This is a genomic window from Paenibacillus sp. EB106-05-06-XG162 (genome assembly GCF_058791655.1).
Genome location: NZ_JBYTDT010000003.1, coordinates 57,672 through 113,649, shown reverse-complemented (window position 1 = coordinate 113,649; position 55,978 = coordinate 57,672). Strand labels below are relative to the sequence as shown.

Sequence of the window (55,978 nt, the reverse complement as noted above, 5' to 3'; positions counted from 1 at the left end):
GGCGATTCACAAAAATCGCTATCAAATCGCAGAGCTGCTCTCGAAGGAAGCGGGCGAGACGCTGCCTGCAGACACGTCGATCCTTGCGGGCTTCGTCCGCCGGAAATTGCGCGAGAAGTTCCTCGATGCCGAGATTGGCATGACCGGGTGCAACTTCGCGATTGCGGAGACGGGATCCATGGTCCTGTTCGAAAATGAAGGCAATGCGCGGATGGTCTCCACGGTGCCGAAGACGCAGATTACGCTGATGGGGATGGAACGGATTATTCCGACGTTCGCAGATCTTGAAGTGATGGCGACCTTGCTGCCAAGATCGGCCACGGGACAGAAGCTGACGGTGTACATGTCGGCAATTTCGGGACCGAAGCTGGATGCGGATGCAGACGGACCGGAAGAGATGCATATTATTATCGTGGATAATGGACGGTCGCTACAGCTTGGGGATCCGGAATTCCAAGAGCTGCTCAATTGTATACGCTGCGGCGCCTGTCTGAATGCTTGTCCGGTTTACCGTCATATCGGCGGTCATGCCTATGGCGGTACGTATAGCGGACCGATTGGTGCGGTGTTGACGCCAGCACTTCAGAGCAATGTGGCAGAGTGGGATGATATTGCGAATGCTTCGAGCCTGTGCGGGGCTTGTTATGAGGCTTGTCCGGTGAAAATTCCACTGCATGACATGCTCGTCTATTTGCGGAATCGCAAAGTCGAGAAGGGCTATGGGCAGACAGCGGAGAAGATCGGGATGAAAGGCTTCGCAGCCATTATGTCCAATTCCAAACGCATGCGCAGCGTGATTAAGATGGGCCAGATCGGTCAGAAGCTTGTCGCTCGTCAAGGGATGATCAAGACGAAGATTGGGCCGCTCAAAGGCTGGAACAGCGTAAGACATCTGCCAAGCCTGCCGAATCAGTCGTTCCGCGAACGCTGGGGAACACTGGAGCAAGAGGTTCAAGCTTCGAATCCGACGATGAGCGATGAAGTTCGTCAGCGGATGGAGCAGGCATTAGAACAGCGGAAGAACGGGGGAAGACATCATGGCTGATCAAGAGATGACACTGCTCGAGCAGTTAGAGAAGGAATCGCGGGCCAAGCAGGCGAAGTTCATCGGCGGCATTGCGGAGAAGCTCGGGCGCAAGGACATTGCGCAGAAGCCAGAGCATCCGCTCCGTGGTGCACCGGATTTCTGGACCCAGCTGAACTGGACGCAGGAAGAAAAGATTGAGCGTTTTATGGACAATTGGCAGAGTGTCGGCGGTCATTCGGCACGTTTCTTGACGATGGAGGAAGCCAAGCAGTTTATTGTGGATCGAGCGAATGAATTCGGCGCACGCCATATGATTCGGCAGAATCAACCGGAGTTGAACGAACTAGGGCTTGAAGAGGCGCTGCCGGAGACAGACATTCGTGTATGGAACAGTGATCCTGAGGAGTATTGGAAAGCCCATGCGGCAGGCGCAGATATTGGCGTCGCTGTCGTGGATCACGCGATTGCTTATACAGGAACCATTACCGTGTTGTCGTCGCCTGATAAGGGCCGATCGGTCACACTCCTGCCAACGGTCATGATGGCGATCATTCCTGTGGAGCGGCTAAAGACACGGATGGGCGAAGTGATGGAGAAGATCGATGGGATGCGTCGCGAGGACTTGCCGGCAGGGATTCATTTTATTACAGGCCCTAGCCGTTCCTCGGATATTGAGAATGACTTGACGATTGGCGTTCATGGACCGGGGATTGTCTACGCGTTGATTGTAGGGTAATCTATGACTTGGATAGGTTGTACGATTGGAGCGGGTAGAACGCATGGAAATTACGAGATTGGCCAAACGAAATCACTATGAAGAAATTATCGAGCAGCTGAAGCGGCTCATTCTGGATGGCCGTGTCAAGGTTGGTGAGAAACTGCCATCGACGAAGGAGCTGTCGGAGCGGTTCGGCGTCGGCCGATCGACGATGCGTGAAGCGTTAAGTGCGCTCAAAGCGATGGGCTTGATCGAGATTCGTCAAGGCGGTGGTTGTACCGTGATCTCTTCTTCCGTGATGGAAGTCGAGATGCCGGAGCTGAGTTCCTTGCGCATGAACCGCAGTACGGTACTCGAGCTCATCGAAGCACGTAAGGCGCTCGAGGTCTCGAACGCAGCGCTTGCGGCCGAGAAGGCAACAGCCGAGGATAAGCAGAAGCTGCAGGCCATTGTTATGGAAATGGAGCGGAGCATTGGCGATGACCAAGCGGGTGAGCGAACGGATCTTGAATTTCACCTGATGCTGGCACAGGCGACGCATAATTCCGTCCTGGTTCGGCTCTTCGAGTCTATTGCGGAGCAGATGGAGCGGGCGATTCAGCAGACGCGGCGGGTCGAGTTATACGCAAATCGATCAGTCTCGGAGCAGCTCTATCAAGAGCATCTCTCGATCTCCGAGGCTGTGCAGCAAGGGAAGCCAGATCAAGCAAGCCAAGCGATGAGGACGCATCTCCAACATGTGGAGGGCATCCTGACGAAATATATTTAAACGTAACGAGGTTGTTCAAAAAGTCATCTTTTGTCCACATCAGAAAGTGACGTTCTTTCTGATTGGCGTCAAAACCTACATTACGATCGCGGTCGCTCATCGAGGATTTGCTTCGATAAAGGTTTATACATCACGAAGTATTTCATGGAGCGTATTCGACATCGAATCTTGCGATCATCCTCGAAGTCCGGTACTCATTTAGGTTTTGCCTAAACTCCGTTCCTCTGAGAGCTTTTCAGAGAAAAGCTTGCATCGTAAGCATTAGGTCCGGGTCCTCGCAACCTGAGCATATGCTTACGATGCAAGTTTTCTGCGAAAACTCACAGGTGCTGAAATGCCGACTTTTTGAACTCGATCATAACGTAGAAATGACGTACCACTGAACTCTCGGGTTCAGGCGTACGTCATTTTTTCATAAATGTTCAGTTTCGGATTCTCGCCTTCACGGTTCTCGCATATTCGGTCGGGCTCATGTGCGTCTTCTTCTTGAAGCTTTTCGAGAAATAATGGACACTGCTGAACCCCAGCCTCGTCGCAATTTCCGTCATATTGGCGGTCTCCTCGCGCATGATCATTTTCGCGTGCTCCATTCGCAGGTGCATTACATATTCCATGATCGTATGGCCAGTCTGCTGCTTGAACAGGTCCTTCAGGCGTGTCTTGGAGATGAGGAACCGCTGACTAAGCGACTCAAGCGTATGCATATCGGCAAGATGCTCTTCCAGATAGGCCATGATTTGCCTCACGAGGTCATCGCTAATGTTCTCTCTCGCTGCCGATGATAGTGTCTTGGAAGGTGTTGGCTGAGCAACGAGATGATTGCGCAGAATGCGAATCAGGAACGTCTCCAGATAACATTTAATAAGCTGTTCGCCGCCGATTGGCGCATTGGAGCGACGAATCATCGGGTGCCCGCAAGGCAGCTGGAAGGCCTGCCGACCTTCTTCGACGATCATGGCGAGCAAATTCCGCTCCTCGTTCGCAAGCGCGATGACTTGATCCTCGAAATGCTTCATCGCTTCGGAGTGGCAATCGAAAGTCATGACGATCAGGTTCGGTGCTTTGCCTTGCAGTGCGCAGAAGCTGTGGTATTCATTTGGCTTGTGAAAAATAATCTCGCCTTGCTGCAGCGTATGGGTCGTATGATCCACTGTCACATTCACTGTGCCGCGATCGACATAGAGAAACTCCCAGAAATTATGGCGTTCCCCGGTAAATTCATAGTCTTTGCTAAATTCGAAGTAGTGGAACGTTATTAAATTATGAATTTCAATGAGCTGCTGCAGCGGTGTACGGGTAAAGATATATTCTTTGACCGGCTGGGTCGCAGGTTGTTCTTCAATGCTCACTTCGGAAGGACTCCTTTCCGCGAAATTCTCGTTAGCTTGTTCCTCTATTATATCAATTATGCTCCTCGAAAAGTACCAAAAAACGGGCTTCGAAGACAAAGAATCCTTCGCGGCTTGGTCTTATACTAGAGTTGAATTGAGCGGATCGAATGAGGAGGCTTATAGGATATGAAGTTGGGTGTCATTGGCTATGGAAGCCGGATTAGTTATGTTATTTCGGAAATGATCCATCAAGATGCGCGGTGCCATATTGCGGCGATCGTCGATGTTCGGAAGGATGAAATTCGTGCAGCATTAGCAGAGCAAGGAAACACCGATGTGCGGTTCTATGATACGGCTGAAGCGATGCTCGAATCGGAAGCTTTGGACGGTGTCGTCATCGGTACGCGGTGTTCACTGCATACGGAGATGGCGATCAAAGTGCTCGCTACGGGGCTCCCGCTCTATGTGGAGAAGCCGGTCTCTACGACGATGGAGGATTTATATCGACTCAAGGATGCTTACGAGGCATCGCATTCGAAGGTCATCGTCTCTTTCCCTCTTCGTAACTCGGAGATTGTGAAGCAAGTGAAGGAGATTATCAACTCCGGCAAAATCGGAACCGTCGAGCACGTCCAAGCGGTGAATAATGTTCCTTACGGCAATGTCTATTATCAGAACTGGTACCGGGATGAAGAAGAGACAGGCGGCCTATTCCTCCAGAAAGCGACGCATGATCTGGATTATCTCAATGATGTGATTAAGCTGAAGCCAGTTAGTATCTGCGCGATGACGTCGAAGCAAATTTTCAAAGGAACCAAGCCTGCGGGATTAAAATGCAAAGAATGCGAGGAGAATCGGACCTGTGCCGAGAGTACGGCTTTCAAGACAGATGGAACAGAAATGTGGGAATATTGCGCATTTGCCGAGGATACGGGCAATGAAGATTCGGGAAGCTGCATCGTTCGGTATGAATCAGGCATGCATCTGACGTATTCACAGAACTTCTTCGCGCGTCGTGGTGCCCAAGCACGTGGGGCTAGATTTTTAGGATACAAAGGAACGGTCGAATTCGATTTCTATACCGGTATCGTTAAAGTTCATATGCATCATACACCGCGTGTGGAGACGTATGATTTTTCACTTGGTGGTGGGCATTTTGGCGGGGATACGGATTTGGCGAAAAACTTCATCGAGTTGATGCAAGGGACAGCGGAATCAAGATATCCGCTAGAAGATGGGCTGTTAAGCGCATTGATGTGCCTAAAGGCGAGAGAATCGGCGACGACGGATACATTCCAATCACTAGAGTGGGGCCATGTTCGTGAAGCTGTCCACATTTAACTAATTCATAAGAGAGAAGGTATAGAGCATGGAACAATCCAATCTGTTTCAATCGATCACATTAGATGCGTTGTCTAAAGTATTCGCAGATGAGAAGCCGCAAGGGGGAGCCTATACAAAGGGTTCGGCGTTATATGGGGAGACATTTGCTTTTCAAGTGGCTTACAGTGCAGAGCGATTATTCAAAAACTTGCAAGTCGAAGTCGAGTCAACGATTGGGTTACCTTTTCACGTGAGAGCGGTTGGGTTAGTGCCTTCGGAAATGCCTTGTTATTTCGACCATGATGCCGACGTATTGCGGACAACGGCAGGGTTATATCCAGATCCGTTATATGAAATGGAGCATACAGCGATCCATGCTTTGCCTGAGCAGTGGCGTTCGCTCTGGGTCCATGTCGATCTAGATGATAAGGTACAACCGGGTGATCATGAGGTGAAGGTATCGATCAAATCGGAGGAGGGTGCTCTACTCGCGACGAATTCGTTCATGCTAAATGTGATTCCAGCGAAGCTGCCGAAGCAGCGGTTGATTCACACGGAATGGTTCCATACGGATTGTATAGCAACCCAATATGGCATGGACGTGTTTAGTGAAGCACACTGGGGGCTGCTTGCGCAATTTGTGGGGACGGCTGTGAAGCATGGGATGAATATGATTTTGACGCCGCTATTCACACCGCCGCTCGATACGGCCATTGGTGGTGAGCGTCCGACGGTCCAGTTGATCGATGTGGAAGTGCTCGGTGATGGGACGTATCGCTTCGGATTCGACCGACTGACGCGGTGGGTGGAGATGTGCCGGAATGTTGGGGTGGAATATTTCGAGTTCTCTCATTTGTTTACACAGTGGGGCGCGAAGCATGCACCGAAGATCGTCGCAACGGTGGAAGGGGTAGAACGGCAAATTTTTGGCTGGAGTACGAGTTCGACGTCGGCGGAATACCGCAGCTTCATGGATCAATTCTTGCCAGCGTTAGATGGTTACATTAAGAATAATGGACTTGCACAGCAGAGCTGGTTCCATATCTCTGATGAGCCGAGTCAGGATCAACTGGAGACGTACATGGCGGCGAGCGAAATGGTGCGTAAGCATCTATCGGCTTATCCGATTATGGATGCGTTGTCATCACTTGATTTCTATGAACAGGGTCTGGTGCAGCGCCCGATTCCAGCGAACAATCATATTGAACCGTTCCTGCGCAGCGAGGTACCGGATTTATGGACTTATTATTGTTGTTCCCAGGATGATCAAGTATCGAATCGATTCTTTAATATGCCTTCCGCACGGAATCGTGTACTTGGCTTCCAATTGTATAAGTTCGGCCTGCAAGGCTTCTTGCACTGGGGCTATAACTTCTGGTACACCCAATATTCGGCGAATCAACAGATTGATCCCTTCCGTACGACGGATGCTGGCGCAGCGTTCCCTTCCGGCGACGCTTATCTGGTCTATCCGGGCGAAGCGGGACCTGTTGAATCGATTCGGCTTGAGGTGCTTCATCAAGGCTTGCAGGATTTGCGTGCGCTCGAACTATTAGAGTCTTGGATCGGCAAAGAAAAGACGGTTGCGCTGATCGAAGAGGGGCTCGCAGCACCGATCTCATTCTCGGAATACCCGAGAGGGAATGGAGAATGGCTTCTCGCTGCAAGGGAACGGATCAATCAAGCGATTGCTGCACATTGCTGTCTAACGAACGGCTAGTTGAAGAATGTAGAAAAACCTGCTGAGCTCAGCAGGTTTTTTGTATGGTTGGGAGTATGCTATTTGGCTTCTAACGAATCTGAGGATTCTTCGACGCGCAGAATGGATGGCCGTTCATTCGGATTGTGATTCGGGGCATGAAGGGCAAGGAGCAGGTTATTGTACCAATCCCGAAATAACATGCCGTGTCCACCATCTTCGACATAGAGCGGGTTCTCTTCATGCACCCATGGACCTGTAATTCTTCCGCTAACAGAGCGTGCAATCCCCGTCGTATATCCTTGTACACCAAGGCTGGACCAGATCATGAGCAGGCGGCCGTTGTTCATGTGGTGCAGGAAGGGGCCGTCCGTCACGAAGCCACCTTCGGTATTCGGCTTGACCCATGGGGCTTCAGAAGCGCGGAACAGCAGCTGCGGTTCGCTGACAATTCGGTCCAGCGTATCGGCTAATTTGGCAGCATAGATCTCGCCGTCTGTCACTTGCAGCCACTCCCGGCAGAAGATGAGCCATGGTGTACCGTCTTTCTCCATATAGAGGGTACCGTCTAAGCACTCCCATGCCTTTGGCGTAATAGGGCCTAGACTATGGAGCTCAAAGGGTCCCATCGGGTGATCGGCGACGAGCACTTGCACCGCGCGCGACATCCCTTTTGCTTTGAAAGAAGCGAACATATAGAATCGGCCTTTCACATGATGCACTTCAGGCGCCCAGTAATGGTGATCGGACCAGAATCCCGGCTCAGGTCGGAACACGGGGAAAGGCCCCTCCCAATTTAATAAATCGCAGCTGCGGTACACGTCAAAGCCTTCAGGTCTACCGTCCCATGCAGTCGCGCCTTGGGTTCCATACATATAATAAGTATTCTCCACAGGTACAGGAAGAATAAAGGGGTCTCGAAAGTGAATATCAGATAATCGTATCAAACGGTGGTCCTCCTTGGAATCATTTACTCTAGCAAATAGATTAGCATGATTTGGTATAATGCTCCAGAGGCACCTGGGTCGTAACTGCTATGAATATGGAGAATCATGAAATTTGTTGTCAGAGGCGGGAGCATACTTTTGGACATGAAAAAATCTCTAGTTCTCGTTACTTGGGTGTAAAAGTTTTTTATATGATAGATTTATAGGATAGGACAAAAAAGGAATTTGGCGTGCTATAATTTGTAAAAAAGGAGGTTGTACACGATGTTAATTCAGCCATTGGATGGAGAGCATGCAACTTATTATGACCAATATATAGGCCTTGTACCTGAAGGGGATATTCGGGGAATTCTAGAGCAGCAATTAGAGCGTACCACCGAGATCTTAGCGAGTTTATCGGAGGAGCAAGGAGATTTCCGGTATGCACCGGATAAGTGGTCGATTAAAGAAGTGATCGGTCATATTGCGGATACGGAACGCGTGATGAGCTATCGATTGCTGCGTATTGCGAGAGGAGATCAGACGCCACTAACAGGGTTTGATGAGAATGCGTTCGTGAGCGGAGCGGCCTTCGCTTCAACACCGATGTCTGAATTGATTGAGGATCTTCGAGCCGTCCGCCGTGCTACAATTACACTATTGCGCGGAATTACAGATGAGGCAGCTGCGAGAGTAGGGACAGCGAATCATTCGCCGATTTCCGTTCGGGCACTCGCCTATATTATTGCGGGTCATGAGATTCATCATTTGAACATACTGAAGGAAAGATATCACATTTCGTAGATTTCGAGGATCATCGAAATCATGTACCGAAAGCATCGGGGCGTATCAAGTTCGAAGGAACTTTGTACGCTCTTTTTTGTGTGTTCAAGGATGGTGGAGCTTGCTATAATTATTGGAAGGATTGATGAATTATGGATGTACATGTAGCGGTATATGGTGAGCAGCGTTTGGCGATAAAGTTCAAGTTTTTTCGAAGAAGAAGCGCCTCCGGCTTCAGTCTTGGATATAGATCTGAAATGGGATGCTTCGCATCATAAGCAGCTGCAGAATGAATTACGTGCAAGAGGATACAGCGCGAAGACGGTTAAAGCTTATTGCGGTCAGGTCCGACGCTTCTTCGAGTATAGGAGACAGAATGTGAGGTGGACTGATCATGTTGTTCGAGATTATTCCCTTTATTTATTGGATCGGTCCTGCTCCCATGCGTACGTGAATCAAGCAATTAGTGCGATCAAATTTTATTTGATCCACGTGATGGGATACCGCGAGAATGTATCGTATGTTAGGCCTAAAATAAAGAATAAATTGCCTTCGATTCTATCGCTGGATGAGATTATGCTTATGCTCACAATCGTCAAGAATCTGAAGCATAAAACAATTTTCGATGTTACATATTCTTCAGGCTTACGCGTTGGTGAGGTCGTTCGATTGCGTATCGAAGACTTCGATCTAGCCCGCAAAACACTGCATATTCGGCAAGGCAAAGGAAAAAAGGATTGTTACACCTTTTTGTCGGATGCAGCTTTTACAATCGTGGAGCAGTACGTTCGTCTAGAGAAGCCAGAAGGTTGGCTATTTCCGGGTCAAGTAGCAGGTCGACATCTGACCGAACTAACTGTTCAGAAAATATTCAGTCAAATGATTGGAGCTGCGGGAATCAGGAAGCAAGTCAGTGTTCACTCGCTGAGGCATTCATTCGTTACGCATCTGCTAGAGGGTGGGATTGATATCCGCTATATTCAAGAGCTGCTGGGGCACCAGAGCAGTTGGACAACGGAGCGGTATACGCATGTGAGCGTGAGAGATGTGAGTCGAATTAAGAGTCCACTGGATCAGATATAAGTGGAGTGCGTGAATGTATGGTAGAAGCGGGTATTTGTGAAATACGGGAATACCCCGGTTGCTGGGGGATTGGGGAAGTTCGTGAAAAAGACGTTATATGAAATCGATGTTAAAGGAGAGAGAGGAGAGTTCTATTAAACGTTCATTAAAATTACTTCTTATTCTAATGACTATTTATATAATCTTTTTAATTCCCAATCTATTTTCTTGGTATGAAATGAAAAAGTTTGAAAGTAAAATAAATACTGCGCTTGGGAATTTTTTAACTTCGCAATGTAAAACTAACGTTCACATCGATTGGGTCAAAATTCATAACATACCAACTGGATTTTTAACAATAGGAGAAGACTCACAAGAATGGGATGCGCAGGTTACTATTAATCCCAATTATACTTATCCCATTGAAGGAAGTGTAGACGGTAGTTTTCATTTTTATTTTCATGAAGAATTTTGTGGAAAAAATTATCATTCAGATAAAATTGGATATAAGAGTTTAGATTTAAAAAATAAAACATTTGTAGATGAATATGACCAAAGTTCAAAGACGGGGGATATTGGTCTTAAAGAATCAAACATAATTTTATTAACGTTCTTCTTTGGCTTGATAATTATCGTTTTTATTATATCAGCAACAATTGAATTGTTCACAAATCTAATAAAAATATATAAAAGAAAGAATGAATAGTTTGTGAGTAACTCAAGATGGCATCGACATCATATAACACCGTATCTACGCCGCGTCGCTAACGCTCCTTGGTCTGCCCGAGGATTTTCGAAGAAGTGTAATCAGGCAGACAATCCTGCAGGGCTAAGTGGCGAAGCCACCCAGTCGCTGTCACTCCTTTAAACCTTTTGGGTTCGTAGAACAAAAACGTTAGCTGAAACCACCTAATGACAAAAATATTTCAAAACCAAGTATTTATTTGCTATTACTCTTTTGGGATGTGATTATTTGAATTTTCTTACGTATATCGAGATAAATAGATCGTCACAATTTGTAAATAAAATAAGGAACTATATAATTATGATAAATGATTTCGAGAAGGGAACAATTGAAGATGGAGGGACTATAAAAATAGAAATAGATCCAGGAGAATATGAAATTTACTTAAAAATAGATTGGTGTAGAAGTAATAAATTGAAAATATCAATTAAAGAAAATGAAATAATAAAACTAAAGTGTGGAAGCCCAATAAAGGGATTAAATTATCTAAATCCTTTTATTATGCCATATTATATATTCTTTAATAGAGATAAATACCTTTACATTAAGAAAGATGGATGAAGTCATTTCGAAGAAGAGGTGGCATCAGCTAACATAATATTCATGCATCGGAGCCTGACGGCTCCTCGGTCCGCGAGAAGTGATAGGCAGAGAAGCAGATTCAGCGGACACATCTGCACCGACTAACCGCATCGCGGCCGACTCCTGGCGGAGCCTTAAGTCGTTGAGACGTCGTGAATACAAGAACGTTAGATGAAATTGCGAAGAACTGTAAAAATCTAAAGAGGAGGGATAAACAAATGAAAATTAATAGTGAATGTATGCTTCGCTATGGTGATGAAGATTTCGATAAAGATTACATTAATTGGGGATTCGACGATGAGGATGAACAAATATTTATAGCATCCCAAATGCTATCTATCTTTGAGCATCACGGTAGAGACATTATTGACATTGCATGTGGCTTGTCTAGATATCATAAAGTATGGTTACAAAATGGATATAATGTAACCGGTGTCGATTTATCAGAAACGTTCATTGAACAGTCTAAGCATAGTAACCGTGATTTTCCGAATTCGAATTATTTCGTTCAAGACATCAATAATATAAACAATATAAATCAATTTGATATTGCTACATGGATTGACCCAATCGAAATCACAGCCAAACCTGTTAGAAACATATATAAATTGTTAAGAAGTGGAGGAGTGTTCATATATGAGATGTGGAATGAAAACTATGGTAAGCATAAACACAGATATACTTTTAATAAAACATGGTCTCTAGAGAATGGAATATATAAGCTAATACGCCACGAATATAATAATGCAACATCAACAATTGAGCATGAAGAAACATATATAAATACAAATACGGATGAGGTAAATATTAAATATATTAATTCACAAACAGTAAGCACCCATTGTACGAGAGAGATATTAATAGCTGCTGGATTCGATAGAATTGAAATGACCACATGGGAAGGTAAGCCTTTTGATCCGATTGATGATACAACAAAACGTTTTTTAATGATAGGGTATAAAGATTAATGAATGTGTGGGTGTCTCAGAACAACTTCAACTAACAACTTATTCAACACTGCGGGTCCTGCCGACTGAAATAACATGAAACTCAACACACATATATAACAAAGGTGGTAACACTCTAATGAATTATGAATTAATTCAAGCTTCTAAAGAATATGAAGATATCATAAGAAACCTAATGCAATTTTATATTTATGATTTCTCTGAATTTGTAAAATGTGATGTAGAAAATGATGGATTATTTGGGGTTTATCCATATTTGGAAGACTACTGGAAAGAAGTTAATCATCGATTTCCATATGTCATTAAGCAAGAAGATAAGTATATAGGTTTTGTGTTAGTAAGATTTATTGAATCAGAAGAGCGGAATTACTACTCGATTGCGGAGTTTTTTATTATGAAGAAATATAGAAAAGAAGGAATAGGTAAAGCAGTAGCAAAACAAATATTTGATTTACATAAGGGGCAGTGGGAAGTTTATCAATTAGAAAGCAACAAACCAGCTCAGGTATTTTGGAATAAGGTCATAAATGAATACACGCAAGGTGAATTTAAAGATCGAATTGAAAATAGTAGAAAGATACAAGATTTTAATAGCTAAATCAAAGAAGTCATGTTACATCAGATAAACCGTTTTCCAGCTGCGTCGCTTTCGCTCCTTGGTCTGTCCGATGCATTTCGAGGAAGGGATGTCAGGCTGACAACCCTGCGTGGCTAAGTGACGAAGCCACCCAATCGCTACGCTCCTTAAAGCCTCTCAGGTTCGTAGATACAAGAACGTTATCATGGTGTTTTTTTGTGGGCTAATTTAAGCATGCTTCCTATATACCAGCCAATCAAAGCCAAGGATTAGTAAGTTTAAGGTATCAGAACTCCAATGAATGCGGCCCAACCAGCTAAATCGGGGTATGAACATTCTTAACCCAGTGCTAATCTTTTAAGCATAAAAGAAAAAGCTCATCCCCGATTGATTGGGATGAGCTGCGGTTGGCACCTGACTGTGCATTAAGTCGGTGGGATGTCGTGATTTATATTTCGTGGTGCCACCTCAGATTCGTTTATTTTATTTTATTCAAGTATCTGTAGATCGTCGCTTCGGAAGCTTCCAAATGTTTGGCAACCTCGCTTACTCCACCTTTGAGCAGAAATACCCCTTTTTCGTTTAACTTTCTAACGACATCGATTTTCTCTTTAGGCGACATCCGCTCAGGCGCGATTTCGCTCTCGGATAATACGCCTTTAATCAATGATAAGAGGAGATCTTCGATGTTGTCCTCGAAGCTTTCCAGTACGTTAAGATCCAACGCCGATTTTTGCTGCTCCGTATGATTAGGTTCGTTGTTAGCCATGGTTGTAAAGTTGGCAAGCATAATGGCATCTTCAATAACACTTCGTGCTGATATAAGATCGGATAGATCGACGTTCACGCAGATCATGCCGATAATTTCATTCTGTTCATCCTTGATATAATAACTCGAAGAACGAAAAGGCTTCTTGTTCTTGCCGACGCTTTCGTAATTGCAGATGAAATGTTTGTCTTTATAGTTTTTATCCTTCAATACTTTTAAAGCAAGGTCCGTAATGGGGCCGTTCACTTTTCTGCCGCTAATATGTCCATTAACAATCTCAACGATTGAGTTGTCCGGCTTCGTCACATCGTGCAGCACAACCTCGCAATTCTTACCCAAGATTTCACCAATAAAGTGAACAATTGGGATATACTTCTTGAGTCTATCTGAATCATCCATTTTTACCACTCCTTTACCTTCCGGTTCTCATATTCCGAGTCTAACAATAAAGAATTATTATTTCAATAAAAAATTCTCAAAAAAAGTATTGTAATCATGAGAAACATGTATTAAAATAAAATCATCGCAATAATAAATTATCATCATGATAATTATTCACTATTAGGAGGACATCACATGCATACAACAATTTCAACCCAGAATGCTCCAGGAGCCATCGGACCTTATTCTCAGGCTGCTAAGATCGGAAACCTTGTTTTCGTATCCGGCCAACTTCCGATCAATCCTCAAACGAATGAAATGCCTGAATCCGTCGAAGAGCAAGCCAAACAATCGCTCGAGAATGTAAAAGCAATTTTAGAGGCTGCAGGCTGCAATTTGAAGAACGTTGTGAAGACGATTATCTTTTTGAAAGATATGAATACATTCGCAAAGGTAAATGAGGTTTACTCTTCGTATTTTGAAGGCAACTATCCGGCACGAAGCACGATTGAAGTTGCACGGCTGCCAAAGGATGCCTTGGTAGAAATCGAAGTAACAGCTTTTATTGAAGAATAAGAAGTTGGGGAAGGGAATGAGTAGAATATGAATTCGAAAAGTGTAGTGGCAAAAAAATGGTTGACGCTTGCCGTACTCATTCTGGGCGGGGGGACTATTTTTAAATTACCGTATCTAAAAGATGCGTTTTATATTCCTATGATGGAATATTTTCATCTAACACATACTCAAATCGGTGTCGCGTTGTCTGTCTACGCCTTTATTCAAACGTTTGGTTACATCACCTCGATGTACATCACAGACCGATTTTCCAAGAAGAAGCTGCTCCCCATCGCCTTGGGCGGAGTAGGGTTACTTGGATTTTACTTAACAACGTTTCCAGGATATTATGAAATATTGGTATTATGGGCGCTATTCGCTTTGTTTGCTGAACTTGCGTTCTGGCCCGTCCTGATCAAAACGGTAAGATTGCTCGGGGACAGTAATGAGCAGGGCAGAATGTTCGGCTTCCTGGAAGCAGGAAGAGGGATTGTAGATACGATTGTAGCGTTTACGGCACTTGGTATTTTCCAATGGCTGGGGGCAAATGCTGCGGGCTTAAAAGGCGCTATCATTTTCTTCTCTATTACGGCAATTGTAACCGCTATCATCTCGTACTTCCTTATTGAAGATGACATCATTCAAGATACAGATGAGCATGGCAATAAAATCAATCGAAGCAAGATGGCGTTTGATGGAGCCCTAAAAGCCCTCAAAATGCCTGAAATATGGGTAGTCTCATTTACGATCTTCTCTGTATACTCCGTGTATATCGGATTGACTTATTTCATTCCGTTCCTGAAAGATATTTACGGAATGCCTGTAGCGCTGGTCGGGGCGTATGGGATTATCAACCAATACTGCTTGAAGATGGTCGGCGGACCGATTGGCGGTTTCCTTGCTGATAAAACATTCAAATCCTCAGCTAAATTTTTGAGAATGACCTTTGTCTTAGCTATTATCGGTATGATCATCTTTATCATGCTTCCGCACGAAACGATGAATATCTATGTAGGTATGGCATTTACACTCGGTTATGGCGCAATTATTTTCTCACAAAGAGCTGTGTTCTTCGCTCCGATCGAAGAAGTTGGCATCCCTCGGGAAATTAGTGGTGCGGCGGTATCCATTGCTTGTATGATTGGTTATCTTCCATCCATGTTCGCCTTTACGCTGTATGGAAATATGTTAGATCGCACACCAGGGATTAATGGATACAAACATGTGTTTATGACTATGATTGGGTTTGCCGTGTTTGGTTTAATCATCAGTAGTTACTTAGTAAGAATCGTTAAGAAGAAAAGAGCGCAAGAACAAGCTCAAGTTCAGTAGTTAACCATATATAAAAAAACAGAATGTATGGAGGAGAGACATATGAAAATCGGTTTAGAAACAGAAAGCTATCACTTGCAGTTTATTACAGGTAGAATGGATATTTTCAAATTTATTCAAAAGACCGCAGAGCTCGGGCTAGACGGGGTTATGATCAATATCGTGAAATGGCCGGGATTGCCTGGATGGGGAACACTCGAATCGTTCGAGCCTGAATATCTGAAAAGAGTAAAGGCTGAAATTCAGAAATACGGATTTTTCGCTGAGATCGATACGAATGGTACGGATCCGGATCACTTGTCGCAAGTGATTGAAGTTGCTCATCAAATCGGAGCGGATGTCATCCGGACATACACGTGTATGGGCGAATACGACGCTGCACGGATGGCTGAAGCACCTGATAACATTAAGAAAATTGTTCCTTTGCTGCAACAATACAGAATTAAGCTTGCCGTGGAAAACCATGAGGAAGAGCTAGCGGATGAGGTTATCCAAATCATTGAGGAAGTGAACAGTCCTTGGGTTGGCGCTCATTGCGATCTCGGTAACGGCATGATGGCGTGGGAGGAGCCGGTTGATGCTGTGACCAAGTTGGCACCGTACGCATACACCACCCATTTTAAAGACCATATCATCGTTCATGATGGGGAAGACTACAGAGTATGTGGTGTTCCAGCGGGAACGGGCAACATCGATTTGGATCAACTGTTCAAAATTCTTGTGGAGAAATCGACATTGACTCGTATCAACGTAGAAATGTGTTTCCCATACGCGATCCATTTCAAAAGAGAGCCAGGTGCTGGCGGCGTGTCCAAAGTTGGTGAAGGAGCATTTAAAGTCGAGGAGCCACCTTATGACTTGTCCGTGATTAAGCCGTTAGATTATTATTACCCACCGCAAGAGCTCATGGAGCAAATGCTTGAAGATCAAGCAAGAGGCGTGGAGCAATCCGTCAAACATGCGCTGGCTTTGAGAGATAAGTATTGCCGGTAGACGCTGGCTACAGATTCGTGAAAGTTGCAGTAACCGTATAAAGGCTTTAGGACAGGGGGACGTTGCTCTATGCGACGTTCCTCTTTATTGTTTCCTGATCGGTTGTATTCCATCCAAGCAAGAACATCATGTGTGTTAAAACCCAAGTCTATTTCCCACGATCACACCACTTATGATATGGTTAATTATAAGAATGAGAACAGGAGTGCATAGGTATGTCTAACTTAGAACCAAGCTCAAACCTGCAGCACGAGAATATATATTCAGCATTAATTCATAAGCAAAAGGCCTTCTTTGGTACGCAGCAGACCAAGTCACTCGCCTTTCGGAAGGATGCACTGAGCAAATTAGGCGATGCCATTCGGAAATACGAGCAGCCCATCATTCAAGCGTTGAAGTCGGATCTGAATAAATCCGAATTTGAGGCATATTCCACGGAGGTTGGTATCGTACTAAAAGAGATTCGCTTCTTCTTGAAGCATCTACATACTTGGGCACGGCCCAAAAAGGTGAAAACCCCGCTCACTCACTTTGGTTCCAAAAGCTCCATTTATGCAGAGCCTTATGGGGTTGTTCTGATTATTGCGCCTTGGAATTTCCCATTTCAGCTCGCGATTGCGCCGCTGATTGGTGCGATCGCCGCTGGGAACTGTGCCATCATCAAACCATCCGAACTTACACCTAAGACATCAGAGGTCATGGCCGCACTCATTCAAGAGACGTATGCCGAAGAATACATCGCTGTCGTACAGGGAGATGTTGGAGCAAGCCAAGCGCTGCTGCGCGAGAAGACAGATTATATCTTTTTCACGGGAAGCATTCCTGTAGGCAAAGTCATTATGGAGGCAGCTGCGAAGCATTTAACGCCAGTCACGTTAGAGTTAGGGGGCAAAAGCCCTTGTATCGTTCACAAGGACGCGAACCTGAAGCTCGCGGCGAAGCGAATTGCATGGGGAAAGTTCATGAATGCAGGTCAGACTTGTGTAGCGCCAGACTATATTTATGTCCACCGGTCCGTTAAAGCATCATTGATTACGCACTTAAAGGACGCCATTCAACAGTTATATGGAGCGCACCCGCTCGATAACGAGAACTATACACGGGTTGTCAGCGACAAGCATTTCATGCGGCTCGAAGCCATGCTTCATGAAGGTACGCTTGTTGCAGGAGGCCGAAGCAATCGTGATACTTTACGTATTGAGCCTACGATTCTGACAGACGTCACAGCGAATGACCTCGTGATGCAGGATGAAATTTTCGGACCCATTCTGCCTATCCTTGAATATGATCGTATTGAATATGTTCTTCAGGAAATCGATAGCTGCTCGAAACCGCTTGCCCTATATATTTTCTCCGAGAATCGAGAAATTCAGCAGCAAGTGCTGACGCATGCTTCTTTCGGTGGAGGCTGTGTGAACGATACCGTATATCATTTCACCACACCGTACTTGCCTTTCGGCGGGGTCGGCAGCAGCGGTATTGGCAACTATCACGGGAAGGCCGGCTTCGATCTGTTCTCCCATCGCAAAAGTGTGTTGAGGCAGACTACCCTATTTGATATTCCGTTTCGTTATCCACATATCAAGGACGGTCTCAAACGAATCAAGATGTTTCTCAAATAGAATCTATCCCATTGTAAAGGAGCTGTCGCTATGAACAAGTACCGATTACCCTTACTTATTCTAGTCATGGGCTTACTGTACATATTCGTGATTCCATCTGAGCCGGTTGCAGTTAAGCTTCTATTCAAAATCATTCCGATGCTGCTCATCATTACGTATGCCTACGTACAAGCACCGCTTCGGAAACAATATTACGATTGGATGCTGTTAACAGGCTTATTCTTCTGTATGCTTGGTGATGCCTTCATCATTTTTGAATTTATCTTTGGATTAGCCGCCTTTCTCATCGGGCACCTCTTCTATTTGACGGGATTCTTCCACAAATGGCGCTTCTCGAAGCTTCGTTTCGCAACGATTCTCCCTATCGGACTGTACGCTTATTTCATGGGAGGAGAGATTATTCAGGCATTAATTCAAGACAACAACAAAGCTCTAATCGTGCCTGTACTGCTCTACATGACCGTAATTTCATTGATGATGTGGTCCGCCATCATGACCGGCCACAAATGGGCTATCATTGGGAGCATTACGTTTGGGATCTCAGACTCCATTCTATCCTGGAACATGTTCGTAACCCCATTCGCATCCGCGGATACGCTCGTTATGATTACCTATTACGCTGCCCAATTCTGTATAGCCTACAGCCTTCAGGCCAAGGCTAGCCAAGCTTCTGGTCATTCTACTGCCAGCAAAGGCATCCGAGGCTGATTCTATATCCGTATGGTTAAACACACGAAAAGCAATAAACGTTGTCCTTAGGACGGCATTTATTGCTTTTTGCGCTATTATCCGTAAATGTAATTCTCCGTTCATACTCCGTTCATAGAACAAGCATATACTCATGTTTGTAACAAAGAAATGGAGGGTTTTTCATGAATATGGCATGGAAAGAAATGAAGAAGAGCAAAGCGAAGTTTATTATATTAGGGTCTATTATATTCCTTGTAAGTTTTCTAACCTTTATTGTTTCGGGATTAGCCAATGGATTGTCCCAAGATAATGCGGCGTTGATCAAGGATATGCCTCAAGGTCATTTCTATATGAATACCGATGCGAAACAAACGTATAATCTTTCCCAAATAGATCCAAAGGTACAAGACCAAGTGTTACAGGAAAACAAGGATGCCGCAGCATTTTCCATTCAGATGGGCTTTGTGAACGATACAGAGGACAAGCAGCATACCGTAGCGTTCGTGACTTCTACGGATTCCTCGTTATTCGAAAAAGTTGGTCCGGGGGAAATCGTGTTAGACCGTTCCTTGGAGAAGGATGGCATTAAAGTCGGTGATGTACTCACGAATAATCAGTTCAGCGGCGAATTCAAAGTCGTCAAATTCGTGGAACAGAAGAAATACAGCCACGCCCCTGTCGCCTATATTAACATGGATAACTATAAAGAGATTTACCGTGCGAAGGGCTTGCAGCTGATGTTCATCCCTGGACAAGATACGGCACCGTCGATCACGGGATTACAATCCTTTTCAAATAACGAGTTTCTTAACACCATCTCAAGCTACAAGGCAGAGAATATGTCCCTCAATATGATTATTTGGTTCTTGATTGCCATCAGCGGCTTGTTGTTCGCGATTTTCTTCTACATGATGAATGTGCAGAAAATCGGACTATACGGCATCTTGAAAGCGATCGGAGTAAAAACAGGCACGCTATTCCGTATGATGTGGGCTCAAATGTTCTTCATCACCATCACGGCATTGGTCTTGTCCGTAGCATTAAGCCTAGGCTTTAATATGATTGCACCGAAAGGCATGCCGTTTAGTCTGACAATAGAAGGGACAATGCTATTATCCATCCTTTTCTTAGTCATCGGATTTATCGGTGCTACCCTCTCTGGCTTACAGATTCGGAAAGTGGAACCTTTACACGCTATTCAACAAGGAGACATGTAATATGACAACCTTCACAATACAAGATGTTACCAAATCATTTACTACTGGCGAAGTTACAGAGCAAGTACTCAACGGAATCAACCTTTCCCTGAAAAAAGGGGAACTCACGGCTCTCGTGGGTGCTTCCGGTTCCGGGAAGAGCACGCTGCTCACCATAGCTGCCGGCCTTCAACGCGCTTCTAATGGGCAGGTGCAATTCGAAGGGAGCAACATGACCGCGATGACGCAGGAGGAGATCCGAAAGATACGTGCTAGCAAATTTGGATTTGTGTTCCAATCTGCTCATCTGGTACCATTCCTTACCGTAGAAGACCAGCTCATGCTCATGCTCGACGTCTCAGAGTCCAAAATGTCCAAACGCGAGCAAAAGGAAGAAGTCGCCAAGATTCTCAAATTAGTCGAAATGAATCATCGCAAAGACGCTTATCCTGCTTCCTTATCCGGTGGGGAAAAACAACGGGTTGCTATCGCTCGCGCTATCATCCACAAGCCCAAAATCCTGTTCGCGGATGAGCCAACGGCAAGCCTGGACTCAAAGCGTTCACGGGATGTCATGACGCTCATCCGTGATCTGACCAAAACACTCAACATCACGACCTTGATGGTCACCCATGATGAAGAAATGCTATCTTATGCGGACCATATCATTACAATGAAAGATGGATTGATTGTATAATAAAGAGGAAGTCGTATATTCATGACGAATATGCGACTTCCTTTTTCTTTTTTAAAAATAAGTATGAAGGCACTCTGGACGACTTTCATGGCAAAGGAATTATTCTATTAGACGGTCACAAGGTATATGAATTGAGGTACAACGCCGGTGTAGTTAGATAGCCCCGCTCAGCTATTTTAGTAAGTTTAAGATTTCAGAACTACAATGAATGCAGACATAAATAAGTCTACTCCTAGAAGTAAAATAATGGTAAAATATGACTGACCAAGTTTCTTTAATTGACCTGAAAAGGCGTCGCTACTCAGGGGAAACTGGTTATGTTCACTTTAACGAAGAGATCTATGGCGTCGTGAATGTTGGAACGTTATTGAAAATTAATGCAATCATTAGGAGGAGTTTCAAGGATGCTAATTGATAAGTACTTAGATGAATGGGATTTTACCAAGAAAAATGATATAGAAGTAAGAATCCCAACACCTCCAATGATTCAATATCTTTATGATATTGATTATGGTAAGTCAAGAATGATTAAGGTGTTATTTTCATTACGTGGCCTCCCGAAGCGAATGGTCTCATTAAGAGGCATTTTTGATACAGGATTTATTTTATTAGAAGAGGACCGGACCGAGATAGTCATTGGGCTTGTAGCTCAACCTTGGAAGTTTAATGGGAACATCATAAAGTTGAGTCCTGAGCAATTTATGGTATTTAGGGATCAAGACTTCGTGAAGATTACATGGAATTTTAAATTTGAAAAGAATCGAGAAAGATATGTAAATATAAGTACAGAAACAAGAATTTACTGTACGTCATGTAAAGCTAAAAGATATTTCACATTTTATTGGTTTTTCATTGGTTTTTTCAGTGGGGTTATAAGGAAAGAGATGTTAAAGATTATTAACCAAGAACTTTTAAAGAGCAGCTAGGATAAAATCGTTAGAAGGACTGATAAATTGAAAATAAAGACAATTATTGTTCTTATGTTACTTGTATTAGCTGGATGTATAGAAAAGAAGGTAGAATCAATTGAAATTCACAATAAACAGCATGTTACATATCTGAATGACTATGGCTGGACTGCTGAACGGTTCGCGTCAGAAACAAAGTATGAAGCAGGAACTTTACGATCCTATAAAGAGCATGTGGGTAATATTCAAACTCAAGGAGATGTTGACTTAACTCCATTTTTTGACGGGGAAGTTATAGAAACTGGATATATACTGCAAGAGAAAACCGATAATTATAATCAAATTGTGGGTTACATCTTAGAGTCCGGGGAGGAAATAATAGGAGGTTATTTAGCATTTAATAAAGAGGTTGAACAATCGAATGGAACAATACGAATAGATTTAGGCGAAACAACCCCGATGTTCAATTCGAAGGCCAGATGACCTTTAGAACCTAAAAGAGTAAGCGTATCCAGCCAACCTACTCTACGCATGGAGGAAACTTATGTTTGAATCAATCCTATCCCTTTTAATAAATAGTATAATGCCATTTTCCCTTGGGTTGTTTTTTTACGTTATCTCACCATTAATTAGACAGAAAGACATCAAAGTATCAGAAGTTTCAAGAATAAGTGGAATTGTTATACTGATAATCGTTTCTATTTGGATTGTAAAGAGTTATTTGGATATCCTGTTTCAATCCTGAAGATGAGTAAGGCATAGTCAGTTTCCAATGAAGTGAACCCAATTTCATTACTTCTTATCTTGGAGGAGATCAATATGTCCAGTAATTGGGGAGATTCGTATACCGGGAAACTCAGGTCCATTTTAGGCAATCAGAAACTCATTATTCCGTCGATTCGAGCCATTATCACTGATGTAGAAAATAGAATTCTTTATATCGAACGAAAGGGAAATAAGAAATGGGCATTACCAGCAGGAGGAATTGAATTAAATGAATCCATAATGGAATGTCTTATACGTGAAGTACTAGAAGAGACAGGGATAGAAGTCATAAAGGCAACACTAATCGCGATGTATACGGGCAAAGAATATTCTATAACCAATCGATTTGGTGATGAGTATCAAGGATTTGAACTTTTATTTCGAGTTGACGAGTGGACAGGAACACTCTTAGCAGAAACAGATGAAACCACGAATATTGGGTTCTATTCAATAGATAATCTACCTCAATTTGAATCTGGATACTTTGAACAACATGAGAAAGAAGTATTAGAAGATCTTCAAAAATTTAATGGAACCCCAATAATTAAATAAAGATTTGTGAAATAAAGCAAAGAAAGCGAAACCCCAAATAGATTAGGAATGATCGTATGATAGATACTAAAATAATTCTTGTCGAAGGTTTGCCTGGATCAGGAAAGTCAGCGACTGCTCAATTCATATCCCAATGCCTTTCAGACAGCGGAATTGCGAACAAGTGGTGGTATGAGGAAGAAGAAGGACATCCTGTATATATGTTTAATGATGATGAATCTATGAAAGAAGTCATAAATGATCTTGCTAATGGGGATTATCAAAAAGTAGTGAATAACGCTTTAGAACAATGGAGGAGATTCTCCGACTCTTTAATGAGAATAGATCAAGTAATTCTCATGGATAGTACTTTCCTGGGGTATTTAACTTGGACCTTATTTCCAATGGACGTACCAGTTAATGAGATTGATAAATATTTGGTTGAAGTAGAGCGTATTATTAGTCCATGGAAACCAGCTTTGATTTACTTCCATCAACGTGACGTGCATAACTCGCTAAAAAGAATATGTGACAAGAGAGGAGATACGACTACAGAGCGATTTATCCAAAATGCTAGTGAATCCAAATATGGCATTGCAAGAAAATTAGTGGGATTTGACGGAATGGTTTCATTCTGGAAAGATTATCGTAATTTCACGAATAGCATCATTGAAAAAACACGAATGCGGAAGCTTTCAATTGAGAATTCTGAAGGGGATTGGGATAAATACCTACTAGAAATCATGGAATTCTTAGAGATATCAATGTCTAAAGAAGTAGTAATTCGTACGGAAGATATGGATTCTTATACGGGGATTTATAAATGCGGCGAGATGATATGTGAAGTATATCGAATGAATAATGAGCTGTATATGAATGGAATACAACAAATTTGGCCTCATAGCAGACTTTTACCAAGAATGAAGAATCAATTTGAAGTCGAATCATTACCCATAAAAGTAACTTTTAGTTCTACGAAGATTCATATGGAAGGGCCAAGATTATTTGATGGAAGTGTAGAGAAAGTGTTTAACAAGAACACATAATTAATGAGATTTTAATTGGCTGTTGGAGAGTGATTGAGATAAAACTTTCTTATTGTTTTAATGAAGATGAAACTAAGAGGATTTTCAGCCATTTTGGTGAGGAATTTTATCATAAAGTATTAAGGGATGTTACTACTTGTACAGATAAATGGAAATTAAGTCGGTTTCAATTCATTCAATCGTATTCTATCAATTGCGTATTCAAATGCCATTCAGAAATTTACGGAGATACTGTACTAAAAATAGGCAATCCTAGTAAACAAGTTTTTACAGAATTTAATACTCTTTGCGAATATAACGGGAGACGATTCTGTAGAGTCTTTGATGCCGATATTGAGAACGGAAATATAATCGAAGAGCAAATAAATCCGGGAATGACATTATGGGAAGGGTCATCACTAGATAAAAGGCTCTCTGTATTTTGTTCTTTGTATGATGGTTTACATATCGCACCTGCTAATGTTGATTTATACCCAACTTACACCGAATGGGTAAGAAGAATAACGGAATATATGAGCAGACGACAAGACTGTAAGGACTTGTATGTACATATGAAAAAAGCAGAGGACTTGTGCCTATCGGTTTCTGCGGTTTACGCTAAAAGAATGCTTCTACATGGTGATATTCATCCTGATAATATTCTGTTGCGCGGTCAAGATGAGTATATCATTATCGATCCTAAAGGCGTAGTAGGAGATCCTGTATTTGATATTGCACACTTTATCATAAATGAATTTGATGACGTCATCACTGATGAATTATATACAAAAATTAACTTTATTATAAAAGATATTGAAGCAAGACTTAATATTCCTCACGAAATATTGAGGAAGTGCCTTTATATACAAACTGCTATGACTGAGTGTTGGGATGTAGAAGATGGTTCAAATCCTTCTCTCGACAAGATTTCTTTTGCTGAGGCTATTCTCCGGAACTAGCCGCCACCCTCGGAGAAGAGGTTAAAACGTAAGTTAAAGGGGGAGGTTCCACCACATGCTGGGTCTACCAAAAGGGCAAGATTTATCGTCCCTTGGAATGAAAAATGGATACTTAAGCACGCATATACAGATGCGAAGACGGAGTTTATAAAAAACATTATTCTGAAAGCAAGACGATAAGTAGACGAGCAAAATAAAGTATGGGGACAGGGATGATTTAATGATAGCAGGTACTATAGGCTTGGATTTATGGTAAATAAGAAGCTAATTATTTGGAAAATAGTCAGCTTAATTATTATGAGTGGAGGCGTTTTATCACCAATGGGTCTAGCCCCTAAATGGATATTTTTTGTAACATTTTTACCAGGAAGTATTCTATTATTTATCGTTAACCGGTACGAGGTGAAATTTAGTAATAATAGTATTGATTAAGGTGGTTCTTATGAACGGGGGATCGATAGATGTTTGAATACGTGACGCACTATTATAAACAAAATTCAGTGCCTTTTCAGAGTTTGTCCGAATTATCTGAGGCGGAGGCGCTCAAAATTATGGGAGAACTTCGAGTTGATTCGTCTATGTTTGAGAGGTTTAATCATCCGATGGAATATTTGGAGAACAGAGCTCAGACAGAAGAATGGTTATGGAACAGTTTCATTCAAAAGGGCGGTAAACCTCCGGAACGGTTTCCAATTTATATGGTGCTGGGCCATTCTTCTTGGCTAGATGAGCGTTCATTCGATTATGGTCATGCAATCAATTCCGTACAAATACCGCTATCGATCTTTAGTGAAGATGATATTACGTTTACGGTCCCGGATAGTATGGTTTCGTTCAGTTATAACAAAGATAAGCCGCAGCCATATTATCGTCCTGAGTATCATGGGCACATATTCACGCTTAGTGAGGCTAAAACATTATTCCATCCCGAACTGAATAACATGTTAGCGAAAGAATTGCCGGAGGGTACTATTCCATATATTGAAGCGCAAGTGTGGAATCATCAACTAATTCGAACACATTTTCAGATGGATTAGATCGTTATATTTTTCGCATGGGGGATCTGCGCGACGCAGGTTCCTTTTTCATATGCCGCTAACGTTGGTAGCCTCTTGACTTGGGTTTATTTAACATCCAAGATAATAATAGCAATTATATTCGAGGTAACTATGCTGTGTTTGAAGACGTAGACTGACGATGGATTGCTGTTGGCAATAAAACTAACATGGAGATTTAACATAAGAAGAGGTGAATACCATGGAACAACAAGTCAAAGAGCTAATGAATGACCAACTGCTTGATCAAGCCGCGATTACTTTTGGATTACGTCTATCTGATTTACAGGTGATCGGTGGGTTTCAAAACTTTGTCTATGAATATGAGAAGAACGGCAAGAATTACATCTTTAGAATGACGCATAGCTCCCATAGGAATGCAGATCAAGTGCGTGGAGAGCTCGAATGGATTCAATATCTCTATGATCATGGCGTGTCCGTCAGTAGACCCATCCCTTCACAGCATGATCGACTCGTTGAGGTTATTGAACAGGAAGATTCCTATTTTATCATCACTTCATTCGAGAAAGCATTTGGTAAGAAGATCTTCTATCCGGAATGTATGAATAATGATTCATTGTCAGAGCTGTGTGGAGAGATGACGGGGCAAATACATGAATTATCTAAAAGGTACATACCCAGCAGCAAGCCAATCACGCGTCATCATTGGACAGATAATTACTATTTAACGCATATGAAGAAGTTCATTCCGTCACATCAGTACGAAATATTCGAGGGCTTTGGTCAGCTAACGAATCAGATCAATCTTTTGAATAAAGAGGCTCGTTATGGACTTATTCATGGCGATATCAATGTAGCGAATTTCATGCTTGATCACAATAAAATCACGCTTTTTGATTTCGATGAATGTCAGTACAGCTGGTATGTCGAGGATATTGCCATTCAAATTTTCTACATGGTCTATGTTGTGCTTAATGATTCGATTGAAGAGAGAAATAAACAGGCTAGAAGGTTTCTACATCATTTTCTTAAAGGCTATGAACGATATACATTCATGGATAGCGAATCGCTTCATCACATTGGGTTATTCCTGCAACTAAGGGAACTAATCGTTTATATTGGAATGCACCGAAGTTTTGACCTAACCAATTTAGATGATTGGACAAGTACATATATTCAGGAAAGCAGAGTAAGGTTGGAAAAAGGAATTCCGATCGTGGAAGAACTCTTAGGATTATGATTTTGAAATCTGATCAAAGAAATAGAGGTAGCTCAATGGAAATTAAAAAATTAGCGCATATAACTATGGAAGAGGTCGTTTCTTTAGGCGATTTTGGTTACGTTTCCAGTCAAAAGTATGAAGTGAAGAAATTGGAGTCTTTGCACGCAGTTTCTATCAACATGAATATGATCGATCTAGATGAACCCTATGTTAAACAAGAAATGAACGAAGAAGATGATCTTAACCGATATGAGGAACTCGTTAAGCAAGGCTATTCGTTAGGACTCTACATCGATAATAAATTGGCAGCGCTGGCCATCTCAGAAGCACAAACTTGGAATAATACGCTCATGTTATGGCATCTGCATGTTCACGAAGATCATAGAAGGCAGAAATACGGGCAAATGCTGCTGACCAAGGTCATTGAACTGGGGCAAGAAAACGGCTTTCGAGCGATAACCTTAGAAACGCAAAATACGAATGTCCCAGCGATCCATTTTTATAAACAATGCGGCTTTGAGATCGAGGGCATTGATTTGTCTATGTACGATTTAGGTGAAGGAAATGACGAAGTTGCACTGTTTATGAGAAGAAAGTTTTGACTCGAGGTATATAAAGGAGCGACAGACATGCGTTATCCTTTTGATTGTATTACGGAATTCATGTTTTTCGAGACAGGTGTAGAGCAATCGGATCTTATCCTTATCCCTGGCGGCAGCCATCCTCAACTCATGGAGAGGGCTGCGGAACTGTATCATCAGGGCATGGCCCCATATATATTACCGTCTGGGGGACCAACCTCTCACGTTAACTCAACAGAATGGGAATTTCTACGAGATGTCGGAATTCGATTAGGTGTTCCGGAACGAGTGATATTACGAGAAGACCGTGCTACGAATACCTTTGAAAATGCAAGATTCTCGTGGAAGGTCATTCAAGAGCACGGATTAGTCCCCAAGAAAGTCATCTTAGTATGTAAATCATACCATGCAAGACGTGCCTTACTTACTTATCAGACTGATTTTCCGATGGACGTTACTTTCTTTGTAAGCCCTGTTACAGATAAAACAGGTACAACCAAGGATAACTGGTTTACTGAAGAAACGAAGATCAAATATGTCATGAACGAACTCGTAAAGGTAGGCCAGTATTTTGCACATCACATCCCCAACTGGGTTAACCGTGAACGAGATATAAGATACGAATAGAGGTCTTTAATCAAAAACGATAAATAATTCGTTCACCGTTTAAGTAGGGTTGACAATATTGTTGACATAGCAGAGGCATACGTTCAAGAATCCAGGGGTGGATCTTCTCATTTTCCATGTGAAATGCATAATATCCCAACACCGACATGAGCAAGAACCCTTCTATGATAACGATAGCATCTTCCGGCATACCTGCAGACCCGAAATACCCATTCCCAAGAAGTTAAAGATTTTATTTAAAGGAAGTGTTCTCTTTGCCCAACGTAGAAATGACCAACATGTGCATGATTTATGATCCAACAACGGACAAGGTGCTTGTTCAAGATCGGATTAAGTCTTGGAAAGGCATCGCATTTCCAGGCGGACACATCGAAGATGGCGAGAGCATTATCGATTCTACGATTCGAGAAATAAAAGAAGAGACGGGGTTAACGATATCTGACCTTGAGCTATGCGGGATTGTATACTGGTACAACGATGCAACGGGTGATAGGTATCTCGTGTTTAGCTATCGGACAGAGGTATTCAGCGGCCAGTTGTTAGATGAGACCGAAGAAGGTCGTCTCTTCTGGGTGGATAAAAATGAATTATCGTCCCTTCCTCTAGCAGAGGGTTTGAAAGAACGGTTACCACTGTTCCTCGATAACAAATACTCAGAAGGCTTCGGGATTTGGAATGAACATCATCAGACGGAATTGAAATGGCAGTAAAATATGGAGCAAAAGGGGAAGAGGGAATGATCATTTTAAACAAAGATGGTGTCATACGTACCCTAGCCGAAAGCGATGCGCCGCTGATCCTGAAATGGCTGTCAGATCCTCGCGTTTTAGAATATTTCGCGGGCCGAGATAGACCTTATGATCTTGCACTGGTACGCGAACACTTTTTCAATGAAGAGGACGATGCAACGTGTTGTATCATTCAATACGATGGCGTGGATATCGGGTATATTCAGTTTTACCGCATATCTGAACAAGAATACGAGGAATACGGATATAGTAGAGAAGATCTTATTTATGGGATGGATCAATTCATCGGTGAAGTGGATTATTGGAATAAGGGCATAGGAACCAAGCTCATGAACGCAATGGCGGAATATTTAGTCAAGGAAATCGGAGTGGATAAGATTATCATGGATCCCCAAACATGGAATACGCGGGCATTAAGCGTGTATGAGAAGTGTGGATTCCGGAGAGTGAAGCTATTACCTGAACATGAGTGGCATGAGGGTCAGATGAGAGATTGTTGGTTAATTGAATATGATGGAGTGTCGGGTTCTTGAATATAAGATGTAAACATTGGATTCTTATTGCAGTATTACTCGCCATCCTCATCCCATTTACGATCAGCTATTTCAACTATACGAAATTGAATGTTAGCGACCAATATGCGGATGAATTTAGGAACAATCTATTCGAGACCTTGAATCGCAAAAAGTCGTTCACCATGGACGAAGTGACCCACTTCGCATGGGATCGTATGCATGTCTTTGGCCCCTACCTATCTCAGGAGCATATGCAGCAAGTGACTGGAAGTACATGGACCCATAATCGCACCTATATTGGATATCTTTTCGAAGGGTTTGATGATTTTCCGCTGCTAGACGAGGGTTACCACAAGCTGGTATTTGTCAATCAAGAGAAGGTTGTCCTGGACATTACATTAGAGCGCTATAACATCGACTTCTTATCGATTAAGGAGCTCATCAACACGGATCGAACCAAACTTATTGTAGAGGATGGGATTCATGTTAAGCTGGATCACGGAATTACCGTTCATACAGATGATTATGCGATTAGAAGGTAAGGGGGAGCGGGTAGAGATTATTCAAAGGGCAAGAATCCTGGTTGAGCAAGGCAATATGTCCCTATTGTAAATGAAATCTGAACTTCTCGTAAATTTATTAAGAAAGCAGTGACATGCCATGAACATAGAAACTCGAAAAAACGCACTCGTCATCATCCTTCACGAAATATATGGGGTCAACAATCATATGCACTATTACCGGGACATGTTGGTTCAAGAAGGTTATGCCGTGCTTATCCCTGATCTGTTACATGGTCAAGCATTTACATATGACCAAGATGAGCAAGCGTATCATTATTTTGTGAATGAGATTGGGTTCGATCAAGCGGCTGCTGAAGTGAAGCAAATGGTGCTCGCGAACCGGGAGCGTTATGATCGAATCTTCTTGATGGGCTTCAGTATTGGGGCAACCCTTGCGTGGATGAATAGCGAAATTGGTGTAGATGGCATCATCGGATTCTATGGATCGAGAATTCGAAATTACGTGGATATTGTGCCGGAATGCCCTACTTTATTGTTCTTTGCGAGCCATGAGAAGTCATTTGATGTATTGGCGTTAGCGGAGAGACTTCAAGGGAAAAGCAACACAACAATTGAGGTAATCGAAGGCGAACATGGATTTATGAATCCGTTCCATCCAGCCTATAAATCGGATGAATCTATGACATGTATAGCGGTGACCAAGGAATTTCTTCACAAGGAGGTTTCTAGCGTTGGAGCGAATCAACCATAAAGTCGAGTTGGACAACTATCATTTTAGCGGCTTAGAGGCATCACAGATTGGAGCTCTTCTATCTGTTCTGAACTATTACAAGGTGCCTACTTCCGCATCATGGATCTATGGTATGACAGGCATGGCTTTTCTTCTGGTGCATGATCACGAATTCAAACAACCGAATGCTGGTCCTCCAGATTCGGAGATATTCAAGCTAGCGCGCAATATTGGATTGGACATAGAAGGGGTACACACATACGCGGATCAAGATCAGTTCAGAGCGCTTCAGCAAGACATGTGGCATCAAGCTCACACCGCTATTGATCAGGGTTACCCTGTTTTTGCGAAAAATCTAGATATTGAAAATCAAACCTCTCTTGTCTATGGGGTGGATGCAGAGGGGTATTATACACACTCGTGGCATGGTGGTGAGGGACATGAGAATTGGGAGGATGTCATTCCGTGGGATCGGCTTGGTCTTTCTTATTGTCCATGTCGTTACTGTCGCAGCCGCAGCGAAACTCTAAATCCTATTGCCAGTGAACCAAAACTCATCTCATTACATTGGGCGAAAATAATCCCAGCAATCGAGCCATTGGATGCGCTAAGAGAAGCCCTTCAATTCGTCATTGCCTTGAATCAGCAGGGTGTGGTGTCTTGGCATCACCATACGTATGTTGTAGGCGAACAAGCATACATCGGGTGGATGAAGGCGCTTGAGCACAATAAAATAGAGAAATATTATTTTAGCCTCACCCTCGAAGCGATTGCGGATGCAAGAAGAAATGCCGTTCACTTCTTCAACGAATTGAAGGATTTAGGGCTTGGAATCTCTTCAGATCTGATCAACGAAGCGATGGAAAAGTACACTCAGATTGCAGCGCGTTATACGCATTTGGTTCACAAGTACCCTTATGAATAGCCGCGTGAATTGCTGGATGACATGGACAGACAAGCGTGCATCGAGATCTTGCGGAAATTGATGCAAGACGAGAAGCAAGCGCTTGGAATCCTCGTGAAGCTGCTTGAACAGATCGAGACGATAGGGTGAGATGATGTATGGCGTAGTCATTCATTTCGATCCGAATACAGAACAAATCATCAAGAAGCTCTGGACTGAGCTAAGGGACAGAGGGATTTCAAACTATGTATAACAATCAATCGAGTCCTTTATCTCAGCCCATCCAGAAGTGTACTAAATAGACATAGCATCGCATTGACATAGTAGCTGCTAACTTCGTGGAGGTGTCATCGTGGACAAAGACAAGCTTATACATAAATTCGATAAACAGGCACGCGTGTATGATCGCAGAAGGAAGAACGCCTCGGACAGAAAATGGAGGGAACCACTGGTATCTTGCGCTTATGGCAAAGTACTAGAGATTTCTGTTGGCGCGGGTGCTAATTTTCCATTTTACCCGAAGGGTGTGGAAGTCACTGCCGTGGATTTCAGTCACGAAATGCTGCTATCCGCCCAAAGGGGCGCTGCGGAACATCGCCTGAACGTAGAATTTATTCGTGCAGATGTTGAGTCTCTATCATTCGAACCGAATACATTTGATACGATCGTGTCGACGTTATCTTTTTGCGGTTACGAGAATCCTCTGGTCGTGCTAGCTTCATTGAATGAGTGGTGCAAACCTGACGGGCAGATCCTTCTGATGGAGCATGGTGCAAGCTCCAAACCGATGGTTCGGCATATGCAGAACCTCATCAATCCCATGTTCCGGCGAATGGTAGGCTGTCACTTGAACCGAGATACAATGGGCATGCTGCAGCATGCAGGCCTTAGCGTAGAGCGGGAAGAGCACCATTGGATGGATATGATCCATTTGGTATGGGCACGTCCTAAGAAGTGATCATGATTCTGTAGCAATTTATTGAAATCATATCCTACAGAGGAAGAAATATGTTATAGTTAAGGGAATTTATGGTTGATTCACCATCAACATGAGAAAGGAGGCTTCGTATATGTGTTTAACCAGATTTATACTCAGCTCCATGCAAGTCTATATTACGAACAACGGCGGTTGTTTGTGTGGAGCTGTAAATTAATAACCGTCATCCATTGATGCATGAATGCATGGTCATGTTCGTCATATAGACTTTGCTACCTTAAAAAGCAATATAAATTTTAAGGAGTAGAGCGAATATGAAATATATCAATGCAGATGTTGTCCTTCCCGATCATTTACTGAAGGAATTACAGAAATATGTGCCAGGCGGCATGTTATATGTCCCGAAGCCGGCAGGGCTTCGCAAGAAATGGGGCGAAAAATCGGGGAGCAGGGTGTACCTTAGCTGTAGAAATGAAGAGATTCGTCAGAAGTTCTCGGTGGGTACCTCGATCGATCAGCTGTCAGACCAGTTTTGCCTATCCTATGACAGTATTAAGAAAATTGTATATTCAAAAAAGTAGTTCATAGAAGTCACATTGGATGTCATGCTAATGTGGCTTTTTTGTGCATAGAACAGTTTGAACTGTTTCCTGCCTATATTTGTCGTTATTTCCTTATTTATAATGTTGAGATAACCAGACTTCAAAGCGGGGGTACGACATGCAAGATTTTTTTCAAATGGACACGGATGAGAAACGGTCATCCTTATTAGCAAGGGCAAGACAAGTCGCTCTGTCCGCCATGGAACAATACCATTTAGCGTGGGAACACATTACATTCATTCAATTATCCGACTCGATTACGTATAAAATAGAAACTTCTTCAGGAGAAACGTATCTGCTTCGCATTCATGCCGACCGATGTACGAAGGAGCAAATCCGCTCCGAGCTTATTCTGCTGCAATTCCTTAGTCAAGAGGCTGGGATGACGGTACCTACGGGGCTGGCGAGCAAGGATGGAGCCTGTATTTTGGAGGTAGCTACGGAAGAGGGCTATCGAAGTCCTTATGTCACCATCATGCGCTGGGTGGAAGGAGAATCGCCGTTAGGTGAGATGACAGATAGCGATGCCTACAATATGGGCGTCATGGCGGGCAAACTGCATGATGCTGTGGCGCAATTCAACCCTCCAGGTCATTTTGTTCGACCAACATTGGGTGCAGAGAGTTTTAGAGAAGAAGTGGCTCGATTAGAGACCTATCATGATCGGTTTCTATCGGATGCAGCTTGGGGGATGTACCGGTCTGCTGCGGATCAGATCTTAGCTTCCCTCGCGGATATAAATAAGAATAACGATAACTATGGTCTTATCCATGGAGACTTGCATACCGGGAATATCGTGTTCCATGATGGTATACCTTTTCCGATCGATTTTGGCCGCTGTAGTTACGGATATTATCTGTATGACGTGGCCAGCACGATCCTTGGCTTATATCCGAAGCATCGAGCCATGTTCATGCAAGGCTATCTGCAGATTAGAAGCCTGACGGAGGAAGATCTTCAGCATTTGGAGACTTTCTTTGTCATGGTGCTGATCGGAAATTATTCGCATCATGCGGCAAATCCAACAGAAATAAGCAATTTAATCGGTGAACAACTCTATGCGCAAGCGATTATCCGGGATTTTTTGCGAGTAGAGCCGTTTCTATTTCAAGAGATTAAGCCGGTGGAGATCGAGAGTGGATCTTCGAATGCGACGATTATTATATAGGATAAGAGGAGAATCTCGATGAATATTTTTATTCGACCGATGGTCGTTCCTGATGATTATGATGATGTAGCGAAATTGATCAATGTCATTGCATCGGAATTGGTTACTGCTAAAGATTTAGCGGAGGATGATGCACGAATTCCTGCTGTCGGTTCGCTAAGTCGCGATGAAGAAGGACGGTTAACCGGGCATGATCGACCGCGTTGGATTGCGGAAGACGGTGAGGGGAGAACGATTGGATATGCACATGCATGGCGTGCGCCGTGGTCAGCGCCAGGTGTGTTATATGAGCAAATCATCGTGGATCCAAGTGAACGGAATCAGGGTGTAGGGTGTGCGCTCTATGAAGTGCTAATGACGTATACGTCGGAGGTGCAAGCGAATCGCGTGATCTCCGATCTTCGAGATGATGATCCGGGTTCCTTGGCATTTACAGCCAAGCGAGGCTTCACACAAGAGCGGCATTTGTTCGAATCATGTATTGAATTATCTAATTTCAGCAGTGAGTTATTAGAGCATACCTGTTTCGATAACGATTCCTTACAAATGGTATCATTAGCCGATCGGCCTGGTGAGGCCTTTGAACAACGATTATATGAGTTGTATCGATCGACGCACGAAGATATTCCTGGCTTTGAAGGGGAGTACATGTGGTATAGCGAATGGCGCAAGTGGACGCTCGATAAAGAGGATTTTGACAGGTCATTGGCATTGTTGGTCCTCGATGAGGATCGCCCGGTTGGCGTCGTACAGCTTACGGCACATCCAGAATCGGAGAGTCTGTATAACAGCTTTACAGGGGTAGATGGTGCGTATCGAGGTCAAGGAATTGCTAGAGCGCTGAAAATACAATCGATTCGTGAAGCGTTAAAGCGAGGCTATCGTTATATTCGCACGAATAATGATTCGCTCAACGCGCCGATGCTGAATATCAATCGAAGCCTTGGATACCAACCGGTTCCTGGGTATTACATGATGACGCGTAACATCGAGTAGCTATAGTGAAAATAGAGACTACCGTGTATTTGCGCAAGAGATAATGGTTTGAACACAAGGCTCGATGTCTTTCCTTTGAAAGGCAAAGGGTCTTTTCTTGCAGCAAGTAAACACTTTAAGGAAATTTAGGGTTTGTTCCCGTAGTTGCGGTTTTTAACCATATGTTATAATTATCCTTATGGTGAACATTATGTTAATTTAGGGATATCCCACATACCATGTGGGTTTATTTGTTATCACATAAGAGGAAGTGTTCAATATCAGTAATATTGACAAACGAAACAGGCTGGATGAAGAAATATTCACTTACAAACAGACGAAGGATAACAAAGTGTTTATCTATTGGATGGGTAAGCAAGTGACGATTCTATCCGGGAAGCATAGCGAGAAGTTTATGGCGAGAATCGCGAATACGGATTTCAAGGAAGCCCAGTTAATCATGGCGAAAGTCACGGGGAATTTTAAACGCGGGAATGAGAAGGACAATAAATAATAAAGACGTTCACAGAGGTGAGTTTATGAAGTTCGTGCTCAAGGGATGGAATCGTTATGTGCTCTTTATTTTTCTTACGGTTGGATTGATTTTTCTAGCCTCTTATGGAATCAGTTATTATTATGAATTCGTATATTCGACCGTGACCTTTGTAATCGGATTAATCGTATTGCTGATTGGTATTTATGGATCAATGCAGGGAAGGTCCTTTGGTAATCGAATGGTTGGGCTTGGGAATGCGTTTAACTCAATCCATTCGACAATAGAGCTAGAGCGGGAAATGCAAGAGATTAAGCGCCAAGGTTCGTACATGTATACATTAGAAAATAGAGTGATGAGATTTCGGCGCGTGCCGTTCGCATTGATTATCTCGGGGCTGATTAGCTTTGGGATTACTTATTTTATTGGCTTAGCTTAAGAAATACAAAAGTTGAAAACTCGCCTTGCATCAGTAATGGAGCATTCTTCTGTTCAGAAGAATCATTCAAGATGAGCCTGGACGGGTTTTGTTTATTAAAGGAAGGTTGAACATTGTGAATCAACGAAGATTGCTTGGAAAAGCTAGATGGATCTTTCTTTCGCTGGGTTTGGAACTATAACAAGCAGACCAGACAACAGGTGCTGCAACGGCTTGAAGGACTGGATTCCAGTAAACGTATATTCGTATTGAAGAATCGAAGAGATGTAAGAGAGCTGATAGAGCAGCTTCAGAAGGAGTAGTGCACATGAACCCAACAAAACTCATTTTAGTCGAAGGTATACCCGGATCAGGGAAAACATCTACTGCCCAATATATCAAGGACAAGCTTGATATGGACCAGATTTCGAATCGTCTATTTCTAGAGGGAGATTTGAATCACCCGGCTGATTATGAATCAGTGGCATGTCTGGACACAAGTGAGATAGAAATGCTTCAGAGGAAGTACCCATTGTTTATGGAAGCGATAGCTCCCTTTATACAAGTCGTCGATGCATATCATCTAATCTACTATGGAAAGTTTCAAGAACAACATCCTATCGATATGGATCAGGATGCCATGGAAGAAATGCGTAGATTCGATATATATAATTTATCCGTTGATACATATCAAGAGTTGATAGCACGCAGGTGGCAAGAATTCGTTACTAATGTTCAGCAGTCCAAGGAGATCGTTATCTTAGAATGCTGTTTTCTTCAGAATCCAATAACAATGATGTTCGGTCGGCATAATTGTCCCCCATCTGTGATAAGTGAGTATATCAAGAGATTAGAGGCTATTATTCAGCCGTTAAGTCCGAAGCTAATTTACTTCTATCAGGATGATATTCGAGCCTCATTAGATCGAGTGATCCAAGAACGATCGAAGGAATGGTTGGAATACTTCATTTGGTATTTCACAGAACAGGGGTATGGAAAAGCTAATGGGTATCAAGGGCTGACCGGGCTATGTGAAGTGCTACAGAAGCGTAAACGCTATGAGTTAGATATCATTGATCAACTTGATCTATATAAATTGGTCATTAATAATTCGGCACGCGATTGGGATGACGTCTTACAGAAAATAAGAAAATTTATCTAAACACGGAGGGATCATGATGGAAGATCACAACAATATTCACGTTCCTGCTTCAACTTCAAACCTTGTTCAGAAGGCATCAGAAATCGGTTTTATAGCCTCATGTGATGAACTAACGGGAAGTTTCCTTCGGATGCTTGTAGCGTCCTATAGACGTGCAAATATCCTTGAATTGGGTACTGGGGTAGGGTTTTCGACCGCATGGATTCTGGAAGGCATGGATCAAGATAGTCGATTAATAACCGTTGAGATGGATGAAGTTTGCGCAGCCATTGTGAGAGAGATTTTAGGAGATGATCCGCGGGCAACCTTTGTGACAGAGGATGGTGGGCATTTTATCGAAAAACATACGAATGAGCAATATGATGTGATTTTCGCAGATACGTGGCCCGGAAAATTCTATCTTATCGAAGAAGCGCTGAACATGGTAGCTCCCGGGGGATTGTACATCATTGACGATCTGAATCCGCAGCCCAATTGGCCAGAAGGTCATGGTTCCAAGGTAGAGGCGCTTATCACGTATTTGGAGACGAGAGAAGATTTCTTCATGAGCAAATTGAACTGGTCCACCGGATTGATCCTGATGACAAGGAGAACTGCATGATCTTGTTGACGGGACGGCCGCGCACATAGGGATCAGATTGTAGAAGAAATAGCAGAAAATATTTTTAAAGGAGTGTACTTATGAAATTTGTATTGCTGCCTTTTATCGAAGGATTTAATCAAACGGGTGACTTAACGCAAGATATCACGTACTTTTTTCAGATGAACGATGACCTCAGAACGTTAGAGCATACTTTCCAGGTCGCGAGAGAAGCTGAGCGCATTGCTGGGTTATATGGATTAGATCCAGAGCAGGTTGTTCAAGCCGCACTGCTTCATGATATTAGCAACGTTATTCCGATTTCTACGATGTTAGATGCAGCTGAAGCGCTGGACATTGAAATTCTCGATGAAGAACGGAAATACAATCGAAGTGTACACCAGAAGCTATCCAGCTGTATGGCGCGTGAGATTTTTGGCATTACAGATCAGGACATATTGGATGCCATCGAGAGCCATACAACACATCAGGCGAATGCGAGTCTTATTGCCAAAATATTATTTGTCTCCGATAAAATTTCATGGAATCTACCTGGGGAACACCCGCATTTACAAGAGATGAGACGCCATGTGGATGCACTCGAAATCGATCAAGCGATACTGATCTACCTCAATCAGATTTGGGAGCAAAGGCATAAGCTGAAACTTGTACACCCTTGGTTGATCGAGGCGAGGGAAGAGCTGCTGAGAAAGTAGGTGCAAGGAGAACCTATGAAACTAATTAAAGAAATCTATCAACAGGGTGCGAAATCACCAGATACAGAAATGCCGTACCGCATTCGAAAAGCTGCAAGAGCCATCGTATGGAACGATGCCAAGGAAATGGCGCTCATGCACGTGTCATCGGACGGTTATTATAAGCTCCCTGGTGGAGGAATCGAAGCGGGAGAGAGCAATGAGGAAGCGCTTCGACGCGAGGTGCTCGAAGAAGTTGGCGTTCAGATTGAAATCTTGCAAGAACTGGGATGTACAATTGAATACCGAGATCATATTCAACAGCTTCAACTCTCTTATGGCTATATATCGCTGGTTCAGGGTGAGATAGGGCAGCCTTCTTTTACAGAACTAGAGCAGAATCTAGGATTTAAGCTGGTTTGGGTCACAATCGAGGAAGCTGCACGACGATTGAAAGCGAACAAACCCAATCATTTGATCGGTGATTTTATTGTTGCGAGGGATCTTGCATTTATCGAAGAAGTGCAAATGCATTATTATGCCTATGGCGGCATTGTTTTTAATGATGATGGTCAAGTTCTTATGAGAAGCCCAAGTGGTCATTGGGGCGGATATATCTGGACTTTTGCCAAAGGTGGGGCTGATCCGAGTGATCGAACGCCTGAAGAAATTGCCCTGCGAGAAGTGTTAGAAGAGACAGGGTACGAGTGCACTATCATCGCTCAGATTCCAGGAGAGTATGTGTCGGATACATGCACGACAAAGTATTTTTTGATGAAGCCGACAGGTGTAATAACGAATTATGACTTCGAGACTCAGGATGTTGCGTGGTGTGAACCAAGCGAAGCATTCGGAAGGATCCAGCTAACCAGGACACCAAAAGGAGTAGAGCGAGATACCCAAGCCCTGAAAAACGCAATCGAGACGCGGAAACGATTCATCGTATCAACATAAGAGTGTATGAGGAGGTTTCAACATGCAATTAAAATGGTTAGAGTGGGCGAAGCAGATCCAGGCCATTAGTCAGAACGGTCTGGCATATTCCAAGGACATCTACGATCTAGAACGATTTCAACAATTGAGAGATCTAAGTATCGAGATTATGCGAGAGTATGCTGATGTGGAGTCTGAACAGATTCGGGCGCTTTTTGCCAACGAGACGGGGTATGCAACGCCGAAAGTGGACGTACGTGGTGTTGTTTTTAGAGAGAATAAGATTCTGTTGGTGAAAGAACGTCTGGACGGAGCATGGGCATTGCCTGGGGGTTGGGGAGACATTGGTCTATCGCCGAAAGAGGTCGCTGTCAAAGAAGTATGGGAAGAGTCAGGATTTGAAGTTGAAGCGGTTCGTCTCCTAGGCGTGATCGATAAGAAATTTCATAACCACCCGCCTTCACCGTTTCACGTCTATAAGTTGTTTATTCTGTGCGACATCATTGGCGGTGAGGCCAAAGAGGGGATGGAGACGCTGCAGGTCGCATTTTTCGACGAGGAGAATCTACCTGAGCTGTCAACGGAGAGGAATACGGAAGAGCAAGTGAAAATGTTGTTTAGCTACCTTCGCAATCCTGGGCATGACGTATTTTGTGACTAGAATGTTTGGTGAGGAAGTGAGATTATCTAAAGGGAATGAGGGATGAGCAATGAGTTTTTCGTGGGGATTAGCCATCATCCAACTATTATGGATCTTAATCATTGGTGTATCTATTTATCTGCTGGTGCTTCTAATCAAGCTTGCTCGTCGAGGGATCCAAGCACTTGATAAATATATTGCAGACCGACCAACACGGAATACATAGGCGTATGGAGAATAGAATGCTAGACCCTATACGGTTTCCAATCGGTCAGTTCGAACCAACAATACATATAACGGATGAAGATCGTAACAATCTGATCCATCAGATCCCCGAAATGAGCCATCGATTGAGAGCAATAACACAGGATCTGTGTCCAATTCAATTGGACACACCCTATCGGCAAGAAGGCTGGACCATTCGGCAAATCATTCACCATCTCGCAGATAATGATATGAACGCCTATCTTCGATTCAAGCGGGCATTGACGGAAGATGAACCGATGTCGAACACATATCGAGAAGATCTGTGGGCGGAGCTTCATGATTATCAGCAGATTCCTATCGAAGATTCAATATTTTTGCTTGAGCTGCTTCATCGGCGTTTTTACATCCTTTTGCGTGGAATGGAGCCTGTGGACTTTCATAAGAAGCTGCGAACTGCAGTGTTAGGAAGCATCACGTTGGATATTGCGCTCCAACGATTTGTATGGCATAACCGCCATCATATGTCCCAGATCGAATCATTGATTGACAAATACAGCTAGGAAGTGATCTCATTGGCAGATGCATTAACGCATAAAATATATACGATGTGTACGGACGTAAAAAGCTACGTTGATGTCAACCAAGTGAGTTCGATCCAGAAAGGGGAGTGTACCCATGCCTAGACTTATCGGAGATCGCATCCTACTAAGAGAGTATCGTCGGGAAGATATTCATTGTATAAGGCAATGGTGTAATGATCCGGAGATCGTAGATAACTTATCGGATATTTTCTTATATCCCCATACGATGAATGCATCGGAGCAATATTTGAACAGCATTTTAGAGGGGAAGACAGATCAGAAGGGATTTGTCATCGCGCTGAAAGATACAGAAGACTATATCGGACAAATTGATTTATTTCATATCGATTGGAAGAACCGATCTTGCGAACTCGGAATCGTCATCGGGATGAAAGATTATTTAGGTCGTGGGTTTGGTGCAGAGGCCATTCGCCTCGTACAGGATTTTGTATTTCATCGCATGAATTTGAATCGTATTCAGTTAGAACTGCATGATTTCAATGAGCGGGCGTACAAATGTTATGTGAAATGTGGATTTAAAGAAGAAGGTCGATTTCGAGAAAAATGTTTCGTAAATGGTCGGTACGTGGACGCGATTAATATGAGCATTTTGCGGAAAGAGTACGTTGAACGAGTATAACAATCATCTTCACGAAGAGGTGAACTATGAGTACATCGAATCAGCAAGCATTAATTATCATTGATGTCCAGAATGCAATGTTCGATCCATCGGACCCAGTCTATCAGGGTGAAGCATTACTTCACAAGATTCAGGGTTTGATCACCAAGGCTCGCTCTAATCACATACCGATTTTCTATGTGCAGCATGAGGAAAGGGAAGGTACGCCGCTTGAACGTGGTTCGCAGGGGGGGTTGATTCACCCGTCTATTGCGCCGCAAGAGACAGATGTGATTATTCACAAAGAAACACCGGACTCCTTCTATGAGACGAAGCTAAGACAAGAACTGGTACAGCTGGACATTAACGAAGTTATCCTCGCGGGGATTCAGACCGAAATATGCGTAGACACGACATGTAGAGCAGCTCGCAGCCAGGGTTTTCAAGTCACGTTAGTGAAGGACACGCATAGTACATGGGATTCTAACGATCTTACGGCGGACCAGATTATTCAACATCATAACAATGTATTGCAATGGTTCGCGAGCTTGAAGAATGCGGATGAGGTCACTTTCGAAAATATATAAGCAAGATAACGATCAGGAAAGTAGGGATATCAATGAACATCCAGTGCCGAACCATACATGAGGGCGATCCGGCAATCATCTCTAGTGCATTCGCAGAACAGGGTTGGGACAAGCCGCAAAGCTTGTATGAACGATACGCCCAGGAGCATCAGAAGGGCGAACGCGTTACGATCATCGCTGAGGTGGACGGTGTTTTTGCGGGATACCTGAATGTGCTGTGGCATTCGACTTATCCATCTTTTCGATCACAGGGGATTCCTGAGATTAATGATTTTAATGTCCTCATCCGATATCGCCGTCAAGGCATTGGTTCTATCCTAATGGATCAAGCAGAAGCCGTAATCAAGGATAGATCAGCTGTAGCAGGAATAGGTGTGGGCCTATTCTCCGATTACGGGAATGCTCAGATTTTGTATGCGAAGCGCGGTTATATTCCAGATGGGAAAGGCATACATAACGGGGAGAAATATATCGGGTACGGAGACCATGTTCAGATTGACGATGATATTGCTCTATATTTAACGAAGGAATTGCGGTAAATGAAAGCTACTATAGAAAATCTACAACGCTTGTTCTATGAACCAATTGAGGAGGTTCGCACCCTTGACCCGGGCTATTTAGATCATGCGAGTGACGTGTGGTTGGTTCGAACGGAATCTCAAGAGGTCGTTGTGCGTTCTTCTCGGTTGCAAGCTGAGCCGGATTGGGAGTTTTGGTGGGGCTGCAAGCATGTTTTTGGGATTGATCCTCGTGCGATGTTATATTTTGAGGAAAACCTGAAAGTTCTTCATCCCATTCCAGAAGTCCCGGCACCACAAATCATTTCCTCAGACAAGATAGATGGACGAGATTACCTCGTGGTGGAGAAAATGAAAGGAAATGGGCTGCAGTCCTTCAAGGGTCAATCGAGAGAACTACTCTATCAATTAGGTGTTTGGCTGGCCAAAGTGCATGCCAATACCTACGATTTCTATGGAAATCTTGCGAGAACGAAGGTCGGGGAAAAGGTTGATTTTCATCATCATCTATCTCAGGCCATGACGATGATTGTGGAGAGGGAGCACGCGACAACATCCCTTATTCAACAGAGCTTAGAATCAATCTTGTCCGAGTTAGAGGAACTCCCTTTACCAGAATATTTCTGCCCCGTGCTAGTAGATATGGACCCCTCTCAATTCTTGATGGATAACGGGAGACTCTCGGCGATCGTAGATGTTGAGGCATATGTCGTTGCACCGAGGGAGTTTGATTTTATTGGACTCGAGTATATTTTGGATCGCAGTGCAGCGGATGCATTTATTCAAGGCTATACGACGATTCTAGCGCCTCCTGAACTATCCAAAGTTCGGAGAGTATACAGATATTTTTATCGATTGCTTGGCGTACAAGGTTCTGTTGAATTAGATCAATGGCTCGCGCAGCCAGTATTGTTCAGGTAATCATTGGCAACCGAGTTGATATTTAGATTCAACAATGCGAAGAAATAAACGGCGTTAGGGGGAGATCTTATGGATGTAGTATTTGATGATTTTCTGATCAGTACGGATCGATTGAAATTGGATCTCGATAGGATATATCAGTTGCTCTCGACGACATATTGGGCTGACAAAAGACCCGTGGACAAGGTGTGCAAATCGATTGAACATTCGTTATGCTATGGCGTGTACCAAGAGAATCGGCAGATTGGTTTCGCGCGTGTCATTACGGATTTTACGACAACCTATTGGCTATGTGACGTGGTGATCGATTCCGAGTTTAGAGGGCAAGGCATTGGCAAGAAGCTCATTGACACGATCATTCATAGCGAGGATTTACAAGGCTTATCTGGATTTCTAGGGACGGCGGATGCGCATGGACTTTATGAGCAATATGGATTTGTGAAGGACGACAATCGATTTATGGTTCGGCGGCCTCAAATTTGAAGGTGAGGGAAGTCCGATTTGCCATTGAAAAGGATATCGAAGGGATAGCTCGTGTTCATGTGGAGAGCTGGCTGTCCACGTAAGTCGCACTCGGTTGGGAAAGGATGAAGAAGCATGAGACAGCTTATTAAAGATTCCGTCATACAACTCGCTGAACAATTACAATTACCGGAGAAAGTTATCCATCAGGATGACTTGCCGTGGGTGCCTTTTGATGAAGGTGAAATGAACTGCTATTTCAAGCCGTTAAGGTTTGATCTGTCGACAGGGACATGGACGTATTTATTCCGAATCAAACCAAACAAAAAATTAACGCGTCATCGACATACCGGAGGTAGTGTCATCGGGTATCATCTGAAGGGGCAATGGCGGTATGAAGGACGGGACTGGATCGCAACGCCGGGTACATTTATTTTTGAACCGCCTGGAGATATTCATACGTTGATAACGGGAGATGAAGAGGTAGAGACGTTATTTATTCTTGGCGGGGCACTGCAATATTTTGACGAAAATAATCAAATCATTGGCCAAGACGATGTCTATACGGTGCTGATGAAGTATCGAAATTACTGTGCAGAACATGGGATTTCAATTCAGGAAGAGTTGATCTATTAGAGGTTTATAAGGTTATAAAAAGAGGACTACAAGGAGTAACATGCCGTGGTAATCAGAAATTCCGTCAAAGCAATCATTATTCAAGACAATAAATTACTCGTAACTAAGCTGCAGGACGAAGATGGAATGTATTATCTACTACCTGGTGGTGGACAAGAAGTTGGAGAGAAAATGCATGACACGGTGATCCGAGAATGTATGGAAGAGACTGGCTTTGTTGTAGAAGTTCAGGAGTTGATGTTCATTCGAGAGTGCTTCCTCGTACCAGACATCCATCGTGTGGAAATGATGTTTCGATGCCATGTGATTGGTGAGTCACAGATAACGAACATGGATCAGAACCAGCTAGGCGTTGAATGGATCAATATGGATCAGATAGAGGATGAGCCATTATTCCCAGCTGAGCTTCGAACACGAATAAAGCGATCTCATTTGAATATGGAGCAGCTTGTTTATTTGGGTGAAATCCATTAGTTATGGAGGAGTAACGATGAATAAGAAGCTTACGAGTCCAAACGATATCCCTAGCGGTCTATCACAGCCTGCACTACGAGCCCTTGCGAACGCAGGGTTAACGAATTTAGAACAAATTTCAAAGCTATCATTAAAAGAGTTTAAGAATCTGCACGGTATTGGCCCAAGCGCAGTAAAACCGATTCAAGAGGCTATGGAAGCGAAAGGTTTGTCTTTCTTGGAGCAATGATTTGTCCAAGCTCAAGCATGTACTCAACCAGACTAGTAGCAGGAGGGCACGAATATGAAAATAAGCAAAGCCAACGCAGACCATTATCTATGGGGAGCATCTTCAATCGTTCTGAAACAGACATCGAGTTTCTGGTGATCTCGCAACCAACGTCTTCAGGGGATCGGGTCGTTGTAGATTAATTAAACATTGGTTATTTCTGGATCATATATTATAATATATGGAAAATATCAGGAGGAACCTATGAATCTATCCAATCTTGCTAGAGAGATTTACGAAGTCGCACACCTGACAGGGAGCTTTACACTCAGATCGGGGCTAGTCTCACAGGAGTATTTCGACAAGTATCAGTTCGAGGCAGAACCGCGTGTTCTAGATCGAATATCGCAAGCATTGGTTGAACTTATTCCTGAGGGAATAGAAGTGTTAGCAGGTCTTGAAATGGGGGCTGTACCCATCGCAACAGCATTATCGTTGAAATCCGGGATCCCTGCAGCATTTGTTCGGAAAAAAGCGAAAGCCTACGGCACCGCGAAATTGGCGGAAGGTGCAGCGATTCATGGGAAGCGGGTTTGCGTTATTGAAGATGTGATCACGACAGGCGGGCAAGTACTCCTAAGTACGCAAGATTTAAGAGAAGCAGGTGCAATCGTCAAGGATGTGATTTGCGTGATCGAACGTGATCCTGAAGGTCGTCGGAAATTGGAAGAAATCGGGCTCCACGTGCATACGTTGTTTAAGATGGAAGATTTAATCGAGGCGGGTAAAACAACATCTTAAGGAGTCTGAATAATGAATGAGCTAGAATTATTCAATAATATGCAAGTGATGAACCTTTTACGGACAGCATGGCAATATTATATCCGAAACTTCCATAAGATCTTATGTATTATATTGATTATCGCAGTACCTGTGGAGGGGCTTATCTATTATTTTTTTCAAGATACGATGGAAGGTAAGGTTTACGGTCTTCAGATTCCATTAAACTTAATCATGAGTGCATTGTTGACCATCATTCCATCGACAATCATCTGTATGATGTTCCCGAAGATCGTGAATGGCGAAGAGGTAGAGCTTAAGGAAGCATTTCGCAAAGGACTCAAATATTGGCTCAAACTCACGGTCTATGTGTTTATTGTAAGAATTATCGCTGCGTTAGGGTTACTGCTTTTCATTATTCCAGGGCTCATCTTCGTGGTACGTATGCTCTTCGTGGATTATATTATTATGCTGGAAGGCACCTATGGCAATAACCCGATTAAACGAAGCAATGAGATGATTAAGGGCAGGACAGGAGAATTTATGCTAATCATGGTGGGGGTCGGCATCGTTCAATGGGGACTCGACTTTGTGTTTCGAACGTACATTCATCTGGATCCATGGCTTCTCTCGCTAATCTCAGGTGTGATCTCAGAGCTATTCATAGAGTTCATGACAGTACTGTTTCTGATCGCCTATCTCTACATTCGAAAATACGAAAATCCAGAGCAGATTATAACTCTCGACGAATAGAAGGAAAATGACATCAAAGGGGGTGGCACATGCGCAGGAAGGAAGGACAAATGATAGAACTTGCCGAGCAATTTGCCCGGGCGTTCTTAGCGTCGGATCCGAGCGGGCATGATTGGTGGCATGTTCATCGTACTCGCAACTTAGCCCTTGAGATCGCGGATCGTGAGCATGCGGATGCTTACATTTGTGAATTGGCAGCACTGCTGCATGATGTAGCGGATGTGAAGCTTAATGCATCGAAACAAGAGGGTTTGGATCGTGTACGAGATTGGCTAGAGCGTGTGGGGGAAGACCCGGCGGTCATTGCACCGGTCATGGAGATCATTGCGAACATGTCTTATAACGGTGGACGCAATGCACCGATGACGACCATTGAAGGTCAGGTGGTGCAGGATGCGGATCGTCTAGACGCGATCGGTGCGATCGGGATTGCGCGAACTTTTGCCTTCGCAGGGTCGCGTGGGCATCTGATTCACGAGCCGGGGGAGCGTCGCTCGAGCACGAAGACAGCGATCGCCCATTTTCACGAGAAATTGTTGAAGTTACAAGAATTAATGAATACGGGCTATGCCAAAGAGCTCGCAGCAAACAGACATCAGTTCATGGAGGCGTTCTTGCAGCAATTCCATGCGGAATGGTCAGAACATAGGGAGGAAGACAGAACAGATGATTCCTGAAATTAAGGCATTATATACAGATCAAATTTTACATGATGCAGCTCGTCGTTATGGTGTCGAACCGGAGGAGGTTCGATCGCTGGGTGGTTTTGAGAGTTTCGTCTATGAATTTACGAAGCAGGGCGAAGATTATGTTCTCAAAATAACACATACCCTGCGCAGAAGCGTGAATTATATTCGCGGGGAAATCGAATGGGTGAATTATTTAGCAGATCAAGGCATCAAAGGCTCCCGCGTGGTTCCATCCGAACAAGGGAATCTCGTCGAGGAAATTGCTGCAGATCAGGGCTCTTTCCTTGCGTTTGTCTACGTCAAAGCACGAGGATCAGCTATCACGGCGGATGTGTGGGATGAGCCGCTATTCGAGCAATGGGGCTCCATGCTTGGCCGAATGCACCGTCATACGAAGGATTACGAAGTAAGCTCTCCGTTTATTCAGCGCCAGACGTGGGATCAAGAGGAACAATTGCGAGCCGACAAATATTTGCCGGCAGATGATCCGGTCACTGGCATCTTAGAGGAACGATTGAAGACTCTACGCTCTCTGCCAATAACGCGAGATACTTATGGTCTCGTGCATGCGGACCTTCATCAGAAAAACTTCTTCATCGAGCATGGCGATATTTATCCATTCGATTTCGACGATTGTGGTTATACGTATTTCGTTAATGATATCGGAATCACCTTATATTATGCGATGCGATATGCTCCTACGAAGAATGATGACATGACTGATTATGCGCGTACATTTTTCCGTTGTTTTATGGAGGGTTATCTGCGGGAAAATTCAATAACAATCGAAGAAATTGCTTATATCCAAGATTTCATTAAGCTGCGCCACACCCTGTTGTATATTGTATTCATTCAAGTTGGCTACCTGTCGAGGGAAAATGAGGAGCAGCTACAGAGATTATTGCAGCATCAACACGAAGTCATCTCCGAAGAACCGTTAGTACCGCTCGATTTTGTCGCCGAATTCCGCCAATTGCAGGAGTTATCGTAACAAGTCAGTGCCAATAGACTAAATAATCGATAGGGGTTGAGCGCATGAGTCATTTTGTATTTAATCAGCAGCGTTTCGTTCGTCAAATGTTGTTAAAAGTGGTTGATGGCGTTTCCGAGGAAATGGCGAATCAAGTTCCTGATGGGTTTCGGAATCATATCCATTGGAATTTAGGCCATATTTATGTCGTGTTCGAACGATTCGCATTTCAAAACATTGGACTTCCGATGCAGCTTCCAGAAGGCTTCAAAGAGCAGTTCGAGAATGGTACGTCCCCCCTTACGCGACCGGAGTCGGTTCGTGTTCCGAGCCTTGAAGAACTGAAGCAGCTTCTAGCGCAGCAGAACGAGCGAGTTCAAGCAGCGCTTGAACATCGTCTGCAGGAACCCATCGATCCGCCATATACGACATCAGCGGGGATGGTGCTCGCCTCTCCAGAGCAATTTCTAACCTTTAATTTATTTCACGAAGGCATGCATTTGAACACGATTAGACAGTATAAAGTGCTGCTTTCGCAATCCTAAAGGTGAACAACATCCGAACGAATATCTACATGGTGAGGCATGCCGAGTCCCCTTTTCGATACGGAGAGGAACGCACACGAGGCATTTCCGAAGCAGGGGCTCAGGCAGCAAAACGGGTGGCAGATATTCTTCGCAACGAAGCGATTGATGTCGTTGTCTCGAGTCCGTACGCCAGAGCTATCCTGACGGTTCAACCTTTGGCAGATCAGGCGAATCTGCCGATTCTTCCGTACGAAGCATTGCAAGAGCGATTCGTCGAAGGGCATCATCATGTGTCGTGGGAAGAGAAAAAACAGGCGGTTGCCAAGTCATTCGATGATATCGACTATGCGATGGATGGCGGGGAATCGACGAGAGCAGCACAGCAGCGAGCCATTCCCGTGATGGAAGAATTGTTGGCTACCTATGGCGGCAAGAACATCGTGATCGGGACTCATGGCAATATCATGACGGTCATCATGCACTATTATGATTCGAGTTATGGATTTGATTTCTGGTACCAGACATCGATGCCAGATATTTATCGCATGACTTTGGAAGGGAATCGGCTCCAGCAGATAGACCGATGTTGGAATTGAAGATGCTCATAGCGAAGCGTCTTGCTTGATGTACCTGTAAATGAATCAACAAAGACCTCTCCATCAGAATCCATTGGAGAGGTCTTGCTATTAAGCATAACTGCTGTTCAAGAATGCTCGTGTGCGTTCCGATTGCGGGTTCGTGAACAATTGCTCCGGCGTCCCCTGTTCGATGATTTCTCCGCCATCCATGAATAGGACCCGATCCGCGACTTCTCTCGCGAAGCCCATCTCATGAGTGACGACGATCATCGTCATTTGCTCTTCTGCCAGCTGCTTCATGACTTGCAGAACTTCGCCCGTTAATTCCGGATCCAGCGCGGAGGTCGGTTCATCGAAGAGTAGAATGTCCGGATTCATCATGAGTGCACGCGCGATTGCTACACGCTGCTTCTGCCCGCCAGAGAGCTGCGATGGTAAGGCGGATGCGCGTTCGGACAGTCCGACCTTTGCTAGTAATGCCGTACTTCTGCGCCGAACGGCGTCTGCAGACTCACGCTTGACCTGCAGTGGTGCGAGCTCGAGATTCTGTGTCACCGTCAGATGCGGGAATAGATTGAAATGCTGGAACACCATTCCCATCCGTGAGGTGATGTCTCGGATTTCTTGCGCCTTCCCATAAGTTCCTTGCTGAACAAGGGGTTGACCTGCAATCCGAATGCTGCCCCCTTGCACTTCTTCGAGATGAATCAGGCTGCGCAGCATCGTGCTCTTTCCTGAGCCAGAAGGTCCAATGACCGCGATCACTTCATTTGGATTCACGTCAAAAGAAATTTGTTTCAAAACTTCAACCGTTCCATAAGATTTCTTCAATTGAGATACTTCGATAATCCCCATATTCGCCATTCCTTTATTAATCAAATTTCAACCGGCGCTCCAGCCATTTGAAGAAGAGGGTCAATAGGAGCGTCATAAGCAGATAAATGATCCCCGCATAGATGTAGGGCATCAATGTAAAGTCACGATTCACAGCGGTCTGTGCAAAATGTAATAGCTCCGGTACGGCAACCGCATAGAGCAGGGCGGTATCCTTCACGAGGGTAATCGATTCGTTCGATATAGCCGGCAATGCGATTCGGAACATTTGCGGGAGAATAATACGTATGAGTGTTTGTCTGCGATTCAGGCCAAGCACTTGAGCGGCTTCGTATTGTCCTTTGTCAATTGCGAGAAGTCCGCCTCGGAATATCTCAGCATAATAAGCCGCGTAGTTCAGAATGAAGCCGAGGCAAGCGGCGACGAACCGATCTAAGACCAAGTATTGGCCTATGCCTGGAATCATCGGGAGTCCAAAGCAAATCACTAACAATTGTAAGAGCAGCGGTGTACCGCGCATCAGATAGATATAGATTCCGGCCAGACGCGAGAGGAGCTTCACGCGGCTATTCACGGCGAGTGTAAGTAGAAACCCTAACGGAACAGAGACGATAATGGCGATGAAGAATAATAGGATCGTCATCTGTGCGCCTTCCAGCAGCGGTTTTATAATTTTGATGAAATAATCGGTAGTCATAGCGTACATTCCTCTCCAGGTGAAACTAATACATACGTCATCTGAAACAAAACAGGCTTTCTCGAAGAAAGCCCTGCTGGTTCATTATTTTATATCATTTGCCTACTTAAGCACTTTATCCTCACCAAACCATTTATTCGAGATCTTCGCCGCTGTGCCATCTTGATTCAATGCATCAAGTGCCTTTTGCAGTTGGTTCAGCAAATCTTCGTTGCCTTTTTTTACGCCAACGCCATACTCTTCTGGAGCCAGCGATTCATCGAGCAGTTTGAAGCTATCTTTTTCTTTGGCCATGTAGTATTTAATAACAACCTCATCGATGACCACCGCATCAATGCGTCCAGATTTCAAATCACTCAAGGCAAGAACGTTATCCGCGAATTCTGTAACCGTCTTAACACTTTCATGAATTGGGCTTGCAGCCAGTGCATCCGACGCGGATGAGAGCGTCTGGAGCCCAACAACTTTGCCATTCAAATCAGCAAGCTTAGTGATGGGGGAATTCGCCAGTGTTACGACAACCTGAGCATTTTTGAGATATGGCTTCGTGAAGAGTACTTTTTCTTTTCGTTCATCGGTAATGGTATAGCCGTTCCAGATCAAGTCGATTCGACCGCTGCTCAATTCAGATTCTTTAGTCTGCCAATCGATGGGTTGGAATTTCACCTTCTTGCCCATCTTCTCGACAGCTGCAGTCGCATAGTCAATATCAAATCCCACAAGCTCATTACGATCATCCCGGAACCCAAGAGGTGCGAACTTGTCATCGATGCCAATGACGATCGTATTTTTGTCGGTAGAGCCGGAACAGCCAGTAAGAAGAGCGAAGAGTGCAAAGAATACGAGTCCAATAATTGCTGTACGTTTCATGAAGGATGACCACCTTTTATCGAATATCAAACACTTTAGCGTGTTACCACGGTATCAGAATCCTATGATAGCATACTAAAGTGAAATCTGTCGACAACTCATGCTAATAATATTTGTCGATTCTTTGATATGGAAATAGTTAGAAATAATAGAGCACCGGGTTACATTTGAAAAATAATTAAAAAAATTGATGGGAGTTGAAGGGATGAGGTTCATTGATTTCGTCAAAGAAGTATTGCCCAGGAAATTCATAGCCGCATCGATTTCGTGTTCTTTATTTGGGATCGTGTTTGCAATGATATATCTGCGATCTGAGGCATGGTATACTGGATTAACCAGCGGCATGGTACCAATTTATATGATATACAGCTTTCCAGTGATTGCGACGTACGGTGTTGCCACATCGTTCTTTAGCGATTATTTCACTACGATCATGTTAAGGAAGCGAAGCCGAATCCTAGAATTTGTTGTATCAGCTTGTCTTCACATCGTATTTGGCTTTGTTCTTGCATGGATTAGCCTAATTTCTGCCGTATTGTTTTTCATTACAGATCGAGTATTAAGTCTTCTTCGAAGAACATCGTATCTGTGGTATCACGCCATCTTTAGCCTGTTGATTCCGCTTGCAATCTGGTTAGGATTCATGTCCATCGTGTGGTATCGGGGTTGAATATGACGCAAGGATTAGCAATTAATTGTTGGAACGAAATGGCTGTAATCGCGTATAGGTATGATATGTGTCAAAAATCATAAGATAGAGATAAGTGTCGGGGTAGGAGTGAATGCATGGTTAATTTTTTTCGAAGTAATGGGTTTAAACGCGTTATTATTCTAATCGGGATCGCTCTTGCACTATATTTGATGCAGAGTATGATCAATCTTATTCTTATCACGTTCATCTTCACGTTCTTGATGAATCAACTCTCCACAATTACGACAAAAGGAATTAGGCGAATCGTTCCGATCAATGAGAAGGCCGTGATTGCTACGCTCTATCTCCTCCTTGTCGCCGGGATCGTTGCCGTCATTTACAAGTATTTGCCGGTCGTGACACAACAGATTACACAACTGATTGACCTCATTACCGGATTTAGTCTCGATCCGAATGATAATGAGATCGCGAGGTATTTGGCTCCGACGATCGAGAAGATTGAACTCGATAAATACTTGGGGCAAGGTTTTGACCTCATCCTCAAAAATATCACGAACATCGGTAAGATCAGCATGCAGGTGTTCATGGCCCTAATCTTAAGTTTGTTCATTCTCCTCGAGAAGAAACGAATTACGGAATTCACAGCGAAATTCAAAGACAGCAAAGTTGGACCCTTCTATGAGGAGCTAGCGTATTTCTGCAAGAAATTCGTTAATTCATTCGGTAAAGTGATCGAAGCGCAATTCATTATTGCGGTTGTGAACTGTATTCTTTCTGTTATTGCCCTTTATTTCATGGGCTTCCCGCAATTGATTGCACTCGGAATTATGATCTTCCTACTTGGATTGATTCCTGTCGCAGGGGTTATTATTTCGTTAATCCCGCTCAGTATTATTGCTTACAGTATCGGCGGATTGATGTATATTGTCTATATTCTGATCATTATTATGATACTGCATGCGATTGAGTCGTATATTTTAAATCCGAAGCTGATGTCGGCGAAGACCGATCTTCCGATCTTCTATACGTTCATCATCCTGATCTTCTCGGAACATTTCATGGGTGTATGGGGATTGATCATCGGAATTCCGATTTTCATGTTCTTGCTTGACATTCTAGAAGTCACATCTTCCCCAGAGGATGAGATGCATAAGCAGCAGCTCGCGATACAAGAGGATAAGGATAAGAGAACCAAATAACATGTCAGATGAAAATAAAAATGGAATCATCGCTCTTATGCGTGTGATTCCATTTTTGTTTATATTTGTTCTGTTGTTTGGCTAGTGCTTCGCGAAGTGTGGGTGTCGTGCGTTCAACAGGCAGGATGCCATGCCATGTTCCTCTTCGATTGGCTGGATCATATTTTCCTTCACGGATTTGCTTTTTTCTGCGTTTTCTGGATTTTGTTGCTCCCATGTGTAGTGCCTCCTCAAATCATTCATTTATCGTACCTCTGTATTGTACGCAGTATTCATCTGTAAGTTGCAGTAGCATGGCATGTTCTTGGCAGAACCGCTATAATGAGAGGACTATGAGGTTATCGGACAAGGAGCAACATATGAAAAATCTGCTGGTCACCGGGTATCGCGCGCATGAGCTTCAAATTTTCAGTCAGAAACATGTTGGGATTGGGTACATACAGAAAGCGATCGAGAATCGGCTCAGACCTTTGATCGAAGAAGGGTTAGAATGGATGATTACACCTGGGCAATACGGGGTTGACTTGTGGGCCATCGAAGTGGGCATTGCGCTCAAGGCAGACTATCCCCATTTCCGTGTCTCCATCATGACGGCGTATATGAATCCTGATGAGAAGTGGAAAGAGGACAAGCAGGACTATTATCAGAAGCTGCTGAAGGGTGTGGACTATTACGCATCGGTGAGCAAAGAGCCGTATAGCGGAGGTTGGCAGCTAAGGGCAAGGGACGATCTGCTCTTCCGCAAGACTGACGGCATTCTCTTGTTCTATGATGAAGATGCAGCAGAAGGCAGTCCACGATTTTACAAAGAACGCGCTTTGAAGAAGCAGCTGGAAGAAGACTATCCGATCATTGGCATTTCGTCGGAGGAGATCCAGAGTATTGCAGAGGAAGAGAATCTCAGGTACATCGAATGACGTGAGATCCTCTCCTGCTATAGATCCCCAGAGTTAGCCCATCATGCGACTTAGAAGTCTATGAATTAGGCAGTAAAATGAAAGCGTTTACGATTATGAAAGAATAAATACCAATTTACACCAAGGAAATCATCAGGCTTGTGTAGAATTCAGTACGCAACAGATGACGGCTACTTTCTTTGCGATTGTGAAGCAGGACAGTGACAAGGGTGCGTTAATGCTTGATTATTTTAGCGTTGAAATTATGCATGGGAGGGGATGAATCATGATGTCGAGTACCAAGTTGAATGAGGCTTGCCCGAAGATGCCAGTCCAGAGCCCGGTAACAGCCGATTTGTTAGGCAAGCTACCGCGGCTTTCGGCTCTATGACACAGAAGAGTCGAAGCAAGTCGTGAAGCAATGGGTTGACTTCTACAAACAGTATCGTGAGATTCTCGAGTCGGATCATTCACGTTCGTAGACCCAACGGCCGTGACCTCGATTGCATGCTGCATGTGAACCCTGCGCTGCGGGAGAAAGGCATGGCATTCGTCTACAACCCGCTGGCGCATGAAGTGAGCCGGACGATCGAGCTGCCGCTCTATTACACAGGACTGACCGATCTTGCCAACATTCGGGAGCGGGATGGAGAATTTGCTGTCTATACGTTGGATCGAGAATATCGCGTTTAGTTGCAGGTGAAGGTCGCGGCGAAGTCGTATACGTGGTTCTTGATTGAGGAAGTGGATTAGTGAGAGAGAATGCGAACCTTAGGTGCACATTAAATCCCAGGGGGGTTCGCATTTTCAGTCGGGACAAGGGATTTGGGCGAAAATCTTGAATATTTAATTAAGCGCCATGTCGAAAAAATAGAGGTTCGCGCAAACAGGCCAAAAACCCCATATGTATTAAGGG

The 55,978-nt window shown here is 43.7% G+C and carries 71 protein-coding genes (1 of these 71 running past the window's edge); 64 read left to right on the top strand and 7 right to left on the bottom strand.

Annotated features, from left to right (window positions below):
* The 3 genes in view from AC3WU2_RS09290 to AC3WU2_RS09280 are tightly spaced (at most 43 nt apart) and all read left to right on the top strand, a layout consistent with a single transcriptional unit that may run on beyond the window.
* Positions 1–1,045: the 3' portion of a LutB/LldF family L-lactate oxidation iron-sulfur protein gene (locus tag AC3WU2_RS09290; RefSeq protein ID WP_492453462.1), read on the top strand. Its footprint begins 467 nt before the window's first position; the window shows 1,045 of its 1,512 coding nt (coding positions 468–1,512); its start codon lies beyond the left edge, outside the window; the stop codon is at positions 1,043–1,045.
* Positions 1,038–1,763 carry a LutC/YkgG family protein gene (locus AC3WU2_RS09285; RefSeq protein WP_492453460.1) on the top strand — a complete coding sequence of 242 codons (726 nt, stop codon included), beginning with the start codon at positions 1,038–1,040 and terminating at the stop codon, positions 1,761–1,763. The genes AC3WU2_RS09290 and AC3WU2_RS09285 overlap by 8 nt, the downstream gene beginning before the upstream one ends.
* 43 nt (positions 1,764–1,806) lie before the next feature.
* Positions 1,807–2,514, top strand: a complete 708-nt coding sequence (locus AC3WU2_RS09280) for a FadR/GntR family transcriptional regulator (protein WP_492453458.1) — start codon at positions 1,807–1,809, stop codon at positions 2,512–2,514.
* Positions 2,515–2,936: 422 nt separating this feature from the next.
* Here the strand turns inward: AC3WU2_RS09280 and AC3WU2_RS09275 are convergent, their stop codons facing one another.
* Positions 2,937–3,863 carry a helix-turn-helix domain-containing protein gene (locus AC3WU2_RS09275; protein WP_492453456.1) on the bottom strand — a complete coding sequence of 309 codons (927 nt, stop codon included), beginning with the start codon at positions 3,861–3,863 and terminating at the stop codon, positions 2,937–2,939.
* Between the two features lie 168 nt (positions 3,864–4,031).
* Here AC3WU2_RS09275 and AC3WU2_RS09270 point away from each other — a divergent pair, with 168 nt between their 5' ends.
* Both AC3WU2_RS09270 and AC3WU2_RS09265 read left to right on the top strand, forming a co-directional pair.
* Positions 4,032–5,186, top strand: coding sequence for a Gfo/Idh/MocA family protein (locus AC3WU2_RS09270; RefSeq protein WP_492453454.1), 1,155 nt, complete (start codon positions 4,032–4,034; stop codon positions 5,184–5,186).
* A 28-nt stretch (positions 5,187–5,214) separates the two neighbouring features.
* Entirely contained in the window at positions 5,215–6,888 is a 1,674-nt protein-coding gene (locus AC3WU2_RS09265; RefSeq protein WP_492453452.1) for a DUF4091 domain-containing protein, read from the top strand.
* Between the two features lie 59 nt (positions 6,889–6,947).
* Here the strand turns inward: AC3WU2_RS09265 and AC3WU2_RS09260 are convergent, their stop codons facing one another.
* Positions 6,948–7,814 (bottom strand): glycoside hydrolase family 43 protein, encoded by an 867-nt coding sequence (locus AC3WU2_RS09260; protein ID WP_492453450.1) that lies wholly within the window; start codon positions 7,812–7,814, stop codon positions 6,948–6,950.
* A gap of 264 nt (positions 7,815–8,078) precedes the next feature.
* Between AC3WU2_RS09260 and AC3WU2_RS09255 the strand changes: the two genes are divergently transcribed.
* The 6 genes from AC3WU2_RS09255 to AC3WU2_RS09230 all read left to right on the top strand — a co-directional run bounded on the left by AC3WU2_RS09255 (position 8,079) and on the right by AC3WU2_RS09230 (position 12,531).
* Positions 8,079–8,597 carry a DinB family protein gene (locus tag AC3WU2_RS09255; RefSeq protein ID WP_492453448.1) on the top strand — a complete coding sequence of 173 codons (519 nt, stop codon included), beginning with the start codon at positions 8,079–8,081 and terminating at the stop codon, positions 8,595–8,597.
* Between the two features lie 219 nt (positions 8,598–8,816).
* The gene (locus AC3WU2_RS09250) at positions 8,817–9,659 is read left to right on the top strand and encodes a tyrosine-type recombinase/integrase (RefSeq protein WP_492453446.1); all 843 of its coding nucleotides are present in this window, start codon (positions 8,817–8,819) and stop codon (positions 9,657–9,659) included.
* Positions 9,660–9,756: 97 nt separating this feature from the next.
* Complete coding sequence (locus AC3WU2_RS09245; RefSeq protein WP_492453444.1) at positions 9,757–10,344, top strand: hypothetical protein; 588 nt, start codon at positions 9,757–9,759, stop codon at positions 10,342–10,344.
* A 339-nt stretch (positions 10,345–10,683) separates the two neighbouring features.
* Positions 10,684–10,944: a hypothetical protein gene (locus AC3WU2_RS09240; RefSeq protein ID WP_492453442.1), complete on the top strand. Its 261-nt coding sequence runs from the start codon at positions 10,684–10,686 to the stop codon at positions 10,942–10,944.
* A gap of 239 nt (positions 10,945–11,183) precedes the next feature.
* Positions 11,184–11,933: a class I SAM-dependent methyltransferase gene (locus AC3WU2_RS09235; protein WP_492453440.1), complete on the top strand. Its 750-nt coding sequence runs from the start codon at positions 11,184–11,186 to the stop codon at positions 11,931–11,933.
* A 118-nt stretch (positions 11,934–12,051) separates the two neighbouring features.
* Positions 12,052–12,531: a GNAT family N-acetyltransferase gene (locus AC3WU2_RS09230; protein WP_492453438.1), complete on the top strand. Its 480-nt coding sequence runs from the start codon at positions 12,052–12,054 to the stop codon at positions 12,529–12,531.
* A 457-nt stretch (positions 12,532–12,988) separates the two neighbouring features.
* Here the strand turns inward: AC3WU2_RS09230 and AC3WU2_RS09225 are convergent, their stop codons facing one another.
* Positions 12,989–13,678 (bottom strand): helix-turn-helix transcriptional regulator, encoded by a 690-nt coding sequence (locus AC3WU2_RS09225; RefSeq protein ID WP_492453436.1) that lies wholly within the window; start codon positions 13,676–13,678, stop codon positions 12,989–12,991.
* A gap of 177 nt (positions 13,679–13,855) precedes the next feature.
* Between AC3WU2_RS09225 and AC3WU2_RS09220 the strand changes: the two genes are divergently transcribed.
* From AC3WU2_RS09220 to AC3WU2_RS08980, 49 genes are all read left to right on the top strand, one after another.
* Entirely contained in the window at positions 13,856–14,236 is a 381-nt protein-coding gene (locus AC3WU2_RS09220; protein ID WP_018757202.1) for a RidA family protein, read from the top strand.
* 27 nt (positions 14,237–14,263) lie between these two features.
* On the top strand, positions 14,264–15,547 hold the full coding sequence (locus AC3WU2_RS09215) for an MFS transporter (RefSeq protein WP_492453433.1): 1,284 nt from the start codon (positions 14,264–14,266) through the stop codon (positions 15,545–15,547).
* Positions 15,548–15,589: 42 nt separating this feature from the next.
* A complete protein-coding gene (locus AC3WU2_RS09210) occupies positions 15,590–16,540 on the top strand; it encodes a sugar phosphate isomerase/epimerase family protein (protein ID WP_492453431.1) in 951 nt (316 codons plus the stop codon).
* A gap of 215 nt (positions 16,541–16,755) precedes the next feature.
* A complete protein-coding gene (locus AC3WU2_RS09205; RefSeq protein ID WP_492453429.1) occupies positions 16,756–18,162 on the top strand; it encodes an aldehyde dehydrogenase in 1,407 nt (468 codons plus the stop codon).
* A 30-nt stretch (positions 18,163–18,192) separates the two neighbouring features.
* Entirely contained in the window at positions 18,193–18,870 is a 678-nt protein-coding gene (locus AC3WU2_RS09200) for a lysoplasmalogenase (RefSeq protein WP_492453427.1), read from the top strand.
* 164 nt (positions 18,871–19,034) lie between these two features.
* Positions 19,035–20,069, top strand: a complete 1,035-nt coding sequence (locus AC3WU2_RS09195; protein ID WP_492453425.1) for an ABC transporter permease — start codon at positions 19,035–19,037, stop codon at positions 20,067–20,069.
* A 1-nt stretch (position 20,070) separates the two neighbouring features.
* Positions 20,071–20,745 (top strand): ABC transporter ATP-binding protein, encoded by a 675-nt coding sequence (locus AC3WU2_RS09190; protein ID WP_018757208.1) that lies wholly within the window; start codon positions 20,071–20,073, stop codon positions 20,743–20,745.
* The gene (locus AC3WU2_RS09185) at positions 20,697–20,906 is read left to right on the top strand and encodes a DUF5680 domain-containing protein (RefSeq protein ID WP_492454025.1); all 210 of its coding nucleotides are present in this window, start codon (positions 20,697–20,699) and stop codon (positions 20,904–20,906) included. The genes AC3WU2_RS09190 and AC3WU2_RS09185 overlap by 49 nt, the downstream gene beginning before the upstream one ends.
* Positions 20,907–21,149: 243 nt before the next feature.
* Complete coding sequence (locus AC3WU2_RS09180; RefSeq protein WP_492453423.1) at positions 21,150–21,671, top strand: hypothetical protein; 522 nt, start codon at positions 21,150–21,152, stop codon at positions 21,669–21,671.
* 27 nt (positions 21,672–21,698) lie between these two features.
* On the top strand, positions 21,699–22,136 hold the full coding sequence (locus AC3WU2_RS09175) for a DUF4830 domain-containing protein (protein ID WP_492453421.1): 438 nt from the start codon (positions 21,699–21,701) through the stop codon (positions 22,134–22,136).
* A gap of 336 nt (positions 22,137–22,472) precedes the next feature.
* The gene (locus tag AC3WU2_RS09170; protein WP_492453419.1) at positions 22,473–22,970 is read left to right on the top strand and encodes an NUDIX domain-containing protein; all 498 of its coding nucleotides are present in this window, start codon (positions 22,473–22,475) and stop codon (positions 22,968–22,970) included.
* A 56-nt stretch (positions 22,971–23,026) separates the two neighbouring features.
* Positions 23,027–23,995: a P-loop NTPase family protein gene (locus AC3WU2_RS09165; protein WP_492453417.1), complete on the top strand. Its 969-nt coding sequence runs from the start codon at positions 23,027–23,029 to the stop codon at positions 23,993–23,995.
* 29 nt (positions 23,996–24,024) lie between these two features.
* Complete coding sequence (locus tag AC3WU2_RS09160) at positions 24,025–24,933, top strand: aminoglycoside phosphotransferase family protein (protein WP_492453415.1); 909 nt, start codon at positions 24,025–24,027, stop codon at positions 24,931–24,933.
* A 461-nt stretch (positions 24,934–25,394) separates the two neighbouring features.
* Positions 25,395–25,970: a hypothetical protein gene (locus tag AC3WU2_RS09155; RefSeq protein WP_492453413.1), complete on the top strand. Its 576-nt coding sequence runs from the start codon at positions 25,395–25,397 to the stop codon at positions 25,968–25,970.
* 220 nt (positions 25,971–26,190) lie between these two features.
* On the top strand, positions 26,191–27,189 hold the full coding sequence (locus AC3WU2_RS09150; protein WP_492453411.1) for a phosphotransferase enzyme family protein: 999 nt from the start codon (positions 26,191–26,193) through the stop codon (positions 27,187–27,189).
* A gap of 35 nt (positions 27,190–27,224) precedes the next feature.
* Positions 27,225–27,773, top strand: coding sequence for a GNAT family N-acetyltransferase (locus AC3WU2_RS09145; protein WP_492453409.1), 549 nt, complete (start codon positions 27,225–27,227; stop codon positions 27,771–27,773).
* 27 nt (positions 27,774–27,800) lie between these two features.
* Entirely contained in the window at positions 27,801–28,379 is a 579-nt protein-coding gene (locus AC3WU2_RS09140; protein ID WP_492453407.1) for a YdcF family protein, read from the top strand.
* 254 nt (positions 28,380–28,633) lie between these two features.
* Complete coding sequence (locus tag AC3WU2_RS09135; RefSeq protein WP_492453405.1) at positions 28,634–29,089, top strand: 8-oxo-dGTP diphosphatase; 456 nt, start codon at positions 28,634–28,636, stop codon at positions 29,087–29,089.
* Between the two features lie 26 nt (positions 29,090–29,115).
* Entirely contained in the window at positions 29,116–29,661 is a 546-nt protein-coding gene (locus AC3WU2_RS09130; RefSeq protein ID WP_492453403.1) for a GNAT family N-acetyltransferase, read from the top strand.
* On the top strand, positions 29,658–30,185 hold the full coding sequence (locus tag AC3WU2_RS09125) for a hypothetical protein (protein ID WP_492453401.1): 528 nt from the start codon (positions 29,658–29,660) through the stop codon (positions 30,183–30,185). Before AC3WU2_RS09130 ends, AC3WU2_RS09125 begins: the two co-directional genes overlap by 4 nt.
* A 118-nt stretch (positions 30,186–30,303) precedes the next feature.
* Positions 30,304–30,918: a dienelactone hydrolase family protein gene (locus tag AC3WU2_RS09120; protein WP_492453399.1), complete on the top strand. Its 615-nt coding sequence runs from the start codon at positions 30,304–30,306 to the stop codon at positions 30,916–30,918.
* Positions 30,899–31,822, top strand: coding sequence for a hypothetical protein (locus AC3WU2_RS09115; RefSeq protein ID WP_492453397.1), 924 nt, complete (start codon positions 30,899–30,901; stop codon positions 31,820–31,822). The genes AC3WU2_RS09120 and AC3WU2_RS09115 overlap by 20 nt, the downstream gene beginning before the upstream one ends.
* 331 nt (positions 31,823–32,153) lie before the next feature.
* Positions 32,154–32,759, top strand: a complete 606-nt coding sequence (locus AC3WU2_RS09110) for a class I SAM-dependent methyltransferase (protein WP_492453395.1) — start codon at positions 32,154–32,156, stop codon at positions 32,757–32,759.
* A gap of 293 nt (positions 32,760–33,052) precedes the next feature.
* Positions 33,053–33,319 (top strand): CD3324 family protein, encoded by a 267-nt coding sequence (locus AC3WU2_RS09105; RefSeq protein WP_492453393.1) that lies wholly within the window; start codon positions 33,053–33,055, stop codon positions 33,317–33,319.
* Between the two features lie 139 nt (positions 33,320–33,458).
* On the top strand, positions 33,459–34,508 hold the full coding sequence (locus tag AC3WU2_RS09100; protein WP_492453391.1) for a phosphotransferase enzyme family protein: 1,050 nt from the start codon (positions 33,459–33,461) through the stop codon (positions 34,506–34,508).
* 18 nt (positions 34,509–34,526) lie between these two features.
* Positions 34,527–35,504: a GNAT family N-acetyltransferase gene (locus AC3WU2_RS09095; RefSeq protein WP_492453389.1), complete on the top strand. Its 978-nt coding sequence runs from the start codon at positions 34,527–34,529 to the stop codon at positions 35,502–35,504.
* A 259-nt stretch (positions 35,505–35,763) separates the two neighbouring features.
* Positions 35,764–35,997, top strand: coding sequence for a hypothetical protein (locus tag AC3WU2_RS09090; protein ID WP_492454023.1), 234 nt, complete (start codon positions 35,764–35,766; stop codon positions 35,995–35,997).
* Between the two features lie 25 nt (positions 35,998–36,022).
* A complete protein-coding gene (locus AC3WU2_RS09085) occupies positions 36,023–36,415 on the top strand; it encodes a hypothetical protein (RefSeq protein WP_492453387.1) in 393 nt (130 codons plus the stop codon).
* Between the two features lie 307 nt (positions 36,416–36,722).
* Positions 36,723–37,556: a P-loop NTPase family protein gene (locus AC3WU2_RS09080; RefSeq protein WP_492453385.1), complete on the top strand. Its 834-nt coding sequence runs from the start codon at positions 36,723–36,725 to the stop codon at positions 37,554–37,556.
* A 13-nt stretch (positions 37,557–37,569) separates the two neighbouring features.
* Positions 37,570–38,157 carry an O-methyltransferase gene (locus AC3WU2_RS09075; RefSeq protein WP_492453383.1) on the top strand — a complete coding sequence of 196 codons (588 nt, stop codon included), beginning with the start codon at positions 37,570–37,572 and terminating at the stop codon, positions 38,155–38,157.
* Positions 38,158–38,237: 80 nt separating this feature from the next.
* A complete protein-coding gene (gene yqeK, locus AC3WU2_RS09070) occupies positions 38,238–38,852 on the top strand; it encodes a bis(5'-nucleosyl)-tetraphosphatase (symmetrical) YqeK (RefSeq protein ID WP_492453381.1) in 615 nt (204 codons plus the stop codon).
* A 15-nt stretch (positions 38,853–38,867) separates the two neighbouring features.
* A complete protein-coding gene (locus AC3WU2_RS09065; RefSeq protein WP_492453379.1) occupies positions 38,868–39,785 on the top strand; it encodes an NUDIX hydrolase in 918 nt (305 codons plus the stop codon).
* Between the two features lie 22 nt (positions 39,786–39,807).
* Positions 39,808–40,425 (top strand): NUDIX hydrolase, encoded by a 618-nt coding sequence (locus AC3WU2_RS09060; RefSeq protein WP_492453378.1) that lies wholly within the window; start codon positions 39,808–39,810, stop codon positions 40,423–40,425.
* 49 nt (positions 40,426–40,474) lie between these two features.
* Positions 40,475–40,630: a hypothetical protein gene (locus tag AC3WU2_RS09055; protein WP_492453376.1), complete on the top strand. Its 156-nt coding sequence runs from the start codon at positions 40,475–40,477 to the stop codon at positions 40,628–40,630.
* 16 nt (positions 40,631–40,646) lie between these two features.
* Positions 40,647–41,171 (top strand): YfiT family bacillithiol transferase, encoded by a 525-nt coding sequence (locus AC3WU2_RS09050; RefSeq protein WP_492453374.1) that lies wholly within the window; start codon positions 40,647–40,649, stop codon positions 41,169–41,171.
* 115 nt (positions 41,172–41,286) lie between these two features.
* Positions 41,287–41,832 carry a GNAT family N-acetyltransferase gene (locus tag AC3WU2_RS09045; RefSeq protein ID WP_492453372.1) on the top strand — a complete coding sequence of 182 codons (546 nt, stop codon included), beginning with the start codon at positions 41,287–41,289 and terminating at the stop codon, positions 41,830–41,832.
* A gap of 26 nt (positions 41,833–41,858) precedes the next feature.
* Complete coding sequence (locus AC3WU2_RS09040) at positions 41,859–42,398, top strand: cysteine hydrolase family protein (protein ID WP_492453370.1); 540 nt, start codon at positions 41,859–41,861, stop codon at positions 42,396–42,398.
* A gap of 32 nt (positions 42,399–42,430) precedes the next feature.
* Positions 42,431–42,937: a GNAT family N-acetyltransferase gene (locus AC3WU2_RS09035; protein WP_492453367.1), complete on the top strand. Its 507-nt coding sequence runs from the start codon at positions 42,431–42,433 to the stop codon at positions 42,935–42,937.
* Complete coding sequence (locus tag AC3WU2_RS09030) at positions 42,938–43,837, top strand: aminoglycoside phosphotransferase family protein (protein ID WP_492453365.1); 900 nt, start codon at positions 42,938–42,940, stop codon at positions 43,835–43,837.
* A gap of 69 nt (positions 43,838–43,906) precedes the next feature.
* A complete protein-coding gene (locus tag AC3WU2_RS09025; RefSeq protein WP_492453363.1) occupies positions 43,907–44,320 on the top strand; it encodes a GNAT family N-acetyltransferase in 414 nt (137 codons plus the stop codon).
* Positions 44,321–44,434: 114 nt separating this feature from the next.
* Positions 44,435–44,935, top strand: a complete 501-nt coding sequence (locus tag AC3WU2_RS09020) for a 2,4'-dihydroxyacetophenone dioxygenase family protein (protein WP_492453361.1) — start codon at positions 44,435–44,437, stop codon at positions 44,933–44,935.
* A 45-nt stretch (positions 44,936–44,980) separates the two neighbouring features.
* The gene (locus tag AC3WU2_RS09015; RefSeq protein ID WP_492453359.1) at positions 44,981–45,409 is read left to right on the top strand and encodes an NUDIX domain-containing protein; all 429 of its coding nucleotides are present in this window, start codon (positions 44,981–44,983) and stop codon (positions 45,407–45,409) included.
* 16 nt (positions 45,410–45,425) lie between these two features.
* Positions 45,426–45,638, top strand: coding sequence for a helix-hairpin-helix domain-containing protein (locus tag AC3WU2_RS09010; RefSeq protein ID WP_492453357.1), 213 nt, complete (start codon positions 45,426–45,428; stop codon positions 45,636–45,638).
* A gap of 243 nt (positions 45,639–45,881) precedes the next feature.
* A complete protein-coding gene (gene pyrE / locus AC3WU2_RS09005) occupies positions 45,882–46,418 on the top strand; it encodes an orotate phosphoribosyltransferase (RefSeq protein WP_492453355.1) in 537 nt (178 codons plus the stop codon).
* A gap of 12 nt (positions 46,419–46,430) precedes the next feature.
* Positions 46,431–47,150: a hypothetical protein gene (locus tag AC3WU2_RS09000; RefSeq protein ID WP_492453353.1), complete on the top strand. Its 720-nt coding sequence runs from the start codon at positions 46,431–46,433 to the stop codon at positions 47,148–47,150.
* Between the two features lie 29 nt (positions 47,151–47,179).
* Complete coding sequence (locus AC3WU2_RS08995; RefSeq protein ID WP_492453351.1) at positions 47,180–47,827, top strand: HD domain-containing protein; 648 nt, start codon at positions 47,180–47,182, stop codon at positions 47,825–47,827.
* Positions 47,817–48,830 (top strand): phosphotransferase enzyme family protein, encoded by a 1,014-nt coding sequence (locus tag AC3WU2_RS08990; RefSeq protein ID WP_492453349.1) that lies wholly within the window; start codon positions 47,817–47,819, stop codon positions 48,828–48,830. Before AC3WU2_RS08995 ends, AC3WU2_RS08990 begins: the two co-directional genes overlap by 11 nt.
* Before the next feature lie 44 nt (positions 48,831–48,874).
* Complete coding sequence (locus AC3WU2_RS08985) at positions 48,875–49,354, top strand: DinB family protein (protein ID WP_018757252.1); 480 nt, start codon at positions 48,875–48,877, stop codon at positions 49,352–49,354.
* 2 nt (positions 49,355–49,356) lie between these two features.
* Positions 49,357–49,932 carry a histidine phosphatase family protein gene (locus AC3WU2_RS08980; RefSeq protein ID WP_492453347.1) on the top strand — a complete coding sequence of 192 codons (576 nt, stop codon included), beginning with the start codon at positions 49,357–49,359 and terminating at the stop codon, positions 49,930–49,932.
* Between the two features lie 90 nt (positions 49,933–50,022).
* Here AC3WU2_RS08980 and AC3WU2_RS08975 read toward each other — a convergent pair whose 3' ends face one another.
* The 3 genes from AC3WU2_RS08975 to AC3WU2_RS08965 form a co-directional block, all read right to left on the bottom strand.
* Complete coding sequence (locus tag AC3WU2_RS08975; RefSeq protein ID WP_492454021.1) at positions 50,023–50,769, bottom strand: amino acid ABC transporter ATP-binding protein; 747 nt, start codon at positions 50,767–50,769, stop codon at positions 50,023–50,025.
* A gap of 16 nt (positions 50,770–50,785) precedes the next feature.
* Positions 50,786–51,445, bottom strand: coding sequence for an amino acid ABC transporter permease (locus AC3WU2_RS08970; protein ID WP_492453345.1), 660 nt, complete (start codon positions 51,443–51,445; stop codon positions 50,786–50,788).
* A gap of 102 nt (positions 51,446–51,547) precedes the next feature.
* Entirely contained in the window at positions 51,548–52,315 is a 768-nt protein-coding gene (locus AC3WU2_RS08965) for an amino acid ABC transporter substrate-binding protein (protein ID WP_492453343.1), read from the bottom strand.
* A gap of 205 nt (positions 52,316–52,520) precedes the next feature.
* Here AC3WU2_RS08965 and AC3WU2_RS08960 point away from each other — a divergent pair, with 205 nt between their 5' ends.
* Together AC3WU2_RS08960 and AC3WU2_RS08955 are read left to right on the top strand one after the other, a co-directional pair.
* A complete protein-coding gene (locus AC3WU2_RS08960; protein WP_492453341.1) occupies positions 52,521–52,985 on the top strand; it encodes a hypothetical protein in 465 nt (154 codons plus the stop codon).
* Between the two features lie 116 nt (positions 52,986–53,101).
* The gene (locus tag AC3WU2_RS08955) at positions 53,102–54,166 is read left to right on the top strand and encodes an AI-2E family transporter (RefSeq protein WP_492453339.1); all 1,065 of its coding nucleotides are present in this window, start codon (positions 53,102–53,104) and stop codon (positions 54,164–54,166) included.
* Between the two features lie 4 nt (positions 54,167–54,170).
* On the opposite strand, the gene brfA is transcribed toward AC3WU2_RS08955, so the two are convergent.
* A complete protein-coding gene (gene brfA, locus AC3WU2_RS08950; RefSeq protein WP_492453337.1) occupies positions 54,171–54,383 on the bottom strand; it encodes a ribosome rescue factor BrfA in 213 nt (70 codons plus the stop codon).
* A 142-nt stretch (positions 54,384–54,525) separates the two neighbouring features.
* On the opposite strand from brfA, the gene AC3WU2_RS08945 reads away from it, so the two are divergent.
* On the top strand, positions 54,526–55,083 hold the full coding sequence (locus AC3WU2_RS08945) for an SLOG family protein (protein WP_492453335.1): 558 nt from the start codon (positions 54,526–54,528) through the stop codon (positions 55,081–55,083).
* Between the two features lie 405 nt (positions 55,084–55,488).
* Positions 55,489–55,755, top strand: a complete 267-nt coding sequence (locus AC3WU2_RS08940) for a hypothetical protein (RefSeq protein WP_492453332.1) — start codon at positions 55,489–55,491, stop codon at positions 55,753–55,755.
* The last annotated feature ends 223 nt before the right edge of the window (positions 55,756–55,978 follow it).

What these genes read in the sequence shown, in the direction of transcription:
- AC3WU2_RS09285 (WP_492453460.1), top strand. Translation starts at nt 1,038, where the DNA reads ATGGCTGATCAAGAGATGACACTGCTCGAGCAGTTAGAGAAGGAATCG.
- AC3WU2_RS09280 (WP_492453458.1), top strand. Translation starts at nt 1,807, where the DNA reads ATGGAAATTACGAGATTGGCCAAACGAAATCACTATGAAGAAATTATC.
- AC3WU2_RS09270 (WP_492453454.1), top strand. Translation starts at nt 4,032, where the DNA reads ATGAAGTTGGGTGTCATTGGCTATGGAAGCCGGATTAGTTATGTTATT.
- AC3WU2_RS09265 (WP_492453452.1), top strand. Translation starts at nt 5,215, where the DNA reads ATGGAACAATCCAATCTGTTTCAATCGATCACATTAGATGCGTTGTCT.
- AC3WU2_RS09255 (WP_492453448.1), top strand. Translation starts at nt 8,079, where the DNA reads ATGTTAATTCAGCCATTGGATGGAGAGCATGCAACTTATTATGACCAA.
- AC3WU2_RS09245 (WP_492453444.1), top strand. Translation starts at nt 9,757, where the DNA reads ATGAAATCGATGTTAAAGGAGAGAGAGGAGAGTTCTATTAAACGTTCA.
- AC3WU2_RS09240 (WP_492453442.1), top strand. Translation starts at nt 10,684, where the DNA reads ATGATAAATGATTTCGAGAAGGGAACAATTGAAGATGGAGGGACTATA.
- AC3WU2_RS09235 (WP_492453440.1), top strand. Translation starts at nt 11,184, where the DNA reads ATGAAAATTAATAGTGAATGTATGCTTCGCTATGGTGATGAAGATTTC.
- AC3WU2_RS09230 (WP_492453438.1), top strand. Translation starts at nt 12,052, where the DNA reads ATGAATTATGAATTAATTCAAGCTTCTAAAGAATATGAAGATATCATA.
- AC3WU2_RS09225 (WP_492453436.1), bottom strand. Translation starts at nt 13,678, where the DNA reads ATGGATGATTCAGATAGACTCAAGAAGTATATCCCAATTGTTCACTTT.
- AC3WU2_RS09220 (WP_018757202.1), top strand. Translation starts at nt 13,856, where the DNA reads ATGCATACAACAATTTCAACCCAGAATGCTCCAGGAGCCATCGGACCT.
- AC3WU2_RS09215 (WP_492453433.1), top strand. Translation starts at nt 14,264, where the DNA reads ATGAATTCGAAAAGTGTAGTGGCAAAAAAATGGTTGACGCTTGCCGTA.
- AC3WU2_RS09210 (WP_492453431.1), top strand. Translation starts at nt 15,590, where the DNA reads ATGAAAATCGGTTTAGAAACAGAAAGCTATCACTTGCAGTTTATTACA.
- AC3WU2_RS09205 (WP_492453429.1), top strand. Translation starts at nt 16,756, where the DNA reads ATGTCTAACTTAGAACCAAGCTCAAACCTGCAGCACGAGAATATATAT.
- AC3WU2_RS09200 (WP_492453427.1), top strand. Translation starts at nt 18,193, where the DNA reads ATGAACAAGTACCGATTACCCTTACTTATTCTAGTCATGGGCTTACTG.
- AC3WU2_RS09195 (WP_492453425.1), top strand. Translation starts at nt 19,035, where the DNA reads ATGAATATGGCATGGAAAGAAATGAAGAAGAGCAAAGCGAAGTTTATT.
- AC3WU2_RS09190 (WP_018757208.1), top strand. Translation starts at nt 20,071, where the DNA reads ATGACAACCTTCACAATACAAGATGTTACCAAATCATTTACTACTGGC.
- AC3WU2_RS09180 (WP_492453423.1), top strand. Translation starts at nt 21,150, where the DNA reads ATGCTAATTGATAAGTACTTAGATGAATGGGATTTTACCAAGAAAAAT.
- AC3WU2_RS09170 (WP_492453419.1), top strand. Translation starts at nt 22,473, where the DNA reads ATGTCCAGTAATTGGGGAGATTCGTATACCGGGAAACTCAGGTCCATT.
- AC3WU2_RS09165 (WP_492453417.1), top strand. Translation starts at nt 23,027, where the DNA reads ATGATAGATACTAAAATAATTCTTGTCGAAGGTTTGCCTGGATCAGGA.
- AC3WU2_RS09155 (WP_492453413.1), top strand. Translation starts at nt 25,395, where the DNA reads ATGTTTGAATACGTGACGCACTATTATAAACAAAATTCAGTGCCTTTT.
- AC3WU2_RS09150 (WP_492453411.1), top strand. Translation starts at nt 26,191, where the DNA reads ATGGAACAACAAGTCAAAGAGCTAATGAATGACCAACTGCTTGATCAA.
- AC3WU2_RS09145 (WP_492453409.1), top strand. Translation starts at nt 27,225, where the DNA reads ATGGAAATTAAAAAATTAGCGCATATAACTATGGAAGAGGTCGTTTCT.
- AC3WU2_RS09140 (WP_492453407.1), top strand. Translation starts at nt 27,801, where the DNA reads ATGCGTTATCCTTTTGATTGTATTACGGAATTCATGTTTTTCGAGACA.
- AC3WU2_RS09130 (WP_492453403.1), top strand. Translation starts at nt 29,116, where the DNA reads ATGATCATTTTAAACAAAGATGGTGTCATACGTACCCTAGCCGAAAGC.
- AC3WU2_RS09120 (WP_492453399.1), top strand. Translation starts at nt 30,304, where the DNA reads ATGAACATAGAAACTCGAAAAAACGCACTCGTCATCATCCTTCACGAA.
- AC3WU2_RS09105 (WP_492453393.1), top strand. Translation starts at nt 33,053, where the DNA reads ATGAAATATATCAATGCAGATGTTGTCCTTCCCGATCATTTACTGAAG.
- AC3WU2_RS09100 (WP_492453391.1), top strand. Translation starts at nt 33,459, where the DNA reads ATGCAAGATTTTTTTCAAATGGACACGGATGAGAAACGGTCATCCTTA.
- AC3WU2_RS09095 (WP_492453389.1), top strand. Translation starts at nt 34,527, where the DNA reads ATGAATATTTTTATTCGACCGATGGTCGTTCCTGATGATTATGATGAT.
- AC3WU2_RS09085 (WP_492453387.1), top strand. Translation starts at nt 36,023, where the DNA reads ATGAAGTTCGTGCTCAAGGGATGGAATCGTTATGTGCTCTTTATTTTT.
- AC3WU2_RS09080 (WP_492453385.1), top strand. Translation starts at nt 36,723, where the DNA reads ATGAACCCAACAAAACTCATTTTAGTCGAAGGTATACCCGGATCAGGG.
- AC3WU2_RS09075 (WP_492453383.1), top strand. Translation starts at nt 37,570, where the DNA reads ATGATGGAAGATCACAACAATATTCACGTTCCTGCTTCAACTTCAAAC.
- yqeK (WP_492453381.1), top strand. Translation starts at nt 38,238, where the DNA reads ATGAAATTTGTATTGCTGCCTTTTATCGAAGGATTTAATCAAACGGGT.
- AC3WU2_RS09065 (WP_492453379.1), top strand. Translation starts at nt 38,868, where the DNA reads ATGAAACTAATTAAAGAAATCTATCAACAGGGTGCGAAATCACCAGAT.
- AC3WU2_RS09060 (WP_492453378.1), top strand. Translation starts at nt 39,808, where the DNA reads ATGCAATTAAAATGGTTAGAGTGGGCGAAGCAGATCCAGGCCATTAGT.
- AC3WU2_RS09055 (WP_492453376.1), top strand. Translation starts at nt 40,475, where the DNA reads ATGAGTTTTTCGTGGGGATTAGCCATCATCCAACTATTATGGATCTTA.
- AC3WU2_RS09050 (WP_492453374.1), top strand. Translation starts at nt 40,647, where the DNA reads ATGCTAGACCCTATACGGTTTCCAATCGGTCAGTTCGAACCAACAATA.
- AC3WU2_RS09045 (WP_492453372.1), top strand. Translation starts at nt 41,287, where the DNA reads ATGCCTAGACTTATCGGAGATCGCATCCTACTAAGAGAGTATCGTCGG.
- AC3WU2_RS09040 (WP_492453370.1), top strand. Translation starts at nt 41,859, where the DNA reads ATGAGTACATCGAATCAGCAAGCATTAATTATCATTGATGTCCAGAAT.
- AC3WU2_RS09035 (WP_492453367.1), top strand. Translation starts at nt 42,431, where the DNA reads ATGAACATCCAGTGCCGAACCATACATGAGGGCGATCCGGCAATCATC.
- AC3WU2_RS09030 (WP_492453365.1), top strand. Translation starts at nt 42,938, where the DNA reads ATGAAAGCTACTATAGAAAATCTACAACGCTTGTTCTATGAACCAATT.
- AC3WU2_RS09025 (WP_492453363.1), top strand. Translation starts at nt 43,907, where the DNA reads ATGGATGTAGTATTTGATGATTTTCTGATCAGTACGGATCGATTGAAA.
- AC3WU2_RS09020 (WP_492453361.1), top strand. Translation starts at nt 44,435, where the DNA reads ATGAGACAGCTTATTAAAGATTCCGTCATACAACTCGCTGAACAATTA.
- AC3WU2_RS09010 (WP_492453357.1), top strand. Translation starts at nt 45,426, where the DNA reads ATGAATAAGAAGCTTACGAGTCCAAACGATATCCCTAGCGGTCTATCA.
- pyrE (WP_492453355.1), top strand. Translation starts at nt 45,882, where the DNA reads ATGAATCTATCCAATCTTGCTAGAGAGATTTACGAAGTCGCACACCTG.
- AC3WU2_RS09000 (WP_492453353.1), top strand. Translation starts at nt 46,431, where the DNA reads ATGAATGAGCTAGAATTATTCAATAATATGCAAGTGATGAACCTTTTA.
- AC3WU2_RS08995 (WP_492453351.1), top strand. Translation starts at nt 47,180, where the DNA reads ATGCGCAGGAAGGAAGGACAAATGATAGAACTTGCCGAGCAATTTGCC.
- AC3WU2_RS08990 (WP_492453349.1), top strand. Translation starts at nt 47,817, where the DNA reads ATGATTCCTGAAATTAAGGCATTATATACAGATCAAATTTTACATGAT.
- AC3WU2_RS08985 (WP_018757252.1), top strand. Translation starts at nt 48,875, where the DNA reads ATGAGTCATTTTGTATTTAATCAGCAGCGTTTCGTTCGTCAAATGTTG.
- AC3WU2_RS08975 (WP_492454021.1), bottom strand. Translation starts at nt 50,769, where the DNA reads ATGGGGATTATCGAAGTATCTCAATTGAAGAAATCTTATGGAACGGTT.
- AC3WU2_RS08970 (WP_492453345.1), bottom strand. Translation starts at nt 51,445, where the DNA reads ATGACTACCGATTATTTCATCAAAATTATAAAACCGCTGCTGGAAGGC.
- AC3WU2_RS08965 (WP_492453343.1), bottom strand. Translation starts at nt 52,315, where the DNA reads ATGAAACGTACAGCAATTATTGGACTCGTATTCTTTGCACTCTTCGCT.
- AC3WU2_RS08960 (WP_492453341.1), top strand. Translation starts at nt 52,521, where the DNA reads ATGAGGTTCATTGATTTCGTCAAAGAAGTATTGCCCAGGAAATTCATA.
- AC3WU2_RS08955 (WP_492453339.1), top strand. Translation starts at nt 53,102, where the DNA reads ATGGTTAATTTTTTTCGAAGTAATGGGTTTAAACGCGTTATTATTCTA.
- brfA (WP_492453337.1), bottom strand. Translation starts at nt 54,383, where the DNA reads ATGGGAGCAACAAAATCCAGAAAACGCAGAAAAAAGCAAATCCGTGAA.
- AC3WU2_RS08945 (WP_492453335.1), top strand. Translation starts at nt 54,526, where the DNA reads ATGAAAAATCTGCTGGTCACCGGGTATCGCGCGCATGAGCTTCAAATT.